This is a genomic window from Bradyrhizobium huanghuaihaiense (assembly GCF_007830635.1).
Lineage (GTDB): Bacteria > Pseudomonadota > Alphaproteobacteria > Rhizobiales > Xanthobacteraceae > Bradyrhizobium > Bradyrhizobium huanghuaihaiense.
The window spans coordinates 1-57671 of sequence record NZ_VLLA01000033.1 but is presented as its reverse complement, the minus strand read 5'-3'; the positions used below and the strand labels follow the sequence as shown (position 1 = coordinate 57671).

The 57671-nt window shown below is 63.0% G+C and carries 53 protein-coding genes (1 of these 53 running past the window's edge); 31 read left to right on the top strand and 22 right to left on the bottom strand.

The genetic code is table 11. From position 1 onward, the window contains the following. From IQ16_RS38790 to IQ16_RS38780, 3 genes are all read right to left on the bottom strand, one after another. On the bottom strand, nt 1-948 hold the 5' end (the start) of the coding sequence (locus IQ16_RS38790) for an adenylate/guanylate cyclase domain-containing protein (RefSeq protein ID WP_018644018.1). 1203 nt of this gene lie to the left of the window's left edge; only the first 948 of its 2151 coding nucleotides appear in the window; the start codon lies at nt 946-948; its stop codon lies beyond the left edge, outside the window. 19 nt (nt 949-967) lie between these two features. Continuing rightward, nucleotides 968-1636 (bottom strand): hypothetical protein, encoded by a 669-nt coding sequence (locus tag IQ16_RS38785; protein ID WP_026312152.1) that lies wholly within the window; start codon nt 1634-1636, stop codon nt 968-970. A gap of 189 nt (nt 1637-1825) precedes the next feature. Then, complete coding sequence (locus IQ16_RS38780) at nt 1826-2956, bottom strand: HD domain-containing phosphohydrolase (RefSeq protein WP_018644020.1); 1131 nt, start codon at nt 2954-2956, stop codon at nt 1826-1828. A 287-nt stretch (nt 2957-3243) separates the two neighbouring features. On the opposite strand from IQ16_RS38780, the gene IQ16_RS38775 reads away from it, so the two are divergent. From IQ16_RS38775 to IQ16_RS46105, 12 genes are all read left to right on the top strand, one after another. Continuing rightward, nucleotides 3244-3567: an STAS domain-containing protein gene (locus tag IQ16_RS38775; protein WP_018644021.1), complete on the top strand. Its 324-nt coding sequence runs from the start codon at nt 3244-3246 to the stop codon at nt 3565-3567. Further along, the gene (locus IQ16_RS38770) at nt 3567-3932 is read left to right on the top strand and encodes a response regulator (RefSeq protein ID WP_018644022.1); all 366 of its coding nucleotides are present in this window, start codon (nt 3567-3569) and stop codon (nt 3930-3932) included. The genes IQ16_RS38775 and IQ16_RS38770 overlap by 1 nt, the downstream gene beginning before the upstream one ends. Next, nucleotides 3929-6004: a chemotaxis protein CheA gene (locus IQ16_RS38765; RefSeq protein ID WP_018644023.1), complete on the top strand. Its 2076-nt coding sequence runs from the start codon at nt 3929-3931 to the stop codon at nt 6002-6004. The genes IQ16_RS38770 and IQ16_RS38765 overlap by 4 nt, the downstream gene beginning before the upstream one ends. Further along, entirely contained in the window at nt 6004-6465 is a 462-nt protein-coding gene (locus IQ16_RS38760; RefSeq protein WP_026312153.1) for a chemotaxis protein CheW, read from the top strand. The genes IQ16_RS38765 and IQ16_RS38760 overlap by 1 nt, the downstream gene beginning before the upstream one ends. Nucleotides 6466-6502: 37 nt before the next feature. Further along, nucleotides 6503-8200, top strand: coding sequence for a methyl-accepting chemotaxis protein (locus IQ16_RS38755; RefSeq protein ID WP_018644025.1), 1698 nt, complete (start codon nt 6503-6505; stop codon nt 8198-8200). Nucleotides 8201-8267: 67 nt separating this feature from the next. Continuing rightward, the gene (locus IQ16_RS38750; RefSeq protein WP_018644026.1) at nt 8268-8756 is read left to right on the top strand and encodes a chemotaxis protein CheW; all 489 of its coding nucleotides are present in this window, start codon (nt 8268-8270) and stop codon (nt 8754-8756) included. A 61-nt stretch (nt 8757-8817) separates the two neighbouring features. Further along, nucleotides 8818-10620, top strand: a complete 1803-nt coding sequence (locus IQ16_RS38745; protein WP_018644027.1) for a methyl-accepting chemotaxis protein — start codon at nt 8818-8820, stop codon at nt 10618-10620. A gap of 135 nt (nt 10621-10755) precedes the next feature. Beyond that, the gene (locus tag IQ16_RS38740; RefSeq protein WP_018644028.1) at nt 10756-11610 is read left to right on the top strand and encodes a CheR family methyltransferase; all 855 of its coding nucleotides are present in this window, start codon (nt 10756-10758) and stop codon (nt 11608-11610) included. Between the two features lie 16 nt (nt 11611-11626). Beyond that, nucleotides 11627-12718, top strand: a complete 1092-nt coding sequence (locus IQ16_RS38735; protein WP_018644029.1) for a protein-glutamate methylesterase/protein-glutamine glutaminase — start codon at nt 11627-11629, stop codon at nt 12716-12718. A 5-nt stretch (nt 12719-12723) separates the two neighbouring features. Further along, on the top strand, nt 12724-14451 hold the full coding sequence (locus IQ16_RS38730) for a hypothetical protein (protein WP_020607937.1): 1728 nt from the start codon (nt 12724-12726) through the stop codon (nt 14449-14451). A 150-nt stretch (nt 14452-14601) separates the two neighbouring features. Further along, nucleotides 14602-15048: a hypothetical protein gene (locus IQ16_RS38725; protein ID WP_018644031.1), complete on the top strand. Its 447-nt coding sequence runs from the start codon at nt 14602-14604 to the stop codon at nt 15046-15048. Between the two features lie 125 nt (nt 15049-15173). Then, nucleotides 15174-15458 (top strand): hypothetical protein, encoded by a 285-nt coding sequence (locus IQ16_RS46105; RefSeq protein ID WP_018644032.1) that lies wholly within the window; start codon nt 15174-15176, stop codon nt 15456-15458. Between the two features lie 22 nt (nt 15459-15480). On the opposite strand, the gene IQ16_RS38715 is transcribed toward IQ16_RS46105, so the two are convergent. The 3 genes from IQ16_RS38715 to IQ16_RS46100 all read right to left on the bottom strand — a co-directional run bounded on the left by IQ16_RS38715 (nt 15481) and on the right by IQ16_RS46100 (nt 16645). Continuing rightward, nucleotides 15481-15846, bottom strand: a complete 366-nt coding sequence (locus IQ16_RS38715; RefSeq protein WP_018644033.1) for a VanZ family protein — start codon at nt 15844-15846, stop codon at nt 15481-15483. A 141-nt stretch (nt 15847-15987) separates the two neighbouring features. After that, nucleotides 15988-16239 (bottom strand): hypothetical protein, encoded by a 252-nt coding sequence (locus IQ16_RS38710; protein ID WP_026312154.1) that lies wholly within the window; start codon nt 16237-16239, stop codon nt 15988-15990. Nucleotides 16240-16471: 232 nt separating this feature from the next. Continuing rightward, nucleotides 16472-16645, bottom strand: coding sequence for a hypothetical protein (locus tag IQ16_RS46100; protein WP_018644035.1), 174 nt, complete (start codon nt 16643-16645; stop codon nt 16472-16474). A gap of 714 nt (nt 16646-17359) precedes the next feature. Here IQ16_RS46100 and IQ16_RS46370 point away from each other — a divergent pair. The 3 genes from IQ16_RS46370 to IQ16_RS38700 all read left to right on the top strand — a co-directional run bounded on the left by IQ16_RS46370 (nt 17360) and on the right by IQ16_RS38700 (nt 18493). Next, nucleotides 17360-17515, top strand: coding sequence for a hypothetical protein (locus tag IQ16_RS46370; RefSeq protein ID WP_018644038.1), 156 nt, complete (start codon nt 17360-17362; stop codon nt 17513-17515). A 201-nt stretch (nt 17516-17716) separates the two neighbouring features. Beyond that, entirely contained in the window at nt 17717-18019 is a 303-nt protein-coding gene (locus tag IQ16_RS46090; protein WP_018644039.1) for a hypothetical protein, read from the top strand. A gap of 51 nt (nt 18020-18070) precedes the next feature. Continuing rightward, nucleotides 18071-18493 carry a hypothetical protein gene (locus IQ16_RS38700; RefSeq protein WP_018644040.1) on the top strand — a complete coding sequence of 141 codons (423 nt, stop codon included), beginning with the start codon at nt 18071-18073 and terminating at the stop codon, nt 18491-18493. An 18-nt stretch (nt 18494-18511) separates the two neighbouring features. Here the strand turns inward: IQ16_RS38700 and IQ16_RS38695 are convergent, their stop codons facing one another. Both IQ16_RS38695 and IQ16_RS38690 read right to left on the bottom strand, forming a co-directional pair. Continuing rightward, a complete protein-coding gene (locus tag IQ16_RS38695; protein WP_018644041.1) occupies nt 18512-19246 on the bottom strand; it encodes a metallophosphoesterase family protein in 735 nt (244 codons plus the stop codon). A gap of 168 nt (nt 19247-19414) precedes the next feature. Then, nucleotides 19415-19693 (bottom strand): hypothetical protein, encoded by a 279-nt coding sequence (locus tag IQ16_RS38690; RefSeq protein WP_244636016.1) that lies wholly within the window; start codon nt 19691-19693, stop codon nt 19415-19417. Nucleotides 19694-20035: 342 nt separating this feature from the next. Here IQ16_RS38690 and IQ16_RS38685 point away from each other — a divergent pair, with 342 nt between their 5' ends. Continuing rightward, entirely contained in the window at nt 20036-21460 is a 1425-nt protein-coding gene (locus tag IQ16_RS38685; protein ID WP_145832099.1) for an undecaprenyl-phosphate glucose phosphotransferase, read from the top strand. Nucleotides 21461-21700: 240 nt separating this feature from the next. Then, complete coding sequence (locus IQ16_RS46960) at nt 21701-21877, top strand: hypothetical protein (RefSeq protein ID WP_018644044.1); 177 nt, start codon at nt 21701-21703, stop codon at nt 21875-21877. 2 nt (nt 21878-21879) lie between these two features. On the opposite strand, the gene IQ16_RS38675 is transcribed toward IQ16_RS46960, so the two are convergent. The 6 genes from IQ16_RS38675 to IQ16_RS38650 form a co-directional block, all read right to left on the bottom strand. Continuing rightward, entirely contained in the window at nt 21880-22680 is an 801-nt protein-coding gene (locus tag IQ16_RS38675; RefSeq protein WP_018644045.1) for a hypothetical protein, read from the bottom strand. Further along, nucleotides 22664-24874 (bottom strand): GNVR domain-containing protein, encoded by a 2211-nt coding sequence (locus tag IQ16_RS38670; RefSeq protein WP_026312155.1) that lies wholly within the window; start codon nt 24872-24874, stop codon nt 22664-22666. The genes IQ16_RS38675 and IQ16_RS38670 overlap by 17 nt, the downstream gene beginning before the upstream one ends. 20 nt (nt 24875-24894) lie before the next feature. After that, on the bottom strand, nt 24895-25482 hold the full coding sequence (locus IQ16_RS38665) for a hypothetical protein (protein ID WP_018644047.1): 588 nt from the start codon (nt 25480-25482) through the stop codon (nt 24895-24897). Nucleotides 25483-25808: 326 nt separating this feature from the next. Continuing rightward, nucleotides 25809-26450: a transglutaminase-like cysteine peptidase gene (locus tag IQ16_RS38660; protein WP_018644048.1), complete on the bottom strand. Its 642-nt coding sequence runs from the start codon at nt 26448-26450 to the stop codon at nt 25809-25811. 158 nt (nt 26451-26608) lie between these two features. Next, entirely contained in the window at nt 26609-27208 is a 600-nt protein-coding gene (locus tag IQ16_RS38655; RefSeq protein ID WP_244636014.1) for a hypothetical protein, read from the bottom strand. 74 nt (nt 27209-27282) lie between these two features. Beyond that, complete coding sequence (locus tag IQ16_RS38650; protein WP_018644050.1) at nt 27283-28662, bottom strand: O-antigen ligase family protein; 1380 nt, start codon at nt 28660-28662, stop codon at nt 27283-27285. 266 nt (nt 28663-28928) lie between these two features. On the opposite strand from IQ16_RS38650, the gene IQ16_RS38645 reads away from it, so the two are divergent. The 7 genes from IQ16_RS38645 (at nt 28929) to IQ16_RS38615 (ending at nt 36436) form a co-directional block, all read left to right on the top strand. Continuing rightward, nucleotides 28929-30113 (top strand): acyltransferase family protein, encoded by a 1185-nt coding sequence (locus IQ16_RS38645; RefSeq protein ID WP_018644051.1) that lies wholly within the window; start codon nt 28929-28931, stop codon nt 30111-30113. 4 nt (nt 30114-30117) lie between these two features. After that, a complete protein-coding gene (locus tag IQ16_RS38640; RefSeq protein ID WP_018644052.1) occupies nt 30118-31476 on the top strand; it encodes a hypothetical protein in 1359 nt (452 codons plus the stop codon). Between the two features lie 87 nt (nt 31477-31563). Next, on the top strand, nt 31564-32616 hold the full coding sequence (locus tag IQ16_RS38635) for an acyltransferase family protein (protein ID WP_145832096.1): 1053 nt from the start codon (nt 31564-31566) through the stop codon (nt 32614-32616). Nucleotides 32617-32664: 48 nt separating this feature from the next. Beyond that, entirely contained in the window at nt 32665-34119 is a 1455-nt protein-coding gene (locus tag IQ16_RS38630; protein WP_018644054.1) for a lipopolysaccharide biosynthesis protein, read from the top strand. A 31-nt stretch (nt 34120-34150) separates the two neighbouring features. Beyond that, nucleotides 34151-34702, top strand: coding sequence for a serine O-acetyltransferase (locus IQ16_RS38625; protein WP_018644055.1), 552 nt, complete (start codon nt 34151-34153; stop codon nt 34700-34702). A gap of 272 nt (nt 34703-34974) precedes the next feature. Then, a complete protein-coding gene (locus tag IQ16_RS38620; protein WP_208751658.1) occupies nt 34975-36168 on the top strand; it encodes an acyltransferase family protein in 1194 nt (397 codons plus the stop codon). 22 nt (nt 36169-36190) lie between these two features. Beyond that, the gene (locus IQ16_RS38615; protein ID WP_145832094.1) at nt 36191-36436 is read left to right on the top strand and encodes a hypothetical protein; all 246 of its coding nucleotides are present in this window, start codon (nt 36191-36193) and stop codon (nt 36434-36436) included. A 154-nt stretch (nt 36437-36590) separates the two neighbouring features. On the opposite strand, the gene IQ16_RS38610 is transcribed toward IQ16_RS38615, so the two are convergent. Then, a complete protein-coding gene (locus IQ16_RS38610) occupies nt 36591-40952 on the bottom strand; it encodes a glycoside hydrolase family protein (protein WP_018644057.1) in 4362 nt (1453 codons plus the stop codon). Nucleotides 40953-41327: 375 nt separating this feature from the next. On the opposite strand from IQ16_RS38610, the gene IQ16_RS38605 reads away from it, so the two are divergent. Continuing rightward, nucleotides 41328-42521, top strand: a complete 1194-nt coding sequence (locus IQ16_RS38605) for a glycosyl hydrolase 53 family protein (RefSeq protein ID WP_145832093.1) — start codon at nt 41328-41330, stop codon at nt 42519-42521. Between the two features lie 155 nt (nt 42522-42676). Beyond that, nucleotides 42677-43909 carry a glycosyltransferase family 4 protein gene (locus tag IQ16_RS38600; RefSeq protein ID WP_018644059.1) on the top strand — a complete coding sequence of 411 codons (1233 nt, stop codon included), beginning with the start codon at nt 42677-42679 and terminating at the stop codon, nt 43907-43909. A gap of 12 nt (nt 43910-43921) precedes the next feature. Here the strand turns inward: IQ16_RS38600 and IQ16_RS38595 are convergent, their stop codons facing one another. From IQ16_RS38595 to IQ16_RS38575, 5 genes are all read right to left on the bottom strand, one after another. Further along, entirely contained in the window at nt 43922-45313 is a 1392-nt protein-coding gene (locus IQ16_RS38595) for a hypothetical protein (protein ID WP_018644060.1), read from the bottom strand. A 71-nt stretch (nt 45314-45384) separates the two neighbouring features. Beyond that, nucleotides 45385-46596: a glycosyltransferase family 4 protein gene (locus IQ16_RS38590; RefSeq protein ID WP_018644061.1), complete on the bottom strand. Its 1212-nt coding sequence runs from the start codon at nt 46594-46596 to the stop codon at nt 45385-45387. A gap of 56 nt (nt 46597-46652) precedes the next feature. Next, entirely contained in the window at nt 46653-47849 is a 1197-nt protein-coding gene (locus IQ16_RS38585) for a glycosyltransferase family 4 protein (protein WP_018644062.1), read from the bottom strand. Between the two features lie 33 nt (nt 47850-47882). Next, nucleotides 47883-49223 (bottom strand): glycoside hydrolase 5 family protein, encoded by a 1341-nt coding sequence (locus tag IQ16_RS38580; protein WP_018644063.1) that lies wholly within the window; start codon nt 49221-49223, stop codon nt 47883-47885. A 112-nt stretch (nt 49224-49335) separates the two neighbouring features. Beyond that, complete coding sequence (locus tag IQ16_RS38575) at nt 49336-50565, bottom strand: polysaccharide biosynthesis/export family protein (protein ID WP_018644064.1); 1230 nt, start codon at nt 50563-50565, stop codon at nt 49336-49338. Between the two features lie 427 nt (nt 50566-50992). Here IQ16_RS38575 and IQ16_RS46085 point away from each other — a divergent pair, with 427 nt between their 5' ends. Next, nucleotides 50993-51136 (top strand): hypothetical protein, encoded by a 144-nt coding sequence (locus tag IQ16_RS46085; RefSeq protein ID WP_018644065.1) that lies wholly within the window; start codon nt 50993-50995, stop codon nt 51134-51136. Nucleotides 51137-51147: 11 nt separating this feature from the next. On the opposite strand, the gene IQ16_RS38570 is transcribed toward IQ16_RS46085, so the two are convergent. After that, on the bottom strand, nt 51148-52308 hold the full coding sequence (locus IQ16_RS38570; protein WP_018644066.1) for a glycosyltransferase: 1161 nt from the start codon (nt 52306-52308) through the stop codon (nt 51148-51150). 82 nt (nt 52309-52390) lie between these two features. Then, nucleotides 52391-53506, bottom strand: coding sequence for a glycosyltransferase family 4 protein (locus IQ16_RS38565; protein ID WP_167526382.1), 1116 nt, complete (start codon nt 53504-53506; stop codon nt 52391-52393). A gap of 278 nt (nt 53507-53784) precedes the next feature. On the opposite strand from IQ16_RS38565, the gene IQ16_RS38560 reads away from it, so the two are divergent. The 4 genes from IQ16_RS38560 to IQ16_RS38545 all read left to right on the top strand — a co-directional run. Next, nucleotides 53785-54813, top strand: a complete 1029-nt coding sequence (locus tag IQ16_RS38560) for an NAD-dependent epimerase (RefSeq protein WP_018644068.1) — start codon at nt 53785-53787, stop codon at nt 54811-54813. Nucleotides 54814-54970: 157 nt separating this feature from the next. After that, nucleotides 54971-56041, top strand: coding sequence for a GDP-mannose 4,6-dehydratase (gene gmd / locus IQ16_RS38555; RefSeq protein ID WP_018644069.1), 1071 nt, complete (start codon nt 54971-54973; stop codon nt 56039-56041). Beyond that, nucleotides 56022-56963: a GDP-L-fucose synthase gene (gene fcl / locus IQ16_RS38550; RefSeq protein ID WP_167526381.1), complete on the top strand. Its 942-nt coding sequence runs from the start codon at nt 56022-56024 to the stop codon at nt 56961-56963. Before gmd ends, fcl begins: the two co-directional genes overlap by 20 nt. A gap of 176 nt (nt 56964-57139) precedes the next feature. Beyond that, the coding region (locus IQ16_RS38545) for a nucleotide sugar dehydrogenase (protein WP_145832090.1) at nt 57140-57671 on the top strand (532 nt) is incomplete at its 3' end.

Below are 57671 nucleotides of genomic sequence, written 5' to 3'. Positions count from 1 at the left end.
GGTGCCGGTGGTGGAGGGCAGGGCGCATCGTGGCGCCGGCGAGCCGTCATGTCCGCCGGACAAGCGCATCGAGGTGAGCTTGCGGTCCTCGAAATTCAGGATGGTGCCGAGCAGCACGACCTTGCCGTCGAATGCGCGGTGGAAGAAGTCGCGGTCGCCCTTGTCGGCGCAGGCGTGCAGGTCGGCGAAAGAATAGGCCGGGACGTCGCGGCCGAGGCCGCGGAAGTTGAGCGTCAGCGTGTTGGGCACCGCGCTCGGGACGGCATAGCCGGACAATGTCGTCGCACCCGACGGCGCGATCTCGGGCTTGGCGTCAAGCGCTCGGGCAGCTAGCTCGACCGCCATCGCCGGAACGGGCTTGCCGTCGATGGAGAAGCTCAGCGGCATCCGCCGGATCACGTCGTCGGGGTCGGTATGGACGTTGAGAGCGCGAATATTGTTCTTCACCGCGAGCTGCTGTGCGCGGTAGGGCCTGTCCGGATGGTCGTTGCTCAGGATTTCGCCGAGCACCAGCTTGCCGCTGTCGGAGAGCTGTCGCAGGGCGATGAGGTAGTCCCGGTCAAAGCCCTTCATGCGCGTGCCGAGCGACGCTTCGCCAAAGGGAATCTCCGACTGCTCGATCGAGCTCGGAAAGATCACGTCGAAGCCGATCACCTTGGCGCCGCCCTCGGTGATGCTGCCGAGCACGCGGCCGATCTCGCGCGTCCAGGTCTGCGTCGGCGATCCCTTGAAGGGCGGCGTGTCGTAGGTCTCCCCGTCGATTGCCACCACGACGACCGGCGACGTCGCGGGATCACGGCGGTCGGGGACGAGTTTGCCGCGCAGCGCGGTGAGGATGTCGAGGGAGAGACCTTGCAGCGCCTGAAGCGGTGATGACGTGAAGACCGCGCCCGCAAGGAGCGCGATCAGGATCGCCGCAACGATGTCCCGCCTGCCGATCCGCCGCATCGCGCCGTCGCTAGGCCGGCTATTCGAGCCGCAGCAGGCGGCCGACGATCGGCGTCGGCGATGACGTGGCGCTGGCATCGACCTGGAAGGCGTAGCGCTTGGCGCCGAGGATGGCGAGATAGCTGCCGCCCGGCGTCAGCGACTTCCCGGCCTTGGCAAAATCATAGAACTTGCCGCCGACCATGACCTCGTTCTTGAGCGGCACGGTGATGGTGGGCTCCTTGCCATCGGTGCGCTCGATCACGAGCGTGCTGCCGCTCTTGGCCTGCACCAGCGGGGCTGTGCCGTAGAGCGTCGGCAGCTTGGCCGGGGCGCCCTTGGCATCCGAGCGCATCGTGCGGAAGGTGGTCGCTGCGCTCTGGTTGGCCTCGCGCTCGGACAGTTTTGCCGCATTGGTGTCGCAGGGCACCTTTTCCCGCTTGACCTCGCCAAGCTGCACCGTGCTCTGCTCGGCGCCGACCAGCACGACGCCTTCGCTGATCGTCTCGCGCTGACAGGATTTCAGGTAGCTGAGCGTGATGCTCGCCTTGGGCCCGAGCTTGATGATCTTGCCCGGCGCCACATAGTCCATGAAGGCGATGCCGTCGACCTTGCCTTGTACATCCTCGACGATTGCGGCCGGGGTCTCCGCCAAGGCGGGGGCCGCAACACAGAACGCGCCGACAGCGGCGCCGATCAGACTTCTCATGGGAGCTCTCATCCAATTCGACCGATGTATTTGCCGGTCCCCGTCCAGGTCCGATGCTTAGCAGCGGCGCGCCCAGGCAAGTGTGACCAGAATCACTCTTTATTATTGGTGCCACTCTAGCAGGAACAGGTTCAACCCGGCGACCGGAGAAACCGGAGCTGCGGCAAGCTGTTGGCCGGATGGATAATGTCAGATGGCCGGGACCGGCCCGGGCGCGCGCTCCTCGACCGGACGGCTCTGCGCTGCGCTAGGAGCGAGCGTGGCTTCGGCCTTCACAAACGGCGTCGCCTGCTGTCCGGCGGCGATCTTCACGACCTCGTCCCAGCGCGACAGAAAGGCTTCGACGCAGGCCGGGTCGAACTGCCGTCCCGCGTTCTCGATCAGGTAATTGCGCGCCGTCTCGAGCGGCATCGGCTCCTTATACGGCCGCCTCGTCGTCAGCGCGTCGAACACATCGGCGACCGCGACCACGCGTGCGGCAACCGGGATCTCGTCCGTCTTGAGGCCGTTCGGATAGCCTGCGCCGTCCCAGCGCTCGTGATGGCCTGCGGCAATTTGTGCGCCAAGCTGGATCAGCTCGCAGCTGGAGTCCGCCAGGATCCGTTCGCCGATCCTGGCGTGGGTCCGGATCACCGCCATCTCCTCGTCGGTCAGCTTGCCGGGCTTGAGCAGGATGTTGTCGGGAATGGCGACCTTGCCGACGTCGTGCAGGGGGGCGGCCAGATAGATGTCGCGGCAGAGCCGGGCCGGCAGGCCGAGCTGCTCGGCGATGATGCGGCTGTAGCGGGCGACCCGCAGCGTGTGCTCGCCGGTGTCGTTGTCGCGGTATTCGACCGCAAGCGCGAGCCGCAGGATGATCTCCTCCTCGCGCTCGCCGAGTTTTCGAGTCGCGGCTGCGACTTCGCTGGCCAGATGCGCGGCGCGATCGTTGAGCTTGCGTACGGCTGCACCAAGCTGAATCAAATTCCGCAGACGCACCGTCATCTCGACGCTCTGCGGCGCCTTGGGCAGGAAATCGGTTGCACCGGCCTGCAGCGCTTCCATCTTCACGTCGTCGGTCTGCCGCGACGTGATCATCGCGATCGGGATGTCGGCGCAGCCGGGAAGGGTGCGGAGCGTACGGATGAAGCTGATGCCGTCCATGTGCGGCATCTCGTAGTCGACCAGCACGAGGTCGAAGACGCGCTCGCGCGCGCAGACCAGCGCGTCCACGGGATCGAGGAAGGTGGTGGCCTCGACCAGACCTTCGGCCTCGATGTGCCGTTTCAGGAAGTTGAGGACGGAGCGGCTGTCGTCAACCAGAAGCGCTTGGGTCAGCATCGGCGGCCGGACTTGTTCGGATGGCGAGGCATGACCTCAACAACTAGCCTTTGCGATTTAACGCGAAGCAAACGTTTCACCGGCGGCAAGCTGCTTCATGACTGCGCGCGGCGCATGAGATTTGAGCGAGCCATGCACGCCTGCGCGCATACGCGAAGTTCTTCGAATTGTGACCCGTAGTTGTACGGAGGTATCCATTAGGAGTTTGCACACTCTCCATACCGAATAGTCGGCGCGCGGGATTCGCGCCATGCGTGCAGTGAGTCCCCGGAAATTTTGGGGGACGAATGTCGTCTGATGTCACTGAGCCGAAGTGGTCCCTACGGCTGCCTGCAGACTGCAGTATCGCTGCGATCCGCAGTGTCTACGAGCTGATCCGCGAGGCTTTCGGCCGGCAGGACCGGCTCGAGATCGACTGCTCCAGCGTCGACAAGGCCGACGTGACCTCGATCCAGCTTCTGCTGTCGACCGCCAAGACGGGCGAGGCCCAGGGCCGCCCGGTGGTGCTCACCTCATTCTCCCAGTCTCTGCGCAACACCCTTCGCCGCGCCGGCATCGCCAGCGATGCGATGATCGATCAGCATTTCCCGCATAAGAAAGATGGCACCTAATGGCCACGATTCTCACGGTCGACGATTCCCCCAGCATCCGGCAGATGATCAAGGTCGTCCTCGAGCCGGCCGGTCACAGCGTGATCGAGGCCGGTGACGGCGCGCAAGGGCTCGCCAAGGCCCAGGCCGGCAAGCTCGACCTCGTCATCACCGATCTCAACATGCCCGTCATGAACGGGCTGGAGCTGATCCGGGCGCTGCGCAAGCTGCCGAGCGCGGTCGGCATGCCCATCGTGTTCCTGACCACCGAATCCAACGATGCGGTGAAGCAGGAAGCCAAAAGCGCCGGCGCCACCGGCTGGATCACGAAACCATTCAAGCCGGAGCAGTTGCTCGCCGTCGTCGGCAAGCTGGTGCGCGCATGAGCGCGATGGACCCGACCGAGGTCTTCCGCCAGGAAGCCAGCGAGCTGTTCGAGGTCCTGGAAGGGGCCCTGCTCGATCTCGGCCAGCGTCCCGACGACCGCGAATTGGTCGATTCCGCCTTCCGCGCCCTGCATACGATCAAGGGTTCGGGCGCCATGTTCGGCTTCGACAAGGTCGCCTCCTTCACCCACGAATTCGAGACCGCGTTCGATCGCGTCCGCAAGGGCGAGATCAAGCCGACGCAGGAGCTGATCTCGGTCGCGCTCGCCGCCAAGGATTACATCCGCACCCTGATCGAGGATCCCCAGTCGACCGACGATATCATCGGCGAAGCCATCCTCGACGACCTCAGGCGCTTCGTCTCGGCGGACCAGCCCGCAGCTCCGGTCGCCGCGATCGCGGAAGCGCCGCCGCTGGCGCGAGCTGAGAGCAAGCAGGCCGGCTGGCATCTTTATCTCGAATTCGAATCCCACATCCTGCGCAACGGCTCCAACCCGCTCGACCTGCTGGAGGATCTCTGCAAGCTCGGCCCCTGCTTCGTCGTGCCGGTCACCGACGGCATCCCGTTCCTCGACGAGATGGAGCCGGAAGACTGCTATCTGAAGTGGGACGTCAAGCTGCACGCGGCCTGCGACAAGGATGCGATCGACGACGTCTTCATGTTCGTCCAGGACGAGATGAAGCTGACGCTCTCGCCGCTCGCGCAGATCGAAGCGCCGGCCCCGGCGCCACTGTTCCTGCTCCTCGACGAGGAGCAGGTGCCCATGGCCGAGATGGCTGCGCCGGTGATCGAGATTGCTGCCGCCCCGATTGCGGAGCAGCCCGTCGCAAAAGCTGAGCCGAAGCCCGAAGCCAAGCCGGAGCCGAAGGCCGAGGCCAAGCGCGAAGAGCGCGGCATCGCCACAGTTCGCGTCCAGGCCGAGCGTCTCGACGAGCTGATGGACCGGGTCGGCGAGCTCGTCATTGCCCAGGCGCGGCTCAGCCAGCTCGCCGCCTCCGGCTCCGATCTCTCGATCAAGATGATCGCCGAGGAGATCGAGCGCCTCGCATCCTCCTTGCGCGACACCACGATGGGCGCCCGCATGGTGCCGATCGGCTCCCTGTTCGGCCGCTTCCGCCGCCTGGTGCACGATCTGTCGCGGGATCTGTCGAAGCCGGTCGAATTCGTCACGACGGGCGAGGACACCGAGCTCGACAAGACCATGATCGAGTGCCTGGCCGATCCGCTGGTGCACCTGATCCGCAATGCCATCGACCACGGCATAGAGGACAACGCAACCCGCGCTGCCAACGGCAAGACCGAGCAGGGTCGGATCGAGCTCGCCGCCGTTCATTCCGGCGCGCAGGTCCTCGTCACCGTGAAGGACAATGGCGGCGGCCTCAACACCGCGCGCATCCGTGCCAAGGCGGAAGAGCAGGGCCTGATCGCCGCCGGCGCCGTGCTCACCGATCACGAAATCCACCAGTTCCTGTTCCACCCGGGCTTCTCGACAGCGCAGACCATCTCGGCGCTGTCGGGCCGCGGCGTCGGCATGGACGTGGTCAAGCGCACCATCGAGAACATGCGCGGTTCGATCGACCTGTCGACCAGGCCGGGCCAGGGCACGACAGTGACGCTGCGCCTGCCGCTGACGCTCGCGATCATCGAAGGTCTCCTGATCCGCGTCGGCGAAGGCCGCTACATCATTCCGCTGTCGGCGGTGGAGGAATGCGTCGAGCTGACGGCCGAGGACGAGCGCTCGCGCGGCCGCAACTTCCTCAACGTGCGCGGCAACCTCGTGCCGTTCCTGCGTCTGCGCGAGCTTCTGACGGCCTCCGGCTCGCCGGACAAGCACCAGAAGACGATCATCATCTCGACCGGCGAGACCCGCGTCGGCCTCGTCGCCGACCAGATCATCGGCAACCACCAGACCGTGATCAAGTCGCTCTCCAAGCTGCATTCCGACGTCACGATCTTCTCCGGCGCGACGATTCTCGGTGACGGCACGGCGGCGCTGATTCTCGACGTCGCCCAGCTCGTCACGCTGGCGCAGTCGAAGGTCGAGAAGCAGCACATCAGCGAGGCGGCGTGATGAACGATAGCTTGGCCGGAGAGCATCAGACGGGTGCGATGCAGGTCGTGATGATCGGCCTTGGCGAGGAGAAGTTCGCGCTCGACGCCGGCCTCGTGCGCGAGATCATCGATCCCGTCCCCGTGACCAAGGTCGCCGGCGCCCGGGCCTTCGTTCCCAGCGTGATCAACGTGCGCGGCAACGTCATCCCGCTCGCCGATCTGCGCCTCCGTTTCGGCATGCCGCAGCTCGAGAATTCGGCCGACACGCGCATCGTCGTGATCGAGCTCGAGCTCGACGGCGAGCCTGTTCTGGTCGGCGTCACCGCCGACAAGGTCTACGAGGTCACGGAGATATCGCAGACCGACGTGCAGCAGACGCCGCGCGTCGGCATGCACTGGAAGCCGGAGTTCATTCGCTTCATCGCCAAATGGCGCGAAGAGTTCGTCATCGTTCCCAACATGGAACGCATCCTGAATTGAAATGAGGTCTCGGGCGAGACTGGGGTAGGGGCTGGAAATGAGATTTACGGTCAAGGCAAAGCTTGCCAGCGCGTTCGGCGTGGTCCTGCTGCTCTCGATGGCGGCGGGCGGCCTCGCTTATGTGAAGCTCAGCGAGATGATCGACACCGCCGACAGCCTCGTGTCGCGCGCCGGCCGGATGGATCGTGCGGCGGAAATCGAAAAGGGAATTCTGTCTCAGGTTCGGGCCGAGAAGAACCTCCTGCTCGCGCCCGAAAGCGAGGCCGATCGCTTCACCGCCGAGATCGCCAAGCAGCGCGAGACACTGCTGAAGCTGAAGGAGGAGATCCATGCCGCGGCCTCCGCCGAGGGCAAGAAGCTGATTGAGAATTTCGGCACCGCCTATGCCCGGATGAATGCCGTTCAGGACGACGCCCTCAAGACGGCCCGGACCGACAAGGCGAAGGCCGCCGAGCGCTCGATGACCGAAGTCCGCAAGGCGGTCGCCGAAGCCATGGAGGCCGCCAACGCCTATGTCAGCAACGTCAAGAAGAACATGGCGGAGCAGGCCGCCCGGGCTCATGAGGACGGCAACCGGGCCCACATGATGCTGATCTCGGCCGTGCTGGCCTCGCTTGCGATCGGTCTGATCGCGGCGATCTGGATCTCGATGAGCATTTCCCGTGGCCTTGGTCGCGCGGTCGGCCTTGCCGGCGCGGTGGCGAGCGGCGATCTCAGCCAGACCATCAACGTCTCCAGCAATGACGAGATCGGTGACCTCGTCAAATCGCTGAACCTGATGGTCGAGAAGCTTCGGCAGGTCGTCGAGGAAGCGCTCACCGCGGCCAGCAACGTCTCCGCCGGCAGCCAGGAACTCTCCGCCAGTGCCGAGCAGCTCTCGCAAGGCGCGACCGAGCAGGCCTCGTCCGCGGAAGAGGCCTCGTCCTCGATGGAGGAAATGGCTTCGAACGTGAAGCAGAACGCCGACAACGCCAACCAGACCGAGAAGATCGCAGGCCAGTCGGCCAGGGATGCCGAGGCCAGCGGCGTCGCCGTCGGTCGTGCCGTCGAGGCGATGCAGACCATCGCGGAAAAGATCACCATCGTGCAGGAGATCGCCCGCCAGACCGACCTGCTCGCGCTCAACGCGGCCGTCGAAGCCGCGCGCGCCGGCGAGCATGGCAAGGGATTTGCGGTGGTTGCTTCCGAAGTGCGCAAGCTCGCCGAGCGCAGCCAGGCCGCTGCTGCCGACATCGGCACGCTGTCGACGGAGAGCGTGAAGGTCGCGCAGGAAGCAGGCCACATGCTGTCCAAGCTCGTGCCCGACATCAAGAAGACCGCCGCGCTGGTCCAGGAGATCACGGCGGCCTGCCGCGAGCAGGACGTCGGCTCGGCGCAGATCAACCAGGCCATCCAGCAGCTCGACAAGGTCGGCCAGCAGAACGCCAGCGCGTCCGAGCAGGTGTCTTCGACCTCGGAGGAACTCGCCTCGCAGGCCGAGCAGCTCCAGTCGACCATCTCGTTTTTCCGGATCGAGCATGCCGGACGCAGCGAGAGCGCCGCCCCCGCGCCGATCGATCGCGCCGTCACCCAGCTCCGCGCCAAGGCGGCGCACATGGCGGCAGCAGATCGCGGCGCGAAGAAGCCCGTGCCCGTCCGCAAGCCGGCCCGCGCGATGAAGGTCGCCGGCGGCGGCGGTTTCGCCTTCGACATGCATGACGGTGAAGACGACCGCGACGCCGAATTCCAACGCTGATCAACCGGTCCGGCCTCGCGCCGGACCGTACTCGTTTCCAAAACCTTCGGACCCCCTGGACTGCATCATGGCCGCAACCTCGCAATATCTGACGCTCGGGCTCGCCGGCGAGACGTTCGGCATCAGCATCCGCAACGTCCGCGAAATCCTGGACATGCGGCCGATCTCGCGGCTTCCACACGCGCCGAATTTCCTGCTCGGCATGATCGACGTGCGCGGCAGCGGCTATCCGATCGTCGACCTCCGGACCAAGCTCGGCCTGCCCAGCATTGCTGCGACCGAGGCGACCCGCATCATCATCCTCGACGTGCCGATGAAGGACCGCCTGGTCGGCGTCGGCTTCGTCGCCGACTGCGTGTTCGAGGTCACCGACATCGACGAGCAGGCGATCGAGCCGATCCCCGAGGTCGGCGGGACGTGGCAGTCCGACTATGCCGCCGGTATCGGCCGCAAGGGCGAAAAGTTCGTCGTCATTTTCGACCTCGCCAAGCTGATGGCGAATGACAGGATTCCGGAAGCAAGCGATGCCGGCGCCGATGCGCCGCGCGCCGCCTGAGTTTGCAAGTGTGAAGCGTGGTCAAGCGTAAGCACCCCAATTCGAACCAACGAGCCCCACAATGAGATTCACCGTCAAAGCCAAGCTTGCCAGCGCCTTCGGCGTCGTCATTCTGCTCTCCATGATCGCCGGTGCGGTCGGCTACTTGAAGCTGGCCGACATGGTCGGCACCACCGAGGTTCTCGTCGCCCGCGCGGGCCGTATGGAGAAGGCCGCCGAGCTGAAGGAAGGCATTCTCTTCCTCGTGCGCGCCGAGAAGAACTCGATCCTGGCGGCGTCCGATGCGGAGTATGACCAGTTCGTCGCCGATCTCGCCAAGAACCGCGAAGCGGTCGCCAAGTCCAAGGACGAGATCTACGCCGCCGCCAGCGAAGGTGGCAAGAAGCTGATGGAAGGCTTCAACGTCGCGTTCGCCAAGCTGAACGCCTATCAGGATGAGACGGTCAGGCTTGCCAAGACCGACAAGCCGAAGGCGCTGGACCGGTCCATGCACGACGGCCGCAAGTTTGTCGCTGACGCGCTGGAAGCGGCCGACGCCTACATCAAGAACGTCAAGAAGAACATGGCCGAGCAGGCCGAACAAGCCAAGCAGGACGGCTCGCGTGCAGAGCTGCTGCTGATGAGCCTGGTCATCGCCTCGCTGTTGATCGCTGCCGTCGCCGCGACCTGGATTGCGATGAACATCAACCGGGCGCTGGCCCAGGCCGTCGGCCTCGCCGACGCGGTCGCGATCGGCGATCTCAGCCGCAAGATCGAGTCCTCCAGCAACGACGAGATCGGCGACCTCATCAAGTCGCTGAACGCGATGACGGTGAACCTGAATGCCACCGCGGCCCTCGCCAACGAGATCGCGCAAGGCAATCTCATGGTCGAAGCCAAGCCCCTGTCGGACAAGGACACGCTCGGCCTCGCGCTCGAGCGCATGGTGGAGAAGCTCCGGCAGATCGTGTCGGAAGCGCTCACCGCGGCGCAGAACGTTTCGGCCGGCAGCCAGGAATTGTCCGCCAGCGCCGAGCAGCTCTCGCAGGGCGCAACCGAGCAGGCCTCGTCCGCGGAGGAAGCCTCCTCCTCGATGGAGGAGATGGCCTCGAACGTGAAGCAGAATGCCGACAACGCCAACCAGACCGAGAAGATCGCCGCACAGTCCGCCAAGGACGCCGAGGCGAGCGGCGCAGCCGTCGGGCGCGCCGTCAACGCGATGCAGACCATCGCCGAGAAGATCACCATCGTGCAGGAGATCGCACGCCAGACCGATCTGCTCGCGCTGAACGCGGCAGTCGAGGCCGCGCGCGCCGGCGAGCACGGCAAGGGCTTTGCGGTCGTCGCATCCGAAGTGCGCAAGCTCGCCGAGCGCAGCCAGGCGGCCGCGGCCGAGATCGGCACGCTCTCGACCGACACCGTCAAGGTGGCGCAGGAGGCCGGCGCCATGCTCGCCAAGCTCGTGCCTGATATCAAGAAGACCGCGGAGCTGGTCGAGGAGATCACCGCGGCCTGCCGCGAGCAGGACGTCGGCTCGGCGCAGATCAACCAGGCGATCCAGCAGCTCGACAAGGTCGGTCAGCAGAACGCCAGCGCCTCCGAGCAGGTGTCCTCGACGTCGGAGGAGCTTGCCTCCCAGGCCGAGCAGCTCCAGTCGACCATCGCCTATTTCCGTATCGAGCAGGGTGGAAAGGGCCAGGCCGCACCGATCGACCGGGCCGTGACCCAGTTGCGCGCCAAGGCGGCGACCATGGCGGCGGCGGAGCGTCCGGCCAAGAAGCCGATGGCGAGGCCCGCGCGCGCCGTGAAGGTCGCCGGCGGCGGCGGCTTCGCCTTCGACATGAACGACGGCGAGGACGACCGCGACGCCGAGTTCCAACGCTGAGTGTCTTTGTGGGATCGGCCCCCCAATCGGGGGGCCGATCTGTCTTCAGTCATTGCGTAGACGTGTAGGATTCAAGATGGCCCGTTCGGCCCGACATTCAGTGCAGGCGGCCGTCCCGGACCGAGGCATGCAGCCATGATGCCCGCCGTGCAGGATACGGCCGTGCATCTGTCGGACCGCCACTTCCGGACCATTGCCGAACTGATCGAGGGCCAGGTCGGCATCAAGCTGCCGCAAGGCAAGCGGCTGATGCTGGAGGGGCGGCTGCACAAGCGCGTGCGCGCGTTGAATTTTTCCGACCTCAACGAATATGTCGACAACCTGTTCGAGGCCGACCATTTCGACACCGAGCTCACCCACCTGATCGATGTGGTGACGACCAACAAGACCGATTTCTTCCGCGAACCCCAGCACTTCACCTTCATGCGGGACGTCGCCGTCCCCGCTTTGCTCAAATCGCACGGCCGCAGGAACGCGAACCTGAAGATCTGGAGCTCGGCGAGCTCGACCGGCATGGAAGCCTATACGACCGCGATGGTGCTGGACGACATGACGCGAAACGGCTCGCGCTTCCAGTATCGCATCCTCGGGACGGACATCTCGACGGCCGTGCTGCGCCTCGCCAAGACCGCGATCTACACCCGCGATGTGCTCGCACCGGTGCCTGAGAACTTCGTGAAGCGATACTTCCTGTCGTCGCGGGACAAGTCGCGGGGCGAGGTGCGGGTTGTGCCGGAGCTGCGGCGCATGACGCATTTCATGCGAATGAACCTCATGGATGCGTCCTATCCCGTCGATCGCGACGTCGACATCATCTTCTGCCGCAACGTCCTGATCTATTTCGAGCGCGAGACGCAGCGCAAGGTGATCCAGCAATTGTGCAGCCATTTGCGGCCCGGCGGCTATCTGCTGGTCGGACATTCGGAATCGATGATTCACAGTGCAGTACCGGGCTTGAAGCAAGTTCAGCCAACCATTTTCCAGGTCTAGCCGGAGCGCAACCACAATGCCGAGGGAGAAAGTTCGCGTGCTGATCGTGGACGATTCGGCGTCGGTGCGCCAAATCCTTCAGACGATCCTTTCCGAAGACCCTGATATCGAGGTGATGGCGACCGCCTCAGATCCCTTCGTCGCGGCCCGCCGCCTCGAGAAGGAGCTGCCCCACGTCATCATTCTCGATCTTGAAATGCCGCGCATGGACGGCATGACCTTCCTGCGCAAAATTATGGCGCAGCGTCCGATCCCGGTGATCATCTGCTCCTCGCTGACCGAAGAGGGTTCGAACGTGATGTTCGAGGCGTTCGAGGCGGGCGCGGTCGACATCGTGCCGAAGCCGAAGATCGACACGCGGCAGGCGTTGCTCGAATGCTCCACCCGGCTGCGCGAGGCGGTTAAATCGGCAGCGCGTGCGCGGGTCCGTCCGCGCTCGGAGCGCCGCATGGTCGAGAAGAAGCTGACGGCCGACGCCATCATCCCGCCGCCGGTGCAGGGCAAGACCCGGCCGACGACGGAGCGCATCGTGTGTATCGGCGCCTCGACGGGCGGCACCGAAGCGCTCAACGACGTCCTCGAGATGCTGCCGTCGCATTGTCCGCCGCTTCTCATCGTCCAGCACATGCCGGCGGGCTTCACCGCGGCCTTTGCCAGGCGCCTCGACAGCGTCTGCCAGATCCGGGTCAAGGAGGCCGAGGACGGCGAGCCGGTGCTGCCGGGCTGTGCCTATATCGCGCCCGGCGCCCGCCATATGCTGCTCCAGCGCATCGGCCTGCGCTACCAGATCGCGATCAAGGACGGGCCGCCGGTGTCGCGGCATCGCCCCTCCGTCGACGTGCTGTTCCGCTCGGCGGCCCAGCATGCCGGCGCCAATGCGCTCGGCGTCATCATGACCGGCATGGGCGATGACGGCGCGCGCGGCATGCTGGAGATGCGCAAGCTCGGCGCCTCGACGCGGGCGCAGGACGAAGAGAGCAGCGTGGTGTTCGGCATGCCCAAGGAAGCCATCGCCCATGGCGGCGTCGAGAAGGTCGTCTCGCTGCACAATATTCCGCGCGAGATCATGGCCTGGTACCAGGCCGGACATACCGTGATGACAGGTTGAGCGCGATGTCCGCCATTCCACCGCGCACGCTCACCGAAGCGATCGCCGCGATCGAGGACGTCTCGTCGCGCATCGAGGACGTCTTCGCGCGGGTCGGTCACGAGCTCGGCCGCGGCCACATCATCTTCAAGGAGCTGAACCAGGGCCTCGCGACGCTCTCCGGGGAGCTCTCGGGCGCCGAGATCGAGGGCGCCGCGACCGCGCTGCAGGAGATTGCCGCCCGGCTCAGCGAGCTGGCGCAGGCGCTGCCGGCCGAGAGCGCGCTGCTTGCGACGATCGGCGCGAGCACCGCAGAGGCGTCCTCGCTGCTGAAGCCGTTGTTCAAGCACATCCAGATGATCACGATCATCGCGCGCAGTGCGCGGATCGAGGCGGCCTCGCTCGACGGCGATCGCGAGGGCTTTCTCGCCTTCACCCAGGAAGCCTATGACCTCGGCAAGGCGGTGCAGCGTTCGCTCGAGGAGTGCGGGAGAGATCGGCAACGCCTGTCGGAAGCCGTCGCCACTGCCTCCGCCCGGCAGAAGGAGTTCGAGAGCCGCTACCGAAACGAGCTGGTGTCGGAGAGCGCCGCGCTCGGCGCGGCCTATGGCGGACTGCGCGACCAGCGCAGCAAGAGCAGCCATCTCGCCGACCTCGCGAGCGCCAGCACCAGAAAGATCGCCGAGGCGGTCGGCAGCGCGATCATCTCGCTGCAGGCCGGCGACAGCACGCGCCAGCGGCTCGAGCATGTCTGTCACGGTCTCGGCCTCGCTTCCGGGGCATCTCCGAGCCTTGTTCCCGAACCGGTTGCGAGCGACGACGGCGCGCGCGCGATCTGCCAGTTGCAGGCGGCGCTGCTCAGGGACGCCCAGCGCGAGTTCGGCAGTGACATCGGACAGATCGTCCGGGCACTGACGGCGATCCTGAACGATGCCGGCAGCGTCGTCGGCCATGGCCGCGCGCTGTTCGGCGGTGAGGATGGCGGCTCGTCGTCGTTCCTGACGCGCATCAAGCAGACGCTGGCACATGCCTCGACATTGATCTTCACCTGCGAGGGCGCCGGCCGTTCGGTCGACGACGCACTCGCGATCGTCGAGGACACGCTGGCGAAGTTTCGTCAGGCGATATCGGGCCTTGCCGAGGCCACCGTCGACATCACCCTGATCGGGATGAATGCCGGCCTGAAGGCAAGCCATCTCGGCAGCCGCGGCAGCGCCTTCGTCGTGATCGCCAACGAGCTCAAGGCGACTGCGGACCAGGTCTCGGCGGGCGCGGCGCGGTTGAGACCCGTGCTCGACGGCATCGAGCGTTCGGCAAGAGAGCTGAAGGAGCTGCGCGTGCAGGGTGATCCCACGCAGCTCGCCCAGCTCGAGCCGCAAATCCTCCAGGCGCTGCGCGAGGTCGAGGCGGGCAACGAACGGCTGGACAAGCTGATGAAGCGGCTCGTCGACGAAGGCGCCGAATTCGAAGGCCTGATGAATTCGGCGCAAGGCCTGATGACCACGCTTGGCGAGGGCTCCGCCGCCCTGCCTGCTGTTGCGACGCGCCTCGAGACCGCGGGCGCGGGCGCGCAGCGTCCGCAGCCGCAAGCGCAGGACGAGGCCATGCTCGACGATCTCTTTGCGCGCTACACGATGGAGCGCGAGCGGGACGTCCACCGTGAATTCTTGCAGGCGCTCGGGCTTGCGTCGATCGCCGCCACGCGGCGCGTCGAGGCGGTCGAGGCCGCGGATGACGGCATAGAATTGTTTTGATCTCCGCGCCGCCGCCGCACGCCTCGGCCGCAATTCGACGGATCGGGTTTCGAGGGCGTTAACCTTGCCGTTAGCGCTGGCGGTTTGGTCATTGTCGCGCCCCAGAGTTGGTTGCAAATACCTCGTCAATTTCACGGCGAGAATTTCCGTATGTTGAGAGACGGCAAGTATGCAGCCTGGTTCAGGACCCCGCGTGGTCAGGGCACCGGCCTGGTGGACCTCGCCGAGGGCCGGATTTCAGGCCGGGACAGCTTCTTCACCTATGGCGGCTCGTATCGTGTCGATGAGCAGCGCTTCTCGGCGGTCTTGACCGTGAACCGCCACTCCGATGGTCCGCCGAACGTGTTCGGGCCGGACCGGGTCGAGGTCGATCTCTCGGGTGTATGCAACGGCCTGCTGGCGACCTGCACGGGAACGGCCAGGGAAGCACCCGACGTGAAGTTCGAGGCGACGCTGATCTACAGCCAGGAGGATGCGCCGGCCTCCGACGCCCGATGCGCGGTGGTGAAGCTCAACGCCGACAAGCTGCCGAAGGGCCTCGACAAACGTACCCGACCACGCCCCGTGTTTACGCCGACCAAGACTCCCCTGTCCTGAAGCGCCGGCGTCTTAGCTTTGCATTGACGCTGTTGTCGCGAAAACATCGCGAGACTGCACTGCAGCAACCCCGCTTTTAGAGGTGACCTCTAGGTTGAGGCCCATAACAAAAGGCGGACAGGGACATGCCTCAGATCTGGATGACTTATGATGAATTCGCGACACTCAATGGCTGCAGTGCTGCCGAAGCACGGCTGCAGGCGCTGCATCTGTCGCTCGACCGCCGCAAGAGCCGCGACGGGAACACCCGCGTCAAGCTGAACCCTGTAATGATGGCCCGGTTCTTCGAGACCATTCGCGAGGCCGACTTCGCGCTCGACGATGCGATCGCGGCGCTGCGCGAGACCCATCGGCAGATGTCCGGCGTTCTCGCGACCGAGCAGGAGAGCCTCAGGCGCGGCGTGGCGTAACTCCGCTGAGCCACCTGCACTCCTAGGATGGCGGCCGCGGCAGGAAAGCCAGGATGGTTTGAGCCAGAAGGACGCCGACGGTGCCGCCGGCGGCCTTCTGCAGCACATCTACGAGCCGCGGATCGCGATCCGGCGTTACTGCTTGCAGAACCTCGAGTCCGATCGCGACGGCCAAAACGAACATGCAAGCCAGCTTGAGCCGGCCGGGCAACAGGAACGAAAGAAGGAAGCCCAACAGGCCATAGGCGCTGAAGCGCTCGATGACGACGACCCAATAGGCCTCCGCGTGGCCCACGAGCACCGGCCTGCCCGCGAGCTTGGCGAGCGTGGCGTAGATGATGAGCGCGAGGCAGATTCCCGCGGCTGCGATGAGATGGTTGCGGCGCATGGCGCCAGCATAAAGGCTCTGTCCGCCGGCCGCTTTCGAAAGCCAAGAACATCGTTAAAGTTCATGAACCTTCAGGGGACGAACGCTCAGGCGCGAAGCCACGCGCCTGACGGTGACAAAGGTGTTCGCGGGACGTGACGTTCAGCGCCGATTGTAGGACCAGCCCTTGTCGACATTGGTCGGGTAGTGGGCCGCGAACTGCGGATTCTTGAGGCAGTTCCGCGCCGGATCATAGATCCAGTCCGCGCATTCCCGGTAGTTGAGGAACCTGCAATCGAAGCCAAAGGCGCACCATGGCGCACCGTTCGGAAATCCGAACCGTACAGGAACTTGCGCCGACGCCATCGAAGGCAGAGCCAGGAACAGGGCTACGGCGAGTGCGCGGGACAACATGGTGCATTCCTCCAACAACCGATCGGGCGAATATCGCAGCCGATGGCGCGATCATTCTCCGCCGAAAAAACGACGCTCAATCTTCGTCGCCGGGCAGCTTAACATCCCGGCGCGGAGAGATCGAGTGTGCTGGAGGTATTCGGATTGCGTCGTTTGGCGGCCTTCCGTCGTCGCTTGATGCGGGGAGGCGCGCTCGTCCGTGAACTGTCGTGCATGGCCGGTGCGGCGGGCGTCAGTTCTTCTTGGTGCTCTTGGATTTCAGCGACAGGCCGAGGCGCAAGGCCATGCGCTTGATCGCGTCGGGCGAGCGACCGAGAAGCTTCGCCGCCTCTTCCAGCGATGCCGAAGACTTGGCCAACTCCATCAGCCGGCGGTCTTCCTTGAACGACCAGGGCCTGCGCGCCATAACCGAAATCATCCTCTCGTCGACACAACGACAAAGCCGCCAAGCGGACCCACGTTCGCTCGACGGCTTTGCTTGGTGGGGCCGGGCCTGGGGAAAGCCCGGTGCGAAGATGGATATGCGATCCTTCGGCATTCGCAACAAACACCGCGGATTAAGCTAACCGCTCAACCTTACCGCGATGAAATCGGCGCGCGCCGCTCCGTAGTACCACGGGGTTTTCGTCGACCATGGCCGATCTGCGCGCTCCGATGGCCGCAATGGAGTTCGAAGGGCCGCGGCTCGCGTTCGACCTCGCTTTCACGGCGTGGCGTGAGGTCGTGGCCGCGTGACGAAGCCGATCGGGCCGCGCAACTTTGTCCGAAGCCAGGGCCATCGGAGCCGGCGCGCCAAGCGCCGCATCTGCGAGTGACGGGCGCGGCGCCAATCCCGCAGACATCGTCTCGCCACGATCACTTGAATGCGATTTCAGAATCGTTGTCGCGACGGCCGCGCTTCGCCGAGGGCGGAGTCGATTTGGATTGAATCACCGCGCGGGCGCTGATCGCAACCGTGCCGAACCAGAATCGATCCAGTCGCGACGGCGGCGTGTGCCGCACTCAATCTCGACGAGCAGCATTGCGCTTCGCTCAGGCGAGACGTCACGAGATCGTCGAATTCGTTCGGCTATGGTCGCGCCAACGACCACGAATAAATCAAACAAATCAGAAGACCGAGATGCTTCAAAAAGCGCGAGCGGCGATTCCTCTCACCAAGATCAGAGAGTGGGCATTCGAAGGCGCATTTTTCAGCGTTGCGCTGATTGCGATGGCGGGATGGGTGTATTTCATCACGCTGTTGCTGGTGAGGTTGTTCGTCTGGTTCTTCAGCTGAGCGCGCGACCGATCGTTTCGCGAGCACGGTGCTGCCAAAAAAATCGCGGGCGTGGCAAGAAAATCAGCGGCGCTCATCATGATCTCGACACAACTCGAAGACGAGACTGGCGCATCACGTCGGCGAGAGTGCTTGCGAGTATTTCTATGATTTACAACCGGCGTGGCGCGCCGGCTTGTATCGCGGCAGGGGGAGTGGATCATGACGGGAGCGCGGGTAGACGCCTTCACCAGTTCGACGAACACCGCGCCGCGGCGGTATTTCGTCGATGCGGGAGGCCGACGCGTCCTGATTGGCCTGACGCCCGAGGAGACGTTCGAGTTCGAGCGGCTCGACAGCGGACAGGCGCCGGGCCGGGTGCAGCTGGCGTCCGACGGCCGCGATACGTGGCCTGATGCCGGCGAGCGGCGCCGGCTCGAGCTCTACGAGAAGCACGAGGGCGCCTGGAAGGCCTGGATGGCGCAAAGCCGCACCGAACGGCGCGAAGGATTCAGCCTTTATTAACCATCCCGGACCCATTTTCTGGTCTGGCGCCTCGAACCGGAAAATGCACGCATGTTTCAGCTCTTCTTGCGGGCCCGCACCCATAACTTCCTGAAAGACCGTTTCGGGGGAGAGCAGACCTTCCGGGCGCGCTCGCCCGAGCGCGACGCCGAAACCGATCGCACGCGCATCGAAGCCATCATGAGCGCGATCGAGGACGCGCTCCATGCGGCGGAACGGGAACAGTCGGGCTTGAACCGCCGGGTGGAAGACGTGCTGGCGCGCGCGGCGGTGACCATCGGCAATGGCGACGACGAATATCTCGAGCGCGAGGCGCTCGACAACCATCACCAGGATTTGTTCGACAAGGAGATCCTGAACGGCCAGCGCCGGCTCAAGGAGCTTGGCGCCTCGATCGCGCATTTCAAGTTCCTGAAGGCGGCGATGCTGAGCCGCTTTCCGGAATACAAGCCTCCGGCAAGCTCCACCAATTAGAGTGTCGGGTGTCGTCGGCTAGATCGCGAGCATGCTGTTGCCCTGGATGGACAGCAGCGTCAGATTTCCGGTGGCGTACGCGCCGGTATCGATGTTGGCGCGGTTCTCCAGCAACTCGGCCTGCTTCACCGGCGTGTGACCGTGCACGACGTATTTGCCGAACCGCCTTTTGCTCTGGAGGAATTCGTCCCTGATCCACAACAGATCGGACTCGCGCTGTTCGGAGAGCGGGATGCCCGGGCGCACCCCGGCATGGACGAAGAAGAAGTCGCCGCATGTGAATGTCGGCCGCAACTGGCGCAGGAATGCAATGTGCTCCGGCGGCATCGCGGATGTGAGCTCGCGCACGAGGTCGGATTGTTCGTCCTTGCTGAGGCCCGGCGCTGCCGACACGCCGTACGACATCAAGGTCTGCAGTCCGCCGAACTGAAACCAGTCGGCGGTGCGGGAGGGATCCTCCAGCACCGAGGTGAAATAGGCCTCGTGATTGCCCTTGAGAAACACCGTGTTGCGGCGGCGGCTGCGGCTGATCAGGAGGTCGAGGGTGTGGCGCGAATCCGGCCCGCGGTCGATGTAGTCGCCCAGGAAGACCTCGATGGCGCGATAGGGCCGGCTGTTCGCCATGTCCGCGTCGATGACGGCAAACATCTGTTCGAGCAGATGCGCGCAGCCGTGGATGTCGCTCATCGCATAGATGCGCACGCCGTTGGGTAGCTTCGGCCGTGGCGAATTTTTGGGCGCGGTCGTGGGCATGGGGTGCAACTCTTTCAGAGAGCTTCGCCCGGGATGTCAATATGCTATCGGCGAAAACGGGGTGCCACGAGCCGCTTTTTCCCTGGCTTCCGCTTCTGAAGGTTGATTTGTGCTACTGACCGATATCTCGCGCGTGGCGAGCCGTCGATCCCCAGCGCGTCCAGTCGACTAGCCGAAGCTACGGCCGTCGAACGAGGGCGCGGCCTTGCCGCGATAGGCGGACGCCCGCGCGCGGACCAGAGCCGCGCCGCAGAAATAGCCGAGCTGGAGCACGGCCGCAAAAACAAGAATCGTCACAACGGTGTGAGCCGAATCATGTCCTTGCCAGGTCAACCCCGCACCGAGGATCGCCGCACCGACAACGATGACGGGCGGCAGGATGAAGATGCGGAATCGGCCTCCCAGCAACGATCCAATCAACAGGCTGAAAACGGCAACCGTACTCACGACACAACTCCCCGAATTGGTCACGAGTGTTAATGGCCGCGAGCTAATAACGGCTTAAGCGGAATGGTTGAACAGTGGTTCAAATGCGCGCGACGCGCTGCGCGCAAATGACGCGATTTGACGGAAATCGTGGCGTGATGCCCGCATAATTGTCACGTGTGTGACAGTAGTTTGAGCATTCTCTCGCAGCGACGCTGCATTGCATAAAAATCGATTTGATTTTTTCGGTGCACTGCCGCAATGTCGCTTTGTTTAGTTAAGATATACTTCGGCGCACGTCGAAAATTTTCGATTGAATTGCTCGCATCCATTGCGAGAGCGTGACGAGGCAGCGAGGTTCGGATGGCTGTAGCAACTTACGGTTCGGAAAACTATTATTCGGATATATCGAACCGACGCGGTGCCCTCCAGAGACCCCTCCAGGTGGCTTTGATCGCCGGTGACTTCGTCGCGGTGCTGCTCAGCTATTTCGCGGCGAGCGGTTTGTATCGCGTGCTGGTGGTCGAGCAGGATTCATCCGTCGGAGCAGGTCTCGTCGTCGCCGCGGTGTTCGTGATGATCGCCTACCTCCAGGGCGTCTACGATCACCATCGCCTGCTGAACACGATGTGGCAGCTGCGCAAGAGCCTGGCGGTCTGGCTGATCTCGCTGACCATTCTCGCCGTCGAGGCGTTCTTGCTCAAATCGTCTGCGGATCTGTCGCGCGGAACCACGCTGCTCTTCGCCGCGACCGGCGGCATTGCCCTGGGCGGACTGCGCGCGTTGTGGCGCCTCGGCCTCACCTCGAGCTATGCCAAGGGCCGTCTCGTCGACCGCAAGGTCGTGCTGCTCAGCCTCAAGCCGCTCGATTTCACCTCGACCCGCTTCAAGGATCTGCGCAAGCACGGCTTCAACGTCGTGCGGCATTTCGTGCTCGAGCCGTCCGAGGAGGGCGCAGGCTGGGATCGCGAGATCCGCGACATCATTCGTCAGGCCCGGACCGCGGACGTGGAAGAATATCTCCTGGTCATCGACTGGGACGAGATGCCGCTTCTCCAGAAGCTGAGCCAGCACCTGCGCGTCGTTCCGCAGCCGATCCGCCTGCTGCCGGATTTTCCGATCGCCGATCTGGTCTCGCGCCCGTTCCAGCCCGTCAGCGGCACGGTCGCGATCGAGATCCAGCGTGCGCCGCTCAGCGTGTTCGAGCAGGCGCAGAAGCGCTGCCTCGACATCGGCATTGCCTCGTTCGCGCTTTTGTTGCTGGCGCCGCTGCTGGTGACGGCGGCGATCATGATCAAGCTCGATTCCAAGGGCACGGTGATCTTCAAGCAGTTCCGGCGCGGCTTCAACGGCAAGCAGTTCGAGATCTGGAAGTTCCGCTCGATGACCGTGGCGGAGAACGGTCATGTCGTCACGCAGGCGACCAAGAGTGACGCGCGGGTGACCCGTGTCGGCCGCGTGCTGCGGCGGACCAGCATCGACGAGCTGCCGCAGCTCTGGAACGTTTTGCGCGGCGAGATGTCGCTGGTCGGGCCGCGCCCGCATGCGCTCGCGCACGACAATTACTACGACCAGCTCATCAGCAATTACGTCTACCGGCATCACATGAAGCCGGGCCTGACCGGTTGGGCCCAGGTCAACGGCTTCCGCGGCGAGACGCCGACCATCGATCTGATGGAAAAGCGGGTCGAGTACGACGTCTGGTACGTCAGTAACTGGAGCATCTGGCTCGACATCAGGATCATCCTGAAGACCGCATTGGCGCTGATCCACCAGGAAGCCTACTGAGCCGGGCTGCAGTTGAGAACCGGGAGGCTGTAGCTTTCGGTCTCCGTCCAAAGAGCAGAACCAGCAATTCCTGATCATTGGCGAACTGCGAACTCGACACGGTATCGGGCTTCAACCACACCGCCATCCACACCCCGTCGCTCTGGAATTTCGGCCCGCCCGCGTTCGGTGGTGCGATCACGATCCCGCAAGGATGGGCTGCGAACGGACACGGCAGGTTCGCTTCTCTGCTCGTCGCGCGTGGAGATCATCGCGGGCGCAGCCATCGGCTTCGTGATCTTCCACGCTGTCGCGCATGTGTCCTGGAAGTATTTCGAATCGCCGATCCTGCGCAGCCGCCGCGGGCTGACCACGTTCTTCCTGCACTACCTGCCCGAAACCCGCCCGCAGGGTGAGCCGCGAACCGAGCTGAAGTAGGTCTAGCGGCTCACACGAAAGCCGTCGCCGTCGGCTGGATAGCAGCGGTGACGAATCCGCAGCCCCTTCTCCGCGACGAAATGCGAGAACAGGTCGCGATCGGCTTCGGGGGCCGTGCAAGTGCGGTCGAGCAGCGCAATCCGCGCCGCCGTCCCTGCCGCCTGATAGAGCGTGGCGGCGCTGGGGAACAGGCGGGCCTGGAAGATGTCGGCGAAGTCCTGGGCGGCGTAATCCCTGAGTGCGGGCGAGGCCGCGTGGAAGACACGAAGCGCGAGCGGGGCGCGGATGAGCTGGAGCCAGGCCTCGTGCGGCGCGAAGCGATAGGACAGGTCGAGCAGCTCCGCCGTTCGCGGTCCAAAGCCCACCTGGCGAATTTCGGCCCAGTAGCTGCCGAACCAGCCAAACCCTTCGGTCGGTGCACACGCGAGCAACGCCTGGCTCGTGGACGCGACCGCGTCGGTGTCGACGTCGATCTGTTTCAGGTTGCCTGTGCGCGCGGAATCGTCGGCGATCGCGAGCTGCAGCAGCAGCAGTTCGCGCAGCGTCTTGGCGCTGCATAACCGGCGCGCGGACGGCAGATTGTCCGCGACGATCCATCTCAACCGATCGACCTCATAGCGCTCGCCGCGCGCGACACGGCCGGCGATCTGCGGAACCGCGGGATTGGTTACATCGGGGACGACGGCAGCGATCCAGACCAGCGTGACCGCAGCGAGTGCGACGGTCGAGCCGCGCAGAAGCCAGCGAAACGCCCGTTCTCCCGCCTGCGCTGCCGGTTCGGTGGCGCTAGGCTCCCTCGACATAATAGCTGTTGTAGTGCGAGCCTTTGTACGCCTCGATCCGCTTCAGCATCTTCGGATTGGCGCGGTTGAGCACGGCGCCGAGGAGCTTCTTCTGGATGCCTTCGGAGCTCGCCATCGACTCCTGCAGCGCGTTGCGGCTCGTGCGGCCCCACTCGATGACGTAGACCATGGCGTCGACGAGATGGCTGACCGCCTTCGCGTCCGTCACCGGCATCACCGGCGCCAGATCGATGACGATGTACTCATACTCCTCGCGCACCACCGCGAGCAGGTCGGCCATCGCCTTGGAGGCGATCACGTCCGCCGAATTGACCATGCGCGACGCGACCACGGAGGGCAGGAAGTCGAGCCCGCTCTCCTTGCTGCGCTGGATGTGATAGCCGAACGAGCGCGGATCCTTGAGGGCCTCGACGAGGCCGGTCTTGGAATGGGGGGCCAGCGCCCGCGTCAGCGAGCGCGTATGGAGGTCGCCGTCGATCAGCAGCGTGCGGTGGCCGGTCAACGCGGTCAAATGACCGAAATTGGCGGCGACCGTGGTTTTTCCTTCCTTCGGCAGGGACGAGAGGATGCCGATCACCTTGACCTCGCGCGAGAGCCGCGCGACGTCGATCGACACCTTGATGTTTCGTAGCGTCTCGGCAAATCGCGAGAACGGGTGCTCGACGACGTAACTGGATACGTTCGCTTCCGGATGGTCCGCCGACGCTCTTGCCGGACGAATGTCGGGGAGGACACCGAGGCATTTCACCCCGAGCTGATCCTCGACGTCGCTCGGAGAGCGCAGTACGTCGCTCATCAGCTCCTTCGTGAAAGCGGCACCAAAGCCGAAGCAGAGGCCACCGAGGAGGCCGCCGGCCAGCGCCAGCAGCGTCTTGGGCGAGCTCTTCTTGTCCGGCTTGACCGCCGTGCTGATGATGCGTGCTTCACTTATCGGGAAGCTCTGATTCTGCGTCGCGTTCTGGAGCTTTTCGAGGAAGTTGTTGTAGAGGTTGCGATAGGTGTCCGCCGCGCTCTCGAGGTCGCGCAGCTTGACCTGGGCCTGGCTGGTGCTGCTGGCCTGGGCCACGAGATTCTTGAGATTTTCGTCCAGCGACGTCTCGCGGCTCTTGGCAATCTCGTATTCGCTGCGATAGGCGTCCGCGATGCGGCGGACTTCGTCCGCGATCGCCTTGCGCAGCTCTTCCATACGGTTGGACAGGTTGATGGCAGCCTGGTGGGTCTTGCCGTAACGGCTCGACCAGTCGGCGTACTGGGCCGCGAGGTCGAGATATTGGGCGCGAAGTCGCGTGATGACGGTGTTGTTGAGGGCGTCCGTGACCGTCGGCTGGACCAGATCCTTGTCGAGCAGCGCCTCGATCCGGTCAAGGCGAGCCTTGGCTTCTGCCGTTGCCGCGCGCGCAGTGACCAGCTGCGAGTTGGCGTCGGCGAGCTGTTGCTCGCTCATCAGGCCGCGGCTGGTGCCGACGATGTTGTTCTCAGCCTTGAAGGTCTGCACGGCGCGGTCGCTGGCCGTCGCCTGCTCGCGCAGCTCGGCACTGCGCTGCTGAAGCCATTCGCCGGCGCGCTTGGTCGACTGATACTTCGCCTCCAGAGCACCCACGATATAGGCGTCCGCGATCGCGTTGGCGATCTTCGCAGCCTTGTTCGGATCGATCGAGCGGTAATTCATGGAGAGAACATAGGTCGTCAGCACGCGCTCGACCTTGAGATTCTTCTGAAGCAGCTCGACCGCGCCCCGCTCGACCCGCTCCTTGCTGGGAGGGCCGTCCGATCCGAACAGCCCGATGACCTTGCCGATGACCAGCGGAATCAATCCGGGCTCCGAGCCGTTGAATTCCGCGTCTTCGGTAAGCTTCAAGCGCCGGACGATCGACAGCAGCAGGTCGTCGGACTGGAGAATCTCGACCTGACTGTCGACGAAGCCCGGGTCGATCAGCGCATTCGCCGTTCCGCTGTCCTTGTCCAGCACCTGGGTCTGACGCGTATCCATCAGGATACGCGCGTTCGCCGTGTACATCGGCGTCGCGACGATAAGGTAGACGAGGACGAGTGCGAGCGCGCCGGCCACGACGGCCGCGATCAGCGGCCACTGGCGTCGCACGATGTCCAGAGCGCGCTCGGCGCTGAGCGTCGTGCCACCGACCTCGATGGCATATCTCGGGCGGTGCGGAAACTGATCTCGTGGCTGAAACATTTCTGGAAATCTTGAGGTTGTCACTCGGGAAGGGGGACGGGTTTGAACGGATCGGCGAGTTCGGTCTTCCATTCACCCGACATCAGACCGGCGCTCGAGCTTGAGCTTGCCGGGACTGCAGGTGGAGCGGGGCTGCCCGGCGCGGGCGCCGCCGCCGCATCCTGGTCCCCGAAATATCCCTTGAGCACGGCGCCGTCGTGCAGCTTGGCGACGAACTCGCTGATCCTGCGTGCGACGTCGGGCTTGGTGGACACGCAACGGTCTTCAGCACGATGGAGCCCGGCGCCGATGGCAATGCGATCGGCCTGGCTGGCCTCGCGCAGCATCGCACGGACCGAATCGAGTGCAGCGATATCCGTCACCAGCACCCCGGTCAGCCGGCCCGTCAGCTTGTCTCTGTCGTTCTTTGACGATCGAAGAATGACCGTCGGGTCCGCGATGAAGGCGCTGACTGCGGCCGGAGGGGCGCGCTCGGCGCGGTCGACGCATTGAGCCCGCACCGGCGTTGCGAAGCTCGCGCACAGTGCAACGACGAGGGCCGCAGCGATCCGTGAGGCCACAGCATGGCCACGCAACAAGCTATCGAGTTTGAGGAGGATCGCGCTCATATCTCGTTGCGAAGGATTGATGGCAGTGTGGGGATTTAGGCCGTAGGTCCTTGATGGCCCAAAACTATGTCAAATTCTTGTGCGGCGCAAAATATAAACCAGCGCGGACCGAATTGCCATCCTTGCCACCGCAATTCAACATGAACGAAGCTTGTGCTGCGATCAGGCAGATCAGCGAACGTTTGCACATATCCGCATGCGTGAAGCACGATTCTTAGGCAAGCACCACTGCCCACGACAAAGGCGCGAGGGACGGTCCATCGACCATCTCCTCGCGCCTGTCGAAACTTGTGACTGAGAGGCGGGTAGACTGAAACGTCGTCCGGTTACTGGACTGTCCGCAGCATCGCGAGGCGGGTGGCGCGAAGGCGCTCGCCATGCTCGCCGATCGCGACCCAGAACCGCGGATTGCCGGCGGACTGCATCGAGATCCACTCATATTCCGCCGCATTCCAGGGGCGCACCGAAGCGGACAGATTGTCCAGGACGAAGTCGCCGTCGGCGAGCCGCGCGACCAGCACGAGATGGCCCTGGCCGCCATTGGTCAGCACAACTGCAAGTCGCAGCGCCGAGCTCGGCCAGCCCATCTCGATCAGCTGATGACGCTTGGTGACGGCGTAGTCGTTGCAGTCGCCGGCGGACGGCGCAATCGTCCAGCGTGCCACCATCGGATTGGTCGATTTCTGCATCGGCGTGATCGATGCGTTGACCGCGCTGTTCACCTCGCGCAGCATGCTCATGGCCCGCTCGCCCGAGGGCAGGGTCCGCTCTGCAGAGTCGGCGGCGCATTCGCTGCCGTTGTTCATGCAGAATTTGACGAACTGCAGCGGCGCGAGCGCATTGTCGTACTCGCGGATGAACGTACCCTTCGCCTGATTGAGCGAACCGTCGTTCACGATTTCGGCCTTGGCGGCAGCACCGGTCGACGCGATCCCGATCGCGACCAGCGACTTGATGATCCAGCTCATGACATCCCCGTTTCGTCTTTTTTGTTGACGCTACGGGTATCTCACAAACGATTTGAACTTTGGTTCCGCGGAAATTTACAATTGTAACGAAATCGGCCGGTCGCTGGACCGGCCGGAGCAGGGTGGTTAATGCGCTGCCAACGCAGCGATTCCCGTCGTCAGCGCGACGGGCTTACCGAGGTCAGAACCGAAGTCGTCGTGGCTGCAAACAGTGTCTGCGTCTGCGACGCCGCGCCGGGGCCGGCTTGATTCAGGGCCGTGGGCGTCGTCGAGCTCGCCGCGCCGGCGCGGGCTTCCGCGGCGGTCGCGCCCGGGCCGCCTCCGGCCGTCGTCTCGCCGGTCGGATCGGCGCCGTTCGTCGCTTCGGTCGGGATATCGCCGGTGATGCTGGTGAATGAGGTGATGAGGTCGGGATTCTCGGTCCTGAGGACCGCTTCCTGGATCAACTGCGCAACTTGAGGCTGCGACAGGACACAGGTCGAGGCGGCCGTGCCGAGGCCCGCGCCGATGGCGCGGCTTTGATCGGCGCTGCTGGCCTTCGCCAGCGAGACAATGCCTTCGACGGTCTCGGGGCGGGCGGTCAGGAGGTCGCGAACAGCCGATGCGAGGCCGCCTTGTCCGTCCTTGAACTGGTCGAGCAGGCCGCTCGGATTGGCGAGAAAGTCGGTCGCACGTTCGGCCGAAACGATCCCGGTGTTGGCAACGCAGCCCGCGCTGACACCCGTTGCGCCGAATGCCGCCGACGTTCCGGCGAACATCGCCAGTGCTCCGACGATCGCGCCAAAGCGCCTATCAAAATTCCAAATCATTGCCCTGCCCAATTCCAATATTTTCAGTTTAACTCGATTTGCACCAACTTGCCACGTTCTTTTCGAAATTGTGACGGTAGCGATTGCGCGAGGCCGCATCCGACAACGGCCGCGAAAAACACGCCGTAGCCGGGGATTTGTAGCGAGAAATCGATGCAGCTATGTGTAACTCCCAACACGGCGACGCTTGCGCCGATCACGGGTATGTAGCGATCACGCTTCCGGCGCAAGCTGCCGGTGAACAAATGGTAAAAGCACCAGAGGCTGACGAGCGCGATCACGGCGAAGGCGGGAATGCCCAATTCGACGGCAATTTCCAGTGGTGTGCTGTGAGCGCGATCCCAGATGCCGAGACTGCCGAGTGCTGCGGGCCGAATGGCGGGAAAAACCGCCTCGAAGTTGCCCAGTCCAATGCCGAGCAGCGGGTGATCGGCGATGATTCCCGCTGATGTCTGATAGGCGGCAAGCCGCTGAGGATCGATCAGCCCGTATTCGATGATTCGGCCGGCCACGAGGCCGCCGACGAGTTGCAACAGCACCAGCGCCGCCGCCGCCGAACCTCCGATGACCAGCCATTTCCTCGATCTGCCGAGCTCGAGAGGAATGAGATAAAGGACGATGGCGAGCGCGAACGCACCGACCGACAGCAGCAGGCCCGCCCGTGATCCGGTCATGGCGAGCGCGATCGTGCAGATCGCGAAGCCTGCGCCGAGCGCTATCGGCGCGGAAAGGACCTCTTCCAGCCGCGATCGCCAGTTCGGTTGCGCTGGCGCGCCGCCTTCCTGACGGTGCATGCTGCGCAGGAGAGGCACCAGAAACAGCAGAGCGCAGCTGCCCCAGAACGTCGCCGCCGTATTTCGGTTGACGAACGTTCCCGTGGCGAAGCCCAGATAGGCGTCCTTCTGCCTGAACAGGACCATGTCAGGCGCGATCAGCTCGGCGAGAATTCCATAGAGTGCATACAGGCAGCCCGCCCACGCCAGTATTCGCAGCAGCGCGCGCGCGGCTCCCGCATCGCTTGCAAGAATGATTGCGCGGGTGAAGGCGAGCGACAGCAGCAGGACCGAACCAAATGCCAACCACGGGCCGCGCGCGGTCGCGGAGAGGCGGTCCGGCAATGCGAGGCCGAATAGCCGTCGCGGCAGTTCCCAGATGGCTGCGGATTGTGCAGTGGGGTCGCTCCACATTTGTAACGCAATCATGACGCCCACCGTTGCGACGGCGACTGCCACAGGAATCAGCAGCATGGCGTTGCGACGACTCACGACTGAGAGATCAGCCGTCAGCAGGCTGCAAACGAGCAGCAAATTCCAGACACAAATCCACGCGAGGTCGAGGGATCCGAGCGGAAGTGGCGCCAGCACGAACACGGCTGCGGCGAAAAATCGCGATATCGCGCCCAAAGGCCCCTCTGTCATTCAGCTCAGCGCAGACGGAGCTATCAGAACTTCGCGCGAGATCAAGTTATTGCGCATCCTGTCACGATTTCAGCACGATCGGCGCGTTTACCATCGATGGATGCAACGGCCGAACATCAAGCGACGATGAGCGCTAAGCATCTCGATAAATCTCGGTTCAATTTGAGTGTTGCCAGTTGAACCGCAGGTCGAAGGAAGGCATTATGTTGCGACGCAGCATTTTGCTCTAGCTCATTGTCAGGTGCTCTGCCTTGCCGGTTCATAAGCCCAAAGCTCACTACGTGCCGCTCGACAGCGTTCGAGGTATCGCGGCTTTGTGTGTCGTCGTTCACCATTTCGTCGGCTCGGAGTTGCTTAAGACGATTCTGCCGCATCGGGCGTGGATCGACGTCGCGTTCTTTCATAATTCGTGGCTCTGCGTCGACCTGTTCTTCGTGCTCAGCGGCATCGTCATTTCGATGAGCTACATGAAGTCGGAATTCGGCGGGTTCGACTTCCGTGACTTCGTCTCGCGGCGTATTGCGCGAATCTATCCGCTTCACCTTGCGACGTTGCTCGCCTTCCTGTCGTTTCGATTGATGAAGATGGGCCTGGTGGCGATCGGCGTCCTGCACTTCGCGTCACCCGAGATGGTGGTCAACAACTACGTCTCCTTCGTCGTGAACCTCCTGCTGCTGCAGGCGTCCGGCATCATCGGCTATCTGAGCTGGAACGGGCCGAGCTGGAGCATCAGTGCGGAGTTCTACACCTACCTCGTCTTCGCAGCCGTGATGCTCGTGGCGCAGGCCGCGAGGAATGTCCGCATGGTCTACGCCCTCTCGATCCTGCTCGTTGTGGGCAGCCTCGGAATCATCCTGTTCGTGCTGCGGATGGAAAGCCTGGACTTTCATTATCAGTTCGGCATCGTTCGTTGCGTTCTCAGCTTCTTCCTCGGGGTGCTGACGGTTCGCGCGGCGGCAATGGTGCGGCCGGACGTGAGCCCTGTGCTTCAGTCGGTCGTGCAGATCGGCGCGGCGGTCACGGCGATCTTGATCATCTCGGTGGTCGGGTGGCTGCCGGTCATCAGCTTCGTCGCGCCGGTTGTCTTTGCGATCCTGCTCGGGTCGCTGATGGTGTTCCCCAATCGTCCGCTGCCCGAACTGCTGACGGCGAAGCCGCTGGTGTGGCTGGGCAAGCGGTCCTATTCGATCTACATGGTCCACGCGCTGGTGCTCGTCCTGCTCGAATATTTTACGCGCGGCGTTGGAACGGCCCGTTTCCAGTCGTTGGATGGTCTGCTGCCCGGCTTGCCCGCCTCGGTGCTGCTCGTCGCTTTCGTTGGCGCGGTGCTCGCGCTTTCGAACCTGACCTACACCACCATCGAAATGCCGGGGTCGCGGCTGGTTCTCGGGCTGCTCAGGCCCCGTCCAGCCAATTCGCTCGCCGCAGCCGAGTGAATCGATGGCCGCTCATCCATCATCTTCAACGCTTGTTGCTCCGGGCTTCCGCTTCGCGGAACCGCCCATCGACGATGGCGCGCAGGCGAGCGGTTCGACCTTCAATCTTGAGGCGATCGCGCTGGTTCTCTACTTCTATCGCGACGCGCTCGCCGGCGCATTGCGCTATTACCTGGCGGTCGCCAAGATCGACCCCATCTGGTTCCTGCCCGACATCTTCGCGATGGTTTGCATCCTCGCGTTCATCCAGCGCTACATCCTGGTGGGGAGAAGCCTGGTTGCGATCCTGACGCTGTTCTACATCGCGTTTGCACTTTATCTCGGATACGTCTTCCTCGGCTACTTCACCGGCATGATATCGTCGTTCAAGATGATCGCACCGGTGTTCGTGGGGTTCTGCTTCTGCGGCCGCAATTTCGGCGAGTACCGGCGACTGCTGGCCTGGATTCATCCCCTCTTTTACCTCACGATTTTCGGCATTTTCCTGTCCTCCCGTATTCAGCTGCCGTGGGTCGGTTTCGCCTACGAGACCTTCGGAGGAACGCGGCAGGCGAGCCGGCTCTGGTGGGCGGCGTCGGAGACGCGGCTGGCTGGCCTTGCGGCCGACAGCACCATGGCCGCCTTCTTCGTGTTCATCACCTACGTGGTGACGTCCGTGCGCCGCAGCCTGCTGTGGTGCCTGCTTTGGGCGCCGGTCGGCCTCTATGCGATCAAGCTGACGACCAGCAAGACCTCGCTGGGCGTGATGGTGATCTACGTCGTTTGTCTGGTCATTGTCCGGCTTCTGCCCGAGCGCGAGAAGTTTCCCATGCTGCGCCGAATGGCGCTGCTGTCGTTCCTGTCGATCCTCGTACCCGCGCTGCTGATGGCCCTGTTCTCCGGCAGCTCGCTCGTCAGCATATCGCGCAGCTTGTACAGCCTGCAGGACCGCGTCAACAACAGCTGGCAACTGCCATTCGTCTACATGGCCGATCTCATGCCGGTGGGCTTCTTCTTCGGCTGCGGCCTCGGATGCTTCAACTATCCGCAGCTGCTGTTCTCGAACAAGCTCAGCTACTACGTGCCGGTGGATAATTTCTACCTCGGCACGTATCTGATGTTCGGGCCGATCTTCGTGGTGTTCGTGATCCTGGTCATCCTCGCGGTCGCGAGGACCAGGGACATCTACAAGCTCTCTTTCGCGGTCGCGATGAATCTCTTCACCATCACGGTTCTGGCCTATGGTCCGGCAAGCGGCTTGATCATGCTGAGTGTGGTATTCAGCGAGGTCTTCGCGCGAGAAAAGGGGAGGGCTGGCAGGATAGCCTCGAGTGCGGCGCCGCTGGCGCCTGACGTCGATGACCTGGTTTCGCGGCCGGCGTGAGGCCATGTTGCCATATGCAATGAGCTGCGATGCGCAGCGCGGGCTCCGGTCCGGAACTTTCCTTCATCTCGGGATCGGATCGCAGCAGTGAGCGGAGACAGCAAGAATTTCGTGGAGGCGATCCAGGGGCTGCGCGGCGTCGCGGCGCTCAGCGTGCTGAGCGTGCATCTGCAGGACATGCCGCTGCTGGCGGGCTTCCTGCCTCCGATCTGGCCGTGGCTTGAAGCCACGGTCAACATGGGTGGGCACGGGGTCGAGCTGTTCTTCATGATCAGCGGCTTCTTGATCCCGGCGAGCCTCATGCGCCACCGCAGTGTCGCGAGGTTCTTTCTCGATCGCGCCCTGCGAATCCTGCCCGTGTTCGTGATCCTGCATCTGATCCTGTTCACGGCTGGCCCCCTGGTCGGCTACAAGTTCTTCAAGGGCATCGACCTGGCGACATATCTCAAGCTGTTCTTCGTCAATCTCGCGTTCCTGCCGGACGCGCTGGGATTGCCGATCGGCCAGCAGAACGCCTGGACGCTGGCTTACGAATGGGCGTTCTACATTCTGTTCGCGATTATCTTCGTGATGGCCGTTCAGCGCAGGAACTGGTTGCTGGCGACGCCGTTCATCCTGCTCGGTGTTGCCGGCATTGTCTTCCGGCCGATCGCCGCCTTCTTTCTCGTCGGATTGCTGTTCAGTCTGATCGACTGGCGGATCCGAATCGGTGGCTGGCGCGGCGTGCTGGCCGGCATCGTCTGCGGCGCCGCCATGTACGTGTCGATCGAACATGTGCATCCGCTGGTCGGGCTGCTGCCGGGAGCGCTGCTGTTTGGAATGGTCCTTGCTCCGGACTCCGGTGTTGCCGTTGCGCTGAGCGGCAGGTTCCTGCAGTTCCTCGGAAAGATCAGTTACAGCCTCTATTTGGTCCATCCTTTCGCGCTATTTCCGTTGCAGGTCATCGGCGTGAAGCTGGCGGCGCATGGCGTCAATCTGTGGCTGATCTGGGCCGCCTTTGCGGGCCTCGGTCTGGTTGCTTCGCTGATCGCGGGTGCGGTCAGCTACGAGCTGATCGAGGTGAGACTCCGCCGCTTGCTCGATCCGGCGCTGCGGGGCCTGTTTTTCGGAGTGCGTCGTGAAGCCCGTTATGTCGCCTGAGCGCGTTCCCATGCCATCGTTTCAGCCGGATCACGTACGGGTGACGTCATGATCATCAAGAATCTGCTTTCGATGTCGAGCGTGAACGTCGTCAAGTCGGCCGTTCAGTTCCTCATCACGCTGCTGATCACCTATTTCGTGACGCCGACCGAATTCGGGCTCGTGGCGTTTTCGCTGCCGTTCATCGCCTTCATCTCCATGCTGACCGATCTCGGGCTGTCGAGCGCGATGATCCAGCGGAGCTCGCTGACGAAGGAGGAAGCCGGTGCGGCGACGACCCTGATGGTTGCGATCGGGATCGGCTGTGCCCTGGTGCTGGCCGCAGCCTCGAAGCCGCTCGGCGCCGCGGTCAATATGCCGGGCCTGCCGGCCGTGCTGGCCGCGCTCTCGGGCTCGGTGGTCCTGTCGATCTCCGCGATGGGACCGCGCGCGGTGCTGGAGCGATCCCTGCGGTATCAGACGATCGCCCTGATCGAGGCCGGAGCGGCCCTCATTGCTGCGATCGTCGGCGTGGCTGGCGCCGTGCTGGGCTGGGGAATCTGGGCGCTGATCGCGTATTACGTCCTGATGCAGGCCGTGCGAGCCGTCGCGTTCTATGTGAACACCAGGCGCCACATTCACCTGTCCTTCAAATGGCGCAGTGTCGCCCTGATGCTGTCGTTCGGCGGCTGGGTGCTGGCTTCGAACGTCCTCAACTTCGCTGCGAGAAACGTCGGCAATCTCATGATCGGCGCCAAATTGGGCGCGGCGGCGGTCGGCCTGTTCGGTCTCGCCTTCCAGTTCATGACGCTGCCGCTGATGATCCTCTCGTGGCCGGGCGGCGGAGTTCTGATGGCGACCTTGAGCCGGATGAACGGCGAGCGGGAGCAGGAGCGGCGCAGGGCGGCGATCTGCGCGGTTCTCGGCATGACGGCGATGATCACGTTCCCGGCGATGATCTATCTGACATTCGGGCTGAAATATCCCGTTGCGACATTCCTGTCGGCGCATTGGCAGGAAGTATTGCCGCTGATCGCCATTCTCGCGCCGGCGGGCGCCGCGCAGTCGATCGCGGCCTATGCCGGCCCGATTCTGCTGGCGCACGACAAGGCACGACTTCAGTTCTGGGTGAGCACCGCCAACAGCGCCAGCATGATTCTCGCCTTCCTCATCGCGTTGCCGTTCGGGCTGACGGCCGTGGCCGTCGTGTATCTGGTCGTATCGATCCTGGTTTGCGCGCTCATGCTGATGATCGGAGCTAGGAGCTGCGCGGTCCCTTATGCATCGCTGTTCGCGGCCCTGATGCCGGCCACCGTCGCCACGACGCTCGGCGCTGTGTGTGCGCTCGTCGCCACGAAGGCAGATGTTGCAAGCCTGTCGCATTGGCTGATTGCGACGGCGGTCTATGTTCTGATCGTGCTCGGCAGCTATGTGGTCTTCAGGCGCCGGATCTGGAGCAGCGTGCAGTCGCTGCTTGGTGGGTCGGCTCCGTCGATTCAGGCAAATCTTCCCTCGGCAAGTTAGTAGAGATTGGTGGATGTCTTCAGAAGCGGGAATGGGGAGCGAGCCTCAGGCGGGAATTCCGTGGCGCGAGGACCTGATGGCGAATACCGGCAAGTCCGGTGTCGGGGCAGCCTTCATCGCCTTGCTCACGAGCCCGGGCTTTGCCGTGATCACGACCTGGCGGATAGCCAAGATGCTGCGCTTCCAGACACGCTGGGGGCACCAGATCACCTGGCTGCTGGTGCGAGCGCTGATGCGCCGCGGCTGCTACATCTCGGTTCTCGCAGAGATCGGGCCGGGTCTGATCCTGCCGCATCCGACCGGCGTCGTGATCGGCGAGGGCGCCCGGATCGGCCGTTCCGTGATGCTGTATCACAATGTCACGCTCGGACGGCGCGCCTGGGATGAGCCGGGTTGCCCGACCATCGGCGACAATGTTGTCATCTATACCGGCGCCGTCATTGTCGGACCGACGTCGATTGGCGAAGGCGCCAACGTCGCGGCCAATGCGGTCGTGACGCGTGATGTTCCGCCGCACTCCGTCGCTGCGGGAGCACCCGCGCGGGTCGTGCGCTCGCAAGCACCGGGCCGCATGCGCGCCTGAGGCAGCGCGACGGGCGCGACCATCCCGCCGTTTGGTTGTTCGTCGACGGCAGGAGGCAATCGCTTGCGCATGAGCGTGAGCACGACAATCTCTGGCGCGGCGAATGTTTGGCGCTCCGAGGATCACGAACAGTTTTTTCCTGACGTTGACGAGAGACGGTCGGCGCTTCGCGATTCAATGCACCGAGCAAGCGCGGGCGCAGATCGTATCTGCATGCGGGCTGATCCGTCGTCGATCTCAATACGTGCGTGAAACTCTCGCATGAACATGCATTGCTGATCATCTCTAATGATGTTGCATTGCATCTCATCTGCAATCATTATGAGTTTAGGCAAATGCAATTCTGGAAAAATTCGATGACGCTTGAGGACAAGATTGCAGCGGCCAATGGTCGGCCGACTGGGTTTGACTATCTCAGACTGGCTCTCGCTTTAAGCGTAGTCGCGGTGCATATCTTCCAGACCGGTTTGGGCGACGAGGCCGCCAGCGCCTATCTCACGCCCGTTGTTCGCCCGCTGGTGGCCTGCATATTGCCTATGTTTTTCGCACTGAGCGGCTTTTTGGTCGCCGGCAGCCTGGTGCGGACGCAAACCTTGCCGGAATTCTTTGCACTCCGTATCATCAGGCTTGCGCCTGCGCTGATTGCGGAAGTTGTCCTGAGCGCGTTTGTGATCGGCGCCTTGTTCACGGCGCTACCGCTCTCCGAGTATTTTTCGCACCCCAAGTTCTGGGCCTACCTCCTGAACATCATTGGATACATCCATTTCACGCTGCCCGGCGTGTTTCTGGACAATCCGCGGCCGAACATGGTCAATCAGCAGCTCTGGACAATCCCGTGGGAACTGGATTGCTACATCGTGCTCGGGGCACTTGCGTTCGCAGGTTTGAAGAAGAGCAGGACGCTATTGATCGTCGCAATTGTCGCAGCTCATATCTTCGCGATGTATTGGTACAGCGTTCATGAGGCGAAGTCGCCATTGACTGCCAAGGCCGCGGTGCTGCCGATATCGTTTCTGGTTGGCGTGCTGTTCTACTTTTACGCGAGCAAGATCAAGTGGTCTTTTGCGCTGTTCGGCATCGCCCTGGCGGTTTCGTATCTCCTGCTCCGCTTTCCCAATGGTGACCTCGTCGTCGCCGTCCCGCTGACATACGTGACGGTGTTCCTGGGGGTTGCCAATCCCGCTCGAAACAAGCTCATGCTCAGCGGAGACTATTCTTACGGCATCTATCTGTACGGGTTCCCGCTTCAGCAGGCCTTTGCTCATCTGTGGCCGGGTCTGAACCTGGGATCGGCAGCGGCTGTCGTAGCAACTGTTTGCTTTGCAGCCTTTTCATGGTGGTGTGTCGAACGCCCGGCGCTGGGCGCCAGGAAACTTCTCAAGAAAATCAAATGGCCTGCACGACTGCGCTTGTCAGCGCCCGATCGTACAGTCATGGAGATTGAGGACGCAGCCGTACGGAAATGACTGCCGGCCGGGAGTTCGACATTTGCGCGGCCACAGCGCTCCGGCCCTACTGAAGTTGCTCTTCCTGTTGTCACAGAGATTGCGCCGGCAGGTTCACCTGCCGGCGCTCGTCTTTGTGTCAGACAAACAGGAAGTTGCCGTGATCGAGCGTCGCGGCCGTTTGTTTCGCAGCTTTTTCGTGGTGGTTTGTCGAACGTCCGGCGTTGGCTGCCAGGAAGCTCGTCAAGACAATCAAATGGCCTGCACGACTGCGCGTGTCAGCGGCTGATGGTCCAGTCATTGAGGACACGGCCGTCCGGAAATGAGGCCGGCGGGAAATTCGACACCGGCTCGGCCGCAGCTTCCCGGTCACACTGAAGTCGCTCTTCCTCTTGTCACGGAGATTGCGCCGGCAGGCTCCCCTGCCGGCGCTTGTCTTCGTGTCAGACGAACAGGAAGTTGCCGTGATCGAGCGTCGTCGAATTCACGTTCTTTAACAGGATCGAGTCGTTCGTCGAGAGCTGGATCAGCGTATCCGAGCCCGACTGCGAAATCTGCAAATGGCTGTAGTCGGCCACCAGTGATTTCAGGATCTCGATCGTGTCGTGGTTGGACGCTGTTCCGGCGTGGAAGCTCTTGATCTGATCGTTGCCGCCGTCGAACATGACGGTCGTGGTGCCCGGCGCCGCGGAGAAGACGTCGTTGCCGCCTCCGCCGGCCAGCGTCAGTCCCGCGCTCACCGCGGTGACGGCGTGGGTGCCGTCGCTGTTGGTCACGTCGATCGCGAGCAGCGAGCCGCTGGAATTGTAGCTGTCGTGCTCGACGGCGCCCGGCAGTCCCGAGAGCTGGAACTTGAAGATGTCGGAGCTGCCGTCGGCGTTGTTGATGGTTTCCGTCGTCTTGACCCCGGCGCTGTCGTAAACATCCGTGATCTTGCTGCCGTCCGACTTGAGAACCTGCGTGTAGTCGAGCGTGCCATCCGCGTGGGAGCGTTCGAGTAGCGTCACCTTGTTCGAGGAATCGAGGTGCTGATGCTCCGTCACGTAGCTCTTGCCGGTGATGTTGTACGCGTAGTTGTCGTGGCTGCCATCGGCATTGTTGATGTAGGCCTTGGTCTTGACGCCTGACGTGTAGATCGTCGTCGAATTCGACCCGTCCTTGTTCAGCACGTAGTCGCTGGAGAGGTTGCCGCTGCTGTCGAACAGCTTCGTCTCCTTGGTGCCGTCGGCATTGACGACATAGATCGACGAATTCAGCCCGTTCACGTAATTCGTCGTCGTGACATCGCCGCCGGCGGTCTTGACGACGTGCTGGGTGGTCGCGCCGGACGAATCGTAGGTGTCCGTCGTGGTCGACCCATCGGTGCCGTTGAGGATCTCGCTCGTCTTGTGACCGGTGCTGTCGTAGAGGTCGGTGACCTTGCTGCCGTCGCTGTTGATCACCTGCTTGTAGGCAAGGGTGTCGTCGGCATGTAGCCGGGTCAGGGTCGTCAGCGTGCCGGCCGCGGTGAGGTGCTGGATCTCGGTCGTATAGCTCTGGCCCGTGATGTTGTAGAAGGTATTGTCGTGGCTGCCGTCGGTGTTGGTGACGTAGAGCTTCATCTTGACGCCGGCCGAATAGACCGTGTTCGAGGACGAGCCATCCTTGTTCTGGACCAGGTCGCTGGCGATGATGCCGTTGGAGTCGTACAGCTTGGTGTCCTTCGATCCGTCGGCGTTGACCACGTAGACCGATGCCAGCCGCGTGCCGCTGTAGTTCGTCGTGGTGGTGTCGCCGGAGTTCGTCTTGACGATCTCCTGCTTCAGTGCGCCGGACGACGGGTCGTAAGTATCGGTCGTCGTCGCTGACGACGTGACGGTGACGACCGAGGTCTTGTGGCCAGTGGAGTCGTACTGGGTCGTGACCTTGCTGCCGTCGCTGTTCAGCACCTGGCTGTAGGCCATCGAGCCGTCGGCATGGGTGCGGCTGACCAGCAGCAGCTTCCCGCTGGGATCGATGTGGTCGTGCTCGGTCGTGTAGGACTGGCCCGTGATGTTGAAATAGTAGTTGTCGCGGCTGCCGTCGGCGTTGGTGACATAGGCCTTGGTCTTGACGCCGGCCGTGTACAGCGTGTTCGAGGACGAGCCGTCCTTGTCCTGAACGAGGTCGCTGGCGATGATGCCGTTGGAATCGTAGAGCTTCGAGTCCTTCGAGCCGTCGGCGTTGACCACGTAGACCGACACCAGCAGCGAGCCGTTGTAGTTGGTCGTTGTCACGTTGCCGGAGGCCGTCTGCACGACCGTCTGCTTGAGTGCGCCGGCGGCGGTGTAGAAGTCTGTCGTGGTGGCCGTCGACGTCGTGGTGACGACCGAGGTCTTGTGGCCGGTGGAGTCGTACTGGGTCGTGACCTTGCTGCCGTCGCCGTTCAGCACCTGGCTGTAGGCCATCGTGCCGTCGGCATGCGTGCGGCTTACCGAGACAAGCTTGCCGCTTGCATCGAGATGGTCGTGCTCGCTGGTGTAGGACTGGCCGGTGATGTTGTAATAGTAGTTGTCGCGGCTGCCGTCGGCGTTGGTGACATAGGTCTTGGTCTTGACGCCCGCCGTATAGAGCGTGTTCGACGACGAGCCGTCGGCGCTCTGGATCAGGTCGCTCGCGATGATGCCCTTGGCGTCGTACAGTTTCGACTCCTTGGACCCGTCGGCATTGACCACGTAGACGGACGCCAGCAGCGAACCGTTGTAGTTCGTGGTGGTCACGTTGCCGGAGGTCGTCTGCACGATCGTCTGCTTGAGCGCGCCGGTCGTGGTATAGAGGTCGGTCGTGGTCGCCGTCGACGTGACGGTGATCACCGAGGTCTTGTGCCCCGTGGAGTCGTACTGGGTCGTGACCTTGCTGCCGTCGCTGTTGAAGACCTGGCTGTAGGCCATGGAGCCGTCGGCATGCGTGCGGACGACGGACAGCAGCCTTCCGCTGGCGTCGAGCTGGTCGTGCTCGGTCGTGTAGGACTGGCCGGTGATGTTGTAATAGTAGTTGTCGTGCGTGCGGTCGGCATTGGTGACGTACATCTTGGTCTTGACGCCGGCCGAGTAGAGCGTGTTCGAGGAGGATCCGTCCTTGTTCTGGACGAGGTCCGCGATCAAATTGCCGCTCGCATCGTAGGTCTTGGTGTCCTTGTCGCCGATCGCCGTGACCGTGACGTCACGCACCATCTTGCCGTTGGTGTAGGCGATGCTCTCCGTCGAGCCATCGGTATTGAGCGTGGCCTTGCTGGTGATGATGCCGTTCGTGAAGTTCGACGTGCTGGTCGATAGAAGCGTCGCCGAGGAGTCGTAGACCTTGGTCACGCTCCAGGTGTCGGTCGAATTGGTGACGGAGAACTGGTAGCCGCCCTGGATCGCCGCCAGCGCCTTCGTATAGTGCGAGATCATGTACTCCATGGTCGAGATCGAGGCGACCGGAAGCACGTGCGTGTCGGTGAGTGTGATGGTCTGAAGCGAAGCCGAGGCGTTCAGCTCGGACATCTGCGACACGATGTCCTCAGCGGTTCCGCTGACATCGGTCACGGCCGGCGGCGTCGTGCCGCCTCCTGTCGGAGCGTCGATCTCGATGATCAGCGGGTGGTCCGAGACCGGAACCACGATCTGGCTGACGTCGGTATAGGTGGCGATCGGCGTGCTGCCCTTCAGCGGATCGTAGACGCTGATCAGGTGGTGGACGCTGCCGAGGTTCACCGTGACGGAACTGGTCGGGTTCGAGATCTCGGTGTCGGTCGCGTCGTTCCAGATTTTGGGTTCCGCCCACACCACCAGCTCATAGGCGCCGTTGCTCTTGCCGAGAACCATGCTGTTCCCGCTCGCAGGCAGGCCGTCGAGCGTGTAGTTCAGCGACGCGGTCGGCGCGTTGCCGCCCTTGCCGTCGTCGGCCAGGATCGTGGTCAGGTTGTGGATCGCGGTCGCGGCGAGCTTCGGAGTTCCGTCGCTGTTGAACAGGCCCCAGTGCGATTCGGAGTCCGTGGGGTCGTTGCTCGCTGAAGCGTCGAGCAGCTGATAGAGATAAGTTGTGCTGACGCCGTCCTTGTAGGCATCGACCAACGTGTTCAGGATCGACTTCGCCTGCACGTTCTCGTTGGCGCCAATATAAGGTGTGTCGCTCTTGGTGGTGTAGCCGGTCTCGGTGATCACGACCGGATCGGTGCCGGTCACCGACGTAGCGTTGCCGAGCAGGGCTTGAAGGGCGGCTGCGGGCGTCAGGCTCGTGCTGACATATGCGTGGGAGTTGGCGTAATCCGTCGAGCCCGAGAGGTCTCCGAGCTTTGCGTAGTCGGTGGTGTCGTTGTAACCCAGCGACAGGTTATAGACCGAAATCTTGCTGAGCGTGCCGTCGGCCTTGATGGCGTTGTAGTAGGCGGTCTGGAACCGCGCCGCGGCCTCGATGGTCAAGGTTCCGTCGTAGTTGAATTCGTCGAGGTTGACCTCGTTGAGGCCCTCGAGCGCGATGACGCTGCCTTGATGGCTGGTCGCGAACGCCTTGACCGCATCGAGATAATCTTGAAGTGCGGATGTGCCGCCGATCGCAACCTTCGACTGAACCACGAGGTCAAACTTGTACCCGTCCTTGGCGAGGCCATCGAGGACCGGTTGGGCGGCCGGGCTTGTCGCAAGTCCGTCGCGCAGCTTCGTAACACCGAGATATTTGAGGTCGTCTTCTACGAGTGCGAGGTTGTTGTAGCCTCCCCACCCATAACCAACGTGGGTATTGACGCCGATGGAACTAATGAAGGTGCTCGCCGACAGGATCGTCTGATCTGGTGATGCAGTAGTCATCGGTATTCCGAATCCTTTCTGGAGCGCGAGAGTTCGTTGCCGCTTGTAACCGTCGTATCGGCCAATCTCTGTTTTTGGAGTTGGTGAGATCAGTAAAAATAGACGCACCCCGGAGATTTTCTCACCGGAGCGTTCTGCACGACGCCGACCCGCGTACGAATCTGCCTAGAGTGATTGATTCTGAATCACCACGCCAATGTGCTGTCAGCGTGACGTCGCGATGGCGATGCAACGACGATGTTGCATCGATGTTGTGCCGCTGCTCAATCAAAGCGCATCTGCTTGTCGCGCAGGCAGCATCGAGCTCGATTGTGTTAAGCGCCATTAAGCCTATGGTCAGAGCAGATCGAATTGCCTAGAAGCGGGTTGCCGTAAATGCACGGGCCGAACTTCGAATGTGACAACTGTTCTGGCGTCGAAGGCTCGACTGGAGTCTGCCGAAGTTTCCCGAGAGCTGCGAGGAGTCAGGATCGGATGCGGTGGAACTTTCTCTGGAAGATCAGCGCGCTTCTTTTTGTCGCTGTGACGAGCGCGTCGATGTCGTCGTCTGCCGAGGCGCTGGAGTGGGGCTTGAACGGACCCGCAGCGATGCGAAAGGATCCCGAGCCGTTCTTTCGCGTGATGAAGGAGCGCGGCTTCACCGTGATCAGATGGGGCGTGAACCTGACCAAGGACAACGAGCAGACGGGAGGTCCGGCGTTCGCGAAGACATTCCAGCTGGCCAAGGCCTACGGGATAAGACTGCAGCCGGTCTTCGGCTTCCCGTTCCGTTGGGGGGATCGCACCGATGCAGGCCTGTATCCTGCCGGTGATCGCGAGGCGTTGTATCAGCAGGGGTACAACCGGACGTATGCGTTCGTGAAACAGTTCAAGAATGAGATCGATCAGTGGGAATTGGAGAACGAGATCAATCTCGTTGCGCGCGACCGCAACGACAAGCGCCTTTTCGGCCAGGGGATGACCGCTGCGGAGTTCGAGATGCCGGCCATGGAGGATTGGGCAGCCGTTCTGCGCGGGGCGTCTGACGCGATCGACCGGATCAATCAGGAGAGCGGGTTGCACCTGAAGAAGATCCTGAACACCACCTCGACGATGTTCGGCTTCCTGGATTTCATGGAGTCGCGCGGCGTGCACTACGACCTGATTTCCTACCATTACTACGAAGTGCTGGGACAGGATATGCGTCATGCCTGGAACGGCTGGAACCCGCGCTTCGACTTGTTCAAGAAGCTCGCGTCCTATCGCCGGCACGTCCTCTTCAACGAGGTCAATTGCGGCGAGATCTACAAGCCCGATTACGGCAACGCCCCTGGGGACGCTGCAACCGAGCGTTGTCTACGGAATTTGAACGGTATGTTGACGGCGATCAGGGATCAGAAGGACGTCGTGGTCGATGCCATCAACATCTACCAAATCGTCGACGAGCCGGCCAAGAAGCCGCCGGAAAACCGCTTTGGCCTGATGTACGATTTGCATCGACCGAAGGTCGCGCTCTACCTCGTGTCGCGCTTTGCGGGGGGCAAGCTCACTCCGGAGGAAGCCGCTGAACTCCAGAAGCGCGGCTTCTGAAGCCGCTTTTGCCGGCCTGTCGCGTGTCGCAGATCCGCAACGTCAATATGTTAGGCGCGCAAAGCTATTGCGGGCAAACCGCTGGCACGGCACGAAATTTGCCGCTAAGCACTGGTTAAAGTCTCGTTGATCGAACGGAGTAGAAGGCCATTCCCATGAAGGATCCCATGTCGGGCGCCCCGAATGTCATGTTTCTGGTTGAGGTCGTGAACTGCAATGACGGGATTGCATCCTATTGCGAGACCTTGGCCACGGGGCTGCACGCCCGCGGCGTGCAGATCCACCTGGTCTCCGGCATCGTGCGGTCGGACGAGAAGTCGGAATACAAGCGCCAGAAGCTGGCGGCGGCCGTCAAGCAGTGGCACGTCGTTCCCGGACTTCGCAAGCTGCCCGCCCTGTCGATCTTCATGCAGCTCTGGAAGGTGATCCGGGAGAACGACATCTCCGTGATCAACGTCCACGGGCTCGGCATGCTGATGTGGGGGCGGCTGCTGTCGCTGCTGACCGGCGCGCGCTGCGTGGCGACCTATCATCCATCGGTGCTTGGGAACATCGACAAGGTACAGAATGCGCCGCAGTCGACGTTCAGCCTGGTCCAGATCCTGTACTTCAACCTGTTCTTTCCGCACACCCTCATTCTGATGTCGGAGGAATCGCTCCGGCATCTCAGACGCTACGTGCTGTTCGGCAAGAACCGGATCGCCAAGGTGTATGGCGGCGTCGATACCGTACATTTCCGTCCGCCGTCGGATGCCGAGCGCCGCGATGCCCGCGCCAAATTCGGCGTCGCCGAGGGCGAGTTCATGTGCCTGCTGGCGGCGCGTCTCGCCTGGGTGAAGGGCCACGACCTTCTCATCAAGGCGGCGCGCAAGATCCGCGACAGCGCCACGCCTTCGCCCATCGATATCAAATGCTACTTCGTCGGCAGTGGGGGCGCCGAGCGCGAGAAGGAGATCAAGTCGTTTGCCTTTGCCGGCGAGAAGGACAAGGACACCTTCAAGTTCCTCGGCTTCATGGGCGACGTCCGTGAAATTCTCTGGGCCGCCGACGTGTTCGCGCTGCCGAGCCGGTTCGAGGGATTCCCGCTCGGCGTTGCCGAGGCCATGGCGACGGGACTGGTCCCCGTGCGGACCCCGGCGGGGGGCGCAACGGACCAGATCATCGAAGGTCAGACCGGCTTCATCGTGCCGTTCGAGGACGCCGATGCGCTCGTCGGCGCGCTTGAGAAAGTAGCTGATCCTGCAACCCGCGCTGCGCTGTCGCGCAATGCCCTTGCGCGCGCCCAGCAATATTTCGGCGTCGGGCCGATGGTCGACGAGACGCTCAGGATCTACGGCCTGATCGGCGACACCAGCGGCAATGCGCTGGCGCACGCGGTGAAGGCTTGATCTAGGCTTAATCTAGCTGCGTGCCGAAGCCAGCAGGTCGCCTCGCCACGTCACCAGGACGACGGCAAGGCCGGCGACGGCGATCTTCCCCGCAAGCCAGAGCAGGGAATCGGAGGGGGCCGTCGCGAGCATGGCGACCGCGGCGGCTGCGACGGTTGCCTCAACGATCAGCAGCGCGCGCGGCGCCGCCCGGAACCGGATCAGCGGGCCGCTGGCGAAGAGGATGACGAGCGCGGTGGCCAGTGCCGCGCTCGCGATTTGTCCCGCGACCGATATGTGCAGCAACGCGCCGATCGAAGCTGCCGCTGACACCAGCACCAGCTGGCACGCCGCGACGACCACCAGCCGCGTTGCCGATTTGGTCAGATGCGGCACGATCGCGAGGGTGGCCTGAAGGTGGGTGTGGAGAAAATAGAAGATCGCGGCGACCGGTGCGGCGCCGAGAAAATCGACCAGCAGATCGGCCGGAACGAACAGGTGCGCCGCGTCCGGCAGAAGGCCGATCAGCCCGCCCAGCATGACGATCGTCGCACACAGGATGAAGTCGAGCATGCGGGCGGTCGTCCTGCGCGCTTCGCCGTCGATGCTGCGCTCGAACTGGACGACGACATTGGGGTAGCAGACGGTGTGAATGGCAGCCACGAGAACGGAGAACGGCCGTTGCAGCAGATCGATCGCCATCGAGAAGCCGGCGGCTCCCGTCGAGGCCCGGCCGAGCGTGGCGATCACGATCAGGCGCAGCGTGACGGGGACGGAGAGATGGATGACGGAGGCGGCCGCGGCCATGATGCCATAGCGGCAGAAATTGCCCCAATCCGCCAGCATCGCATGCCGCGACGGTCGCTGCAGCGAGATGCGATGTACGACCAGGCTCACGAGAAGCACGGCGCCGTAGCCCGCGGCGATGCCGCACAGCGTCGCCGCCGCGGTGCCGTGGAGGTGCGCGGCCGCAACCGCGCCGGCCAGAAGCACGCTGGCGCGCAGGATCAGCAGGGCTGATGCTGTCGCCAGCCGGTCGGACACGCGCACGATCATGAAATACAGGTCGGTGCCGCCTTGCAGCACGGCCAGCGCCAGCGCCAGGGCGACGACGCCTGTCTCCAGCGTGCTCAGCAGCCCCGCCACGCTGCCGACGAGCAGCAGAACCAGCGCACTGAGCCCTCCCGCTGCGAACAGCGAGAATCGCAGACGCGCCGCCTCTGCTCCGGAGGCGGCGGCGAGGAAGCGGACGCCGGCCAGTTGCAGCCATTCGAACACGAAGACGCAGGCCAGCTGGCTCGTCGCCAGCGCCAGCGAGAACGAGGTGTACTGGGCCGGAGAGAGGATATGGCTGACGGCGAAGATCAGAATGATCGCGGACGCACTCTGGTAGATGTAACTGCCGAATGCGAGCAGGCTGGTCATGTCTGACGATGCGCGTGAGGGAATATGGGGGAATGGTCGAGGGACGTCAGCGGCATTTCAGTCCGCCTGTCCTAGGTGCGAGCCATGCCGCGGCTGCGCATGATCTGGTCGAAGGTGTTGCGATAACCGGTGACCACGTCGTCGAAGGCCCATTTATCGATGCCGGACTTCAATCGACCGCTCATCTCCTGAATCTGCTCGGGAGATTCGACGATCGCCAGAATGCTCTTGGCGATCGAGGCCGGATCGGGTGACGTCAGCCAGCCGGTCAAACCGGGCTTGATCGATTCCTGGATGCCGCCGAAGGGGGTGCCGAGCAGGGGCTTGCAGGCGGCTTGCGCGTCGGCGACGACGAGCGGACTTGGATCTTCCCAGACCGAGGGCACGACCACGACGTTCACCTGTTCGTAAAACTGCTTCGGCTGCACGAAGCCGAGAAACTCGATCCGCGCATTCGGGGCCAGCTCCTTGATCTGCTTGCGCTGGCTCTCGGATGCGTGCCCCGCGATGACGAGCCGGATCCGCTCGGGCGGGAGCGTCGCGATGGCGCGAACGAGATTGTAGATGCCCTTTTCTTCGGTCAGCCGGCCGATGAAGCCGAACGTGACGGTGCCGTCGACGATGGCGGTCTCTTCGCTGCCGACGTCGGCCGTCGAGGCGTTTCGAATGACGATCTTGAGCGGTGTCTGCGTGAAGAGACCGAGCCGGGTATGGATGTCGAGAATGCGCTGGCTGACGCCGACGACGGCGTCCAGATGTTTCGTCGCGCCGCGGCGGCGAAAGGTCAGCAGCTGGCAGCTCATGCAGCTCGCCTCGCAGGCGTGCCCGTCCGAGAAGCGCGAGCAGCGGGGGCAGGTGAGATAGTAATCGTGAAGCGTGTGCAGGACCGGAATGCCGAGCTCCGCCGCGGTCCGCCACACGGCCGTGGTCAGCCCGGAGAGATTGTTTGAGTGGAGGATATCAGGCTTGAACGCCTTGATCCTGGCTGCGACGATCTCCGACATCTGCTGCCAGTCCTCGACCGCGTGCCAGATGCCGCGCACGGGCGCGCTGTGCTGCTTGGCGAAGGGGAAATAGATATTGTGCACGGGCGCCGAATACACGTCGATGCCGTTGCAGCTTTCCATTGGCTGGTTCGAGACAGACGCGGCGCGTATCACTTCCACGCTGTCGTTCTGCCCCACCAGGGTCTCGGCGAGGCGGCGGACGAAAGTCTCCGCGCCACCGACCACCTTCGGAGCCAACGGCGTCGGATAGAGGGATGACGTGATAAGGATCTTCATCGAAAAGGTCTGTCCAGCTTCCCAGCCAAATGGCTTTCTGAAATCTCCGTTTCGGCTTATTGCCGGTTGGTTCGATTGTTATTCAAATAGACGTCCAAATATTGTCCTGTCACCGAATCTGCCGAGAACCTTTCGGCAAATCCCGGCTGTGGAGGCCGCGCAACCTTCCAGCGCGATCTCTCGTTGAGGGCCTTCAGCATCAATTCTCCCAGTCGCTTATAGTCGTTGGGCTCGTAGGACCCGACCATATTGGAAAACCCCGCGATCTCGGGAATCCCTCCCGCGGTCGAACAAATCGTCGCCCGGCCCGCGTTGATGCTTTCGATCAACGTCCGCGGCAGCGGCTCCGGCCAGACCGAGCTCACCAGACAGACGTCGATGCTGGCATAGAATTCGGCCGCCCGGGCAAAGCCGAGCCATTCGATGTTGCCCCTGCTGCGGCTCTTCAGCGTCCGCACGTAGTCCTCAAGTCCCTTTCCGGCAACTTTCAGCTGCCACCCCTCCTTGGGGAGCTGCTCGGTGGCTTTGAGGACTACTTCGATACCTTTTTCGGCCTCGAGCCGGCCGATAAACCCGAAGATCAGATCGTCCGAGCTCGAGGGGGGCGAGGGCACCACCGAGCTCGGATCGGCGATGTTGAAGATGACGCGGCCGTCGGTGCCGGGGAAATATTTCAGTTTGGTGTGCTGGTCGAGCACGAACTGGCTGTTCGAGACCACCGCGTCGACCATGCGCGAAGCCAGCAGATAGGGCGAGGTCATGGCCGCGCACAGCGTGCAACGCTGCGTGCATGTCGCGTCTCCGCGAAATAAGGTCGAACGCTTGCAGAGCAGGGAGTAGTCGCGCAGCGTATGCACGATCCGGATGTTGCGCCGCTTGGACTCCGACCACAACGAGACCGAAAATCCGGTGAGGTTGTTGGTGTGGACGACCTCCGGTTTCTCGATGTCGAGGATTTCGGCGAAGCGCGCCGCGGACTTGCGGTTCCAGGTATCCTGAAGATGCCACTTCAGACGCTGGACTGAAGAAGGCTTCCTGTCGTTGCCGAACGGCCAGTAGTCGTTGTCCAGCGGCACACGATACACCCGCACGCCCTTGATGTCGTCGACGCTGCGATCCTGCTTGTTTTGAAGGCAGACCACCGAAACCTGGTGGCCGCGTTGGACCAGCGCTTCCGCCAGCAACGACACGGACACTTCGGCACCGCCGATGATTTCTGGCGGATAGAGCGTGTTAACGATCAGTATCTTCAAGGGGAGCCCCGGATTCAGCAGCCAGCCGCAGCGTCAGTTCGATGGCCGAATCTCGAAATCCGGCACGGCCGAGCCCTTGACGCTGACAAGCAGCGGCGTCGTCGACAACGCCGTCCAGGCGCCAGGCGCAGAACTTGCCGCTTGCTGACATACATAGCCGATCTCGACATTCGCTTCTGCACTTTTTAATCGAACCTCGAAGCGCTTCGACGGATTCTCCGACCACAGCGCCAATTTCGTGTCCAATCCGCTCTCGCTGCGGATCTGCACGACACCCGGCAGCGGTGTGGTTCGCGTCGCCTTCAGGCTGTTGCGGACGAACGCCCAGCTTTCGCGAATGGAGCACACCGCGGGCTTCGGCGAATTGTCGAAATGATAGATGCCGAAATTGTCCTCGAGATCGCCCGGCTTCGTCCCGCTGTCCTTCAGCTCGTAGAGCCATATCCCCTTGAGCCAGGGACCTGCGGTCGATGCCCAGAGGATCATCTGCGCCATGTTGTCGGCAGAAAGCTGCTCGTTGACGCCGCATTTCGCGCTTGGTGTCGGCCATCCCGTCTCGGTCAGATAGATCGGATAGTTGGGATTGCCGGTCGCCTGTGCGACGCGCTGATGAAAGTTTTCCAGCCGTTCGATCGCTTCGGTCGCGGTGCGTCCGACCGGCGGTAGGCAATGGTTGTAGATGTGGATCGACATGCCGTCCGCGATGCGAGCCACGTCGGTCTTCAAAAGCGCGTCGGTGAATTTCCAGCCGGGATCGTCGCCGAGCGCGCCGATCACGAAGGGCGCGGACGGGGCCGCTTGCTTGACTGCGGGCTGCACCAGACGGGCAAGCGTCACGTAATTTTCGACCGTGAATTGCGACTCTGCGCGCGCGCGCAGATTGTACTCGTTCCACAATTCGAAGATCGGCTGCCGCATCGCGACCGCTTGCGCGGCCGTCGCGGCGTAGGCGACGAATCGTTGGCGCGCTTCGTCGGTCGTCGGTGGATCGGAGTTCGGGACGAGATGATGACCGGCGCCGAGAATGAGCAGCGGGATGCCGCCGCTGGTCCTGATCTGGGTCTCGAGGCGGCCGTTCAGGGCATTGAAGCCGAGCCGCTTGCCCGGCAACTCGAAATCCGACCAGGGGAAATCGTCCCGGAACGAGGTGACCCCGAGTTCCTTCATCTGCTTGATGGCGGTGGCGGGCACGTAGCCGCGGGCGCTGGTGACGCCTCCGAGGCCCTGATGCGTGCCGACGCCCAGCAGGAAGCGCTGATCGAGTGGTTGCGCATTCTGCGCGTTCGCAGGATAGACGAGGCCGGCCGTGGCGCAGAGCCCACATATCAGCGTCCGGAAACGACGCGTCGCGCGTTTCCTCTTTTGCTCCGTCACGCTCGTATCTACTCCTGCTCGCGTCAACCCGACAAGGCTAGTCCTCTTCTGTGGCCCCAATGGGGTGAGGCGACCTTGTCTGCGCGCTCGTCATTGAGCGCGCTGAGTTGGGCTATTTGGAGTTCACGACCACCGAGCTGATGTTGTCGGCGTTGACGCTCGCCGCGTTCAGCGGGTTCATGAGCTTGACGAATTCGGTCGACGGCGATTCCGCTACCGAGATCACGTCATGATCGCGCATCCTGAACGTATCCGCCTGGAACCAGCCGTCGGGCTTGCTCATGTCGAACTTGTACACGGCAGGCACCGTCTTGGTCGGGAACTGCGACACGTCGACGCCGATCCTCTCCAGCAGCGGCTTCGGCTCGAAGCGGTAGACGTAGATGGACTTGGAGTCCGCGCGGTTGCCGTCGAGGCCGCCGGCCTTCGCGATGGCTTCCGCCAGCGACATGTTGTCGTTCTCGAAAGTGAAGCGGCGGTTGTTGGTGCCGCCGATCGATCCCGGCGACGGCGTCGAACCGAAGGCCATGTAGACGCGCGGAATGCGGGTCAGGAAGACGACGTCGCCCGGCGCGAGCAGGACGTCCTGGTCGGGGTGGTGCACCACCGACGACATCGACTCGCTGTAGGTGCGGCCCTCGCGCTTGATCGTGATCGTGCTCTCGTAGGAGGGATATTTCGGGCCGCCGGCGCGCGCGACCGCGCCCATCAGGCGAATTCCGCCCGGATCGACCGGAAAGCGCAGCGGCGAATTGACTTCGCCGAGCACGCTGATCTGGTTGCCGCGCTGTTCGGCGACGCTGACGACGGCCTGCGGGTCGATGGCGCGGTCCTTGAGGCGCTCGCGGATGATGTTCGAAACCGCGCGCGGCGTCAGCCCGGCGACCTTGATCGATCCGGCGTAGGGAATGTTGATGTTGCCGGACTGGTCGACCTGCTGCCTGGGAATGTCGACGAAGTTGCCCGGCCTCACGCCCGCTTCGCGCGGAATGAACAGGCCGCCGGCCTGTGCCTCGTACACGGTCACGGTGACGATGTCGCCGATGCCGATCGTGACGTCGCGATAATTGCCGCCGGGAAGACGCGAGAACACCATTCCGGAGGAGTCCGTGAACGCGTTGGTCGCCTGAAGGATCGACGGATTGACCGGCATCAGCGCATAGGCGAGCGGCGCCGACGGTTCGGTGACCAGCGCGGCATTGGTGTGCGTGGCGACGGCATCCGGCGCGTCCAGGGGAATGAAGCCCGCGCAACCCGCCAGGGAGGCGCTGATCGCAGCTGCTGCCAGGATTCGGCTAATCCCGAAATCAAAAGAAAAACGTTCGGTCTTAGCCACCGCCATTCCCTCGTACTCATTTAAAATCGGAAACACCGTACAAATCCCGTGCTGCTGAGTCACTGCTACGTCTTCGACTTTATGGTAAAGCACTCATGGCTGTGACCTTATTGCCACTTGTGAACTGCGATTCACGTAAGAATGGCCTGTTCAAAATCTGTGCGACGGGTTCCTGTTTCATAAGCAGTTTGCAAACTAAACATACACGTGTCGGATCGATGTCACGATTGAGGCTGTTGTCGAACTTGTTGGTCGCGTGCGCGATGATGGTTCGAGTGCTCGCGTGATCGGCTGCCGGCGGAAATTTCTGCGGCGGGATTTCGCCTCCATTAACGCTTAGATTCGGAAGCTGGCGTCACGCTGGCGTCCGTAAGGTCTTCCTAATCCTGATCCGGCTAGTTGCACGGTCAAACAACAGGGAAGGCGAAAGACGATGTTGCAGACCGGATCACTGCTGTTCGCAGCAGGCTTTCTCACCTGCGCGATGATCGTTGCGTCCGCAATCGGCTGGTCGTTCTCCGACAATCGGGTGACCGACGGCGAGTTCGCGCAGGAAGATGGCCGCCGCATGGCCTGATCGGCCGGTCATCACGGTCGCAGATTGTTCGGAAGGTCGGACTGCAGCTTCGCCTGCTGCCCGGATTCGCTCTGGCGCATGTGCAGGACGTCGGCATAGACCTGACTCAAGGTCCGGTGCGTCTGCTCGATGTCGTAGAGGCGGGCGAAGCGCTCATAGCCGGCCCGGCCGACCGCAGGCAGGTCCATTCGCGTCGCGCGTTGAAAACCTTCGGCCAGCTTTTCCGCCGAGACTTCGTCGCAGAGTACGCCCGTCGCGTTGTCTTCGACGATTTCCGGCAGGGCGCCGATGCGGAAGGCGATGATCGGTTTGGCCGCACGCATTGCCTCGATCGCGACCAGGCCAAACGCCTCCCAGCGCGAGGGAATTGCAACCATGTCGGCCTGGTCGAGCTCGGCCTCGATCTGGTTGCGATTCATCCAGCCCAGAAATGTCACGTTGGCCGGCAGGTCGCTTCGGTGGAATTTGCTGACCACCGAAGCGCCGATCAGACGCACGTCGAGCGTACTTCCGAGCGCGCGCGCGGCCTCGATCAGGAGGTCATACCCCTTCTGACGGTCGAGGCGTCCGATGAAGAGGACCTTGATCTTCTCCGACCGCCACGGTGCTGCGCTCTGGTCGAGCACGGGACGCTGTCTGGAAATCCCGTTGTGCACAAGAACGAGGCGATTCGCCGCGATTCCGACCTGCATGGCGTCGGTCCGCTCGCTCTCCGAGATGCACACGATGCGATGGGTGAATTTCGACAGCACCAGCTCGGTGAACTTGGTGACCTCGCGGCTGAGGCGGCCGGTCTCGCGGCCGAACGCCCATCCGTGCGGGCAATAGACGATTCGCGAACGCCGATAGGTCAGCCAGAGCACCGGGCGCACCACGAGCCCGGCAAACGAGGAGTGAAGATGGATGATGTCGGGCCGCAGCTGCCGCACCGCGCGCATCGTCGCGAACAGCATGCGAAACAGGCCGAGCGCGTTGCGGCCCTCGCGCGGAAACGTGGTGACGGCATCATCCTCGATGTTCACCAGATCGCCGCGATGGTCGGACGGAACGACATAGTTGACGTTGCCGCGGCCGAAGCTGGCGCACTGATGCGGATGCAACTCGTTGAGATAGGTCGCGATGCCGCCTCTGACCGTCTCGGCGACATGCAGAATTTTCAGGCCGCTGGACAACGGTCATTCCTTCCATGACTTGCAGGCGCCGGATCTTGCGGACACACATCTAGCGCCGCCAAGCAGCAATATTTGGGCCGCTTCATTGTACGAGGCGCCCCGATGCGGTTTGCGGAGCCGGTTTGGCGAGGAATTCGAGCATTGCTGCGGCCGACTTGGCCCAGGAATATGTCGCAAGGCGCTTTTGCTGCCTCTCCTGTTCCGCAGGCGAAATCCTGCCGAGTACAATCCTTTCGTGCATTCGCGCCGACAGCCCGTCCGCATCGAGCGGATCGAAATAGACGGCGGCATCGTCGCAGGTCTCGCGCACCGCCGCGGCAGAACTCGCAATCACCGGGCAGGCGAAGTACATCGCTTCCAGGGGAGGGATGCCGAAGCCCTCGTAGAGGCTTGGAAAAACGAACGCCGCCGCCCGGGCGAACAGCGCCGCGATTTCCTCGTCCGTCAGGCGGCCGGCGACAACGATGCCGGTGCGCGATTCGGTGGCGCTGTCGCCAAAGACCTTGCTGTTGTCGCCCCCGACCACGACCAGCGGAAAATCGGCGCGGCCGAGCCGCTCGGCGGCGCGAACGGCGGTGTCGACATTCTTGTTCTTCGTCATCGAGCCGACGAAGAGGAAGAATTGGTGGGGCGCAAGACGCAACCGATCGATGATCGAGAAATCCGGCGCGACGGTCGCGAAGTGCTCCGCGCTGTTCGGAATGACGGGGATCGAGGCGGGATCCAGCGACAGTACCTCGGCAAGTTCGTTGCGCGAAAACGCGGAAACTGTTGCGATCGTTGCGGCGCGGGCCAGCATATGGTCGAGCGTCCGATGCAAGGCGAGGTAGCGCCAGCTGAAGAAGTCCGGCCGCCTGAAAACCTGCGCGTCGTGAATCACGACCAGGTGGTCGCGATGGAGCACCGGGCCGGAATTGGCAAGGCTGATCAGGCGCGTGCCGGCGGCTGCGCGCGCCAGGTCGATCTGGTCCCACGCGTGGCCCTGCAACGATCCGACCTGCTTGATTTTGATGCGGCGAAGACCGGGAAGCGTCTGCGCATTCGGTGGCGCGAGAATCTGCCACTCTGCGTCCACCAGTTGTCGTGGAGCCTCTCCGCTCGCGAGCAAGCGGTCCATCGCCTTGACGATTTCGGCGGCGTAGCGTTGCACGCCCGTAAGCGATTGTGACAGGAACCTGCCGTTGATGGAAAGTTTCAAAGCCGATCTTTTCTTGGTGGGGGTCTTGTTCTTGGTGAGTGTCTGGCGCGAGCGTTGCCTCAAGACTAAGCATTCGCGCCGAAGAGATGATCCATGACCTGTAGCACAGTTGGCGCTATCGTCCGAGCATCTTCGCGAGGCCGATAGCATGCGACGATGCATGGCGCCATCATGTTTCCTACACATTTCGATGCGCTTACATGGGCGCCTGATTTGATGACTGTCGCAATCGTCCAAACCTTGCCTCTCATGTCCTGGTCTGGCATTGCATGCGCGGAATGAACGAGGTGACAACTTTGCGGCCAGTGATCGTGACCGGTGCTGCCGGCTTTATCGGAATGCACGTTTGTGAACGGCTGTTGGCTCGCGGCGAGCAGGTCGTTGGCATCGATGCAGTCACACCGTATTACGATCCGGCTCTGAAGCGTGCGCGTCTTGCAACGCTCGAGAACCGTCCGGGTTTCAAATTTTACGAGATCGATCTTGCTGATTTCGCCGCGGTGACGCGCGTGTTCGACGAGGTCTCGCCCGACCGCGTCGTGCATCTGGCGGCGCAGCCCGGCGTGCGTGCGTCGATCGACGATCCCATCACCAGCATCCGCGCCAATTGCGACGGCTTCGTCACCGTGCTCGAGGCCGGCCGGCGCCATGGCCTCAAGCATCTCGTCTACGCTTCGTCGAGCTCCGTCTACGGTGCCAACCGCACCTTGCCGTATTCGACCGAGCATTCGGTGAACCATCCGGTCAGCCTTTACGCCGCGAGCAAGAAGGCGAACGAACTGATGGCGCACACCTTCGCGCATGTTCACAAGCTGCCGGTGACCGGCCTTCGCTTCTTCACCGTCTACGGCCCGTGGGGCCGGCCCGACATGGCCGCCTGGCTGTTCACGCGCGCGATCTTCGCCAATGAGCCGATCAAGATCTTCAACAATGGCGACATGTGGCGCGACTTCACCTATGTCGACGACATCGTCGAAGGCGTGATCCGCACGCTCGACCGGCCCGCGGCGCCGAATCCCGCGTGGAACGCGGAGCGGCCGGAAAATTCGTCGAGCTATGCGCCGTATCGCGTCTACAACATCGGCAACAACCGCTCGGTCAATCTGATCGAGTTCGTCGAGACGCTGGAGAAGATCATCGGCAAGCCCGCGATCCGCCAGTTGCTGCCGATGCAGGCCGGCGACGTCCTGGAGACGCGCGCCGATATTTCCGCCCTCCAGCGCGACGTCGGTTTCTCGCCGTCGACGTCGATTGCGGACGGCCTCGGCCGTTTCGTCGAATGGTACCGCAAGTATCACGGCCTCTGATTCCGCGATCGGCGGCACCTTGCGTGCCGCCCGGCTTTACGGTGGTTCTTGCGCTTTTGGCCGCCGGTGACCTTGTCAGCGGGCGCGAACGGTGGTTATCCGTCCTCCGAACCCCTTTTGACCCGGAACCAGGCGCAGGCCCAAAGCTGAGCGGATCATGGCTGAGCGGATCGCTCTCATCACCGGCGTGACCGGCCAGGACGGCGCCTATCTCGCCGAACATCTGCTGTCGCTCGGCTATGTCGTGCACGGCATCAAGCGGCGCTCGTCCTCGTTCAACACGGCGCGCGTCGACCATCTCTACCAGGATCCGCATGTCGGCAACGTGCCGTTCCTGATGCACTATGGCGACATGACGGATTCGACCAATCTGATCCGCCTGGTGCAGCAGATCCGCCCCACGGAGATCTACAATCTCGCGGCGCAAAGCCACGTCGCCGTCAGCTTCGAGAGCCCGGAATACACTGCGAATGCCGACGCCATCGGTGTGCTGCGCCTGCTGGAGGCGATCCGCATCCTCGGCATGGAGAAGGAGACGCGGTTCTACCAGGCCTCGACCTCCGAGCTCTACGGCCTCGTGCAGGAGATCCCGCAGAAGGAGACGACGCCGTTCTATCCGCGCTCGCCCTATGGCGTCGCAAAACTCTACGGCTACTGGATCACGGTGAACTACCGCGAAGCCTACGGCATGTTCGCGTCCAACGGCATCCTGTTCAACCACGAGAGCCCGATCCGCGGCGAGACATTTGTCACGCGCAAGATCACCCGCGGCGTGTCTCGCATCGAGGTCGGGCTCGAGGAGACGCTTTATCTCGGCAATCTCGAGGCCAAGCGCGACTGGGGCCATGCGAAGGACTACGTCGAGGGCATGCACAGGATCCTGCAGGCCGACAAGGCCGATGATTTCGTGCTCGCCACCGGCGAGATGCATTCGGTGCGCGAGATGGTCGAGCTGTCGTTCGCGCAGGTCGGCCGCCGCATCGCCTGGCGCGGCAAGGGCGTCGAGGAGACCGGCATCGACGAGAAGAGCGGCAAGACGGTCGTGAAGATCGATCCGACCTATTTCCGCCCGACCGAGGTCGATCTTCTGATCGGCGATGCCAGCAAGGCGCGCGAGGTGCTCGGCTGGACGCCGAAGCGGACGTTCGCGGAGCTCGTCGCGGAGATGATGAGAAGCGATCTGGCCGAGGCGAAGCGGGATGCAGGCCATGGCCAACACAGCGTTTGAGCTGAGGGGCAAAAGCGTCTACGTCGCCGGCCATCGCGGCATGGTCGGCAGCGCGCTTGTGCGCCGGCTCGAGCGGGAAGACGTCAGGCTTGTCACGGTGGGTCGGCGCGAGGTCGATCTGCGCAACCAGGCCGCGGTGTTCGACTGGTTCGCGCGGTTGCGGCCGCAGGTGGTGTTTCTTGCTGCCGCCAAGGTCGGCGGCATCGTCGCCAATGATACGCTGCGCGCCGAGTTCATCTACGACAACATCGCGATCGCCGCGAACGTGATCCAGGCCGCGCATCAGAACCGCGCCGAGAAGCTGATGTTCCTCGGCTCCTCCTGCATCTATCCGAAGCTGGCGCCGCAGCCCTTGCGCGAGGACTCGGTGCTGACGGGTCCGCTGGAGCCGACCAACGAGCCCTATGCGATTGCCAAGATCGCGGGCATCAAGATGGTCGAGGCCTATCGCAGCCAGTATGGATGCGACTTCATCAGCGTGATGCCGACCAATCTCTACGGTCCCGGCGACAATTATCATCCCGAAATGAGCCACGTCGTCGCCGCCCTGATCCGCCGCTTTCATGAGGCCAAGGTGTCGGGCGCGAAGAACGTCGTGGTCTGGGGCACCGGCACGCCGCGGCGCGAGTTCCTCTATGTCGACGACATGGCGGATGCCTGCGTGCACCTGATGAAGACCTATTCCAGTGCGGAACTGGTCAACATCGGCACCGGCGAGGACGTCACCATCGCCGAATTCGCGCGCGTGGTGGCCGACATCGTCGGCTACAGCGGCGAGATCTCCTTCGACACGTCGCGGCCCGACGGCACCCCGCGCAAGCTGCTCGACGTCAGCCGCCTCGACAAGCTCGGTTGGCGTGCGACGACGTCGCTTCACGATGGCCTGACACGCGCATATGCGGCGTACCTCTCGCATACGTAGAATGCACAATTGCATGTCGCGCATTTCAGAGGATGTCCGCAACTCCCTGTCACGCGCGGCGGCTAAGGATTATTCGCTGAGCGATGCAACCTGCCCTAATGTTGTGCGTGCGGCCTGATAGAGAAATGGTCTAGGGTGTTCAGTGGAACATCCGTCTTCAACGGAAAGAGTTTTTCATGCGAATCGCGATGATCGGAACGGGCTATGTGGGACTGGTGTCCGGAGCCTGCTTTGCGGATTTCGGTCACGACGTCACCTGCGTCGACAAGGACGAGAAGAAGATCGCGGCCCTGCACCGCGGCGAGATTCCGATCTACGAGCCCGGTCTCGACGAACTCGTCGCAGCGAATGTGAAGGCGAAGCGGCTCGACTTCACCACTGACCTGTCCAAGCCGGTCGCCGATGCGGACGCCGTGTTCATCGCGGTCGGCACGCCGTCGCGCCGCGGCGACGGTCACGCCGACCTGTCCTACGTCTACGCCGCCGCGAAAGAGATCGCGCAGTCGCTTCAAGGCTTCACCGTGGTCGTGACCAAGTCGACCGTGCCTGTCGGCACCGGCGACGAGGTCGAGCGCATCATCCGCGAGACCAATCCAAAGGCGGACGTCGTCGTCGCCTCCAACCCCGAATTCCTGCGCGAGGGCGCGGCGATCCGCGACTTCAAATTCCCCGATCGCGTCGTCGTCGGCACCTCGGACGAGCGCGGCC

Bases quoted from the DNA above. Each gene is read 5' to 3' on its own strand.
- IQ16_RS38785 (WP_026312152.1), bottom strand. From the start codon at position 1,636: ATGAGAAGTCTGATCGGCGCCGCTGTCGGCGCGTTCTGTGTTGCGGCC.
- IQ16_RS38780 (WP_018644020.1), bottom strand. From the start codon at position 2,956: ATGCTGACCCAAGCGCTTCTGGTTGACGACAGCCGCTCCGTCCTCAAC.
- IQ16_RS38775 (WP_018644021.1), top strand. From the start codon at position 3,244: ATGTCGTCTGATGTCACTGAGCCGAAGTGGTCCCTACGGCTGCCTGCA.
- IQ16_RS38770 (WP_018644022.1), top strand. From the start codon at position 3,567: ATGGCCACGATTCTCACGGTCGACGATTCCCCCAGCATCCGGCAGATG.
- IQ16_RS38765 (WP_018644023.1), top strand. From the start codon at position 3,929: ATGAGCGCGATGGACCCGACCGAGGTCTTCCGCCAGGAAGCCAGCGAG.
- IQ16_RS38760 (WP_026312153.1), top strand. From the start codon at position 6,004: ATGAACGATAGCTTGGCCGGAGAGCATCAGACGGGTGCGATGCAGGTC.
- IQ16_RS38755 (WP_018644025.1), top strand. From the start codon at position 6,503: ATGAGATTTACGGTCAAGGCAAAGCTTGCCAGCGCGTTCGGCGTGGTC.
- IQ16_RS38750 (WP_018644026.1), top strand. From the start codon at position 8,268: ATGGCCGCAACCTCGCAATATCTGACGCTCGGGCTCGCCGGCGAGACG.
- IQ16_RS38745 (WP_018644027.1), top strand. From the start codon at position 8,818: ATGAGATTCACCGTCAAAGCCAAGCTTGCCAGCGCCTTCGGCGTCGTC.
- IQ16_RS38740 (WP_018644028.1), top strand. From the start codon at position 10,756: ATGATGCCCGCCGTGCAGGATACGGCCGTGCATCTGTCGGACCGCCAC.
- IQ16_RS38735 (WP_018644029.1), top strand. From the start codon at position 11,627: ATGCCGAGGGAGAAAGTTCGCGTGCTGATCGTGGACGATTCGGCGTCG.
- IQ16_RS38730 (WP_020607937.1), top strand. From the start codon at position 12,724: ATGTCCGCCATTCCACCGCGCACGCTCACCGAAGCGATCGCCGCGATC.
- IQ16_RS38725 (WP_018644031.1), top strand. From the start codon at position 14,602: ATGTTGAGAGACGGCAAGTATGCAGCCTGGTTCAGGACCCCGCGTGGT.
- IQ16_RS46105 (WP_018644032.1), top strand. From the start codon at position 15,174: ATGCCTCAGATCTGGATGACTTATGATGAATTCGCGACACTCAATGGC.
- IQ16_RS38715 (WP_018644033.1), bottom strand. From the start codon at position 15,846: ATGCGCCGCAACCATCTCATCGCAGCCGCGGGAATCTGCCTCGCGCTC.
- IQ16_RS38710 (WP_026312154.1), bottom strand. From the start codon at position 16,239: ATGTTGTCCCGCGCACTCGCCGTAGCCCTGTTCCTGGCTCTGCCTTCG.
- IQ16_RS46100 (WP_018644035.1), bottom strand. From the start codon at position 16,645: ATGGCGCGCAGGCCCTGGTCGTTCAAGGAAGACCGCCGGCTGATGGAG.
- IQ16_RS46370 (WP_018644038.1), top strand. From the start codon at position 17,360: ATGCTTCAAAAAGCGCGAGCGGCGATTCCTCTCACCAAGATCAGAGAG.
- IQ16_RS46090 (WP_018644039.1), top strand. From the start codon at position 17,717: ATGACGGGAGCGCGGGTAGACGCCTTCACCAGTTCGACGAACACCGCG.
- IQ16_RS38700 (WP_018644040.1), top strand. From the start codon at position 18,071: ATGTTTCAGCTCTTCTTGCGGGCCCGCACCCATAACTTCCTGAAAGAC.
- IQ16_RS38695 (WP_018644041.1), bottom strand. From the start codon at position 19,246: ATGCCCACGACCGCGCCCAAAAATTCGCCACGGCCGAAGCTACCCAAC.
- IQ16_RS38685 (WP_145832099.1), top strand. From the start codon at position 20,036: ATGGCTGTAGCAACTTACGGTTCGGAAAACTATTATTCGGATATATCG.
- IQ16_RS38675 (WP_018644045.1), bottom strand. From the start codon at position 22,680: ATGTCGAGGGAGCCTAGCGCCACCGAACCGGCAGCGCAGGCGGGAGAA.
- IQ16_RS38670 (WP_026312155.1), bottom strand. From the start codon at position 24,874: ATGTTTCAGCCACGAGATCAGTTTCCGCACCGCCCGAGATATGCCATC.
- IQ16_RS38665 (WP_018644047.1), bottom strand. From the start codon at position 25,482: ATGAGCGCGATCCTCCTCAAACTCGATAGCTTGTTGCGTGGCCATGCT.
- IQ16_RS38660 (WP_018644048.1), bottom strand. From the start codon at position 26,450: ATGAGCTGGATCATCAAGTCGCTGGTCGCGATCGGGATCGCGTCGACC.
- IQ16_RS38655 (WP_244636014.1), bottom strand. From the start codon at position 27,208: ATGTTCGCCGGAACGTCGGCGGCATTCGGCGCAACGGGTGTCAGCGCG.
- IQ16_RS38640 (WP_018644052.1), top strand. From the start codon at position 30,118: ATGGCCGCTCATCCATCATCTTCAACGCTTGTTGCTCCGGGCTTCCGC.
- IQ16_RS38630 (WP_018644054.1), top strand. From the start codon at position 32,665: ATGATCATCAAGAATCTGCTTTCGATGTCGAGCGTGAACGTCGTCAAG.
- IQ16_RS38625 (WP_018644055.1), top strand. From the start codon at position 34,151: ATGGGGAGCGAGCCTCAGGCGGGAATTCCGTGGCGCGAGGACCTGATG.
- IQ16_RS38610 (WP_018644057.1), bottom strand. From the start codon at position 40,952: ATGACTACTGCATCACCAGATCAGACGATCCTGTCGGCGAGCACCTTC.
- IQ16_RS38605 (WP_145832093.1), top strand. From the start codon at position 41,328: ATGCACGGGCCGAACTTCGAATGTGACAACTGTTCTGGCGTCGAAGGC.
- IQ16_RS38600 (WP_018644059.1), top strand. From the start codon at position 42,677: ATGAAGGATCCCATGTCGGGCGCCCCGAATGTCATGTTTCTGGTTGAG.
- IQ16_RS38595 (WP_018644060.1), bottom strand. From the start codon at position 45,313: ATGACCAGCCTGCTCGCATTCGGCAGTTACATCTACCAGAGTGCGTCC.
- IQ16_RS38590 (WP_018644061.1), bottom strand. From the start codon at position 46,596: ATGAAGATCCTTATCACGTCATCCCTCTATCCGACGCCGTTGGCTCCG.
- IQ16_RS38575 (WP_018644064.1), bottom strand. From the start codon at position 50,565: ATGGCGGTGGCTAAGACCGAACGTTTTTCTTTTGATTTCGGGATTAGC.
- IQ16_RS46085 (WP_018644065.1), top strand. From the start codon at position 50,993: ATGTTGCAGACCGGATCACTGCTGTTCGCAGCAGGCTTTCTCACCTGC.
- IQ16_RS38560 (WP_018644068.1), top strand. From the start codon at position 53,785: ATGAACGAGGTGACAACTTTGCGGCCAGTGATCGTGACCGGTGCTGCC.
- gmd (WP_018644069.1), top strand. From the start codon at position 54,971: ATGGCTGAGCGGATCGCTCTCATCACCGGCGTGACCGGCCAGGACGGC.
- fcl (WP_167526381.1), top strand. From the start codon at position 56,022: ATGGCCAACACAGCGTTTGAGCTGAGGGGCAAAAGCGTCTACGTCGCC.